General features: G+C 54.8%; 51 protein-coding genes (1 of these 51 only partly in view). 15 read left to right on the forward strand and 36 right to left on the reverse strand.

Going from position 1 to position 56,607, the window contains the following annotated elements:
* Positions 1–11: 11 nt before the first annotated feature.
* Entirely contained in the window at positions 12–1,154 is a 1,143-nt protein-coding gene (locus IEN85_RS18205; protein WP_224772532.1) for an IS110 family RNA-guided transposase, read from the reverse strand.
* A 256-nt stretch (positions 1,155–1,410) separates the two neighbouring features.
* Between IEN85_RS18205 and vapB the strand changes: the two genes are divergently transcribed.
* Positions 1,411–1,641, forward strand: a complete 231-nt coding sequence (vapB, locus tag IEN85_RS18210) for a type II toxin-antitoxin system antitoxin VapB (RefSeq protein WP_191618544.1) — start codon at positions 1,411–1,413, stop codon at positions 1,639–1,641.
* Positions 1,638–2,045 carry a type II toxin-antitoxin system tRNA(fMet)-specific endonuclease VapC gene (gene vapC, locus IEN85_RS18215; protein WP_191618545.1) on the forward strand — a complete coding sequence of 136 codons (408 nt, stop codon included), beginning with the start codon at positions 1,638–1,640 and terminating at the stop codon, positions 2,043–2,045. Before vapB ends, vapC begins: the two co-directional genes overlap by 4 nt.
* Positions 2,046–2,223: 178 nt before the next feature.
* Here vapC and IEN85_RS18220 read toward each other — a convergent pair whose 3' ends face one another.
* Positions 2,224–2,439 carry a hypothetical protein gene (locus IEN85_RS18220; protein ID WP_191618546.1) on the reverse strand — a complete coding sequence of 72 codons (216 nt, stop codon included), beginning with the start codon at positions 2,437–2,439 and terminating at the stop codon, positions 2,224–2,226.
* A 224-nt stretch (positions 2,440–2,663) separates the two neighbouring features.
* Here IEN85_RS18220 and IEN85_RS18225 point away from each other — a divergent pair, with 224 nt between their 5' ends.
* The gene (locus tag IEN85_RS18225; protein WP_224772727.1) at positions 2,664–3,698 is read left to right on the forward strand and encodes an ATP-binding protein; all 1,035 of its coding nucleotides are present in this window, start codon (positions 2,664–2,666) and stop codon (positions 3,696–3,698) included.
* A 183-nt stretch (positions 3,699–3,881) separates the two neighbouring features.
* Here the strand turns inward: IEN85_RS18225 and IEN85_RS18230 are convergent, their stop codons facing one another.
* From IEN85_RS18230 to IEN85_RS18340, 23 genes are all read right to left on the reverse strand, one after another.
* On the reverse strand, positions 3,882–4,718 hold the full coding sequence (locus tag IEN85_RS18230) for a formyltransferase family protein (RefSeq protein WP_224772728.1): 837 nt from the start codon (positions 4,716–4,718) through the stop codon (positions 3,882–3,884).
* The gene (locus tag IEN85_RS18235) at positions 4,718–5,290 is read right to left on the reverse strand and encodes a sugar transferase (protein WP_224772729.1); all 573 of its coding nucleotides are present in this window, start codon (positions 5,288–5,290) and stop codon (positions 4,718–4,720) included. The genes IEN85_RS18230 and IEN85_RS18235 overlap by 1 nt, the downstream gene beginning before the upstream one ends.
* On the reverse strand, positions 5,287–5,967 hold the full coding sequence (locus tag IEN85_RS18240; protein ID WP_191618547.1) for a PIG-L deacetylase family protein: 681 nt from the start codon (positions 5,965–5,967) through the stop codon (positions 5,287–5,289). Before IEN85_RS18240 ends, IEN85_RS18235 begins: the two co-directional genes overlap by 4 nt.
* Positions 5,964–6,974, reverse strand: coding sequence for an NAD-dependent epimerase/dehydratase family protein (locus tag IEN85_RS18245; RefSeq protein ID WP_191618548.1), 1,011 nt, complete (start codon positions 6,972–6,974; stop codon positions 5,964–5,966). The genes IEN85_RS18240 and IEN85_RS18245 overlap by 4 nt, the downstream gene beginning before the upstream one ends.
* Positions 6,971–8,629: a heparinase II/III family protein gene (locus IEN85_RS18250; RefSeq protein ID WP_191618549.1), complete on the reverse strand. Its 1,659-nt coding sequence runs from the start codon at positions 8,627–8,629 to the stop codon at positions 6,971–6,973. The genes IEN85_RS18245 and IEN85_RS18250 overlap by 4 nt, the downstream gene beginning before the upstream one ends.
* Positions 8,630–8,643: 14 nt before the next feature.
* Complete coding sequence (locus IEN85_RS18255) at positions 8,644–9,888, reverse strand: glycosyltransferase family 4 protein (RefSeq protein ID WP_191618550.1); 1,245 nt, start codon at positions 9,886–9,888, stop codon at positions 8,644–8,646.
* A gap of 5 nt (positions 9,889–9,893) precedes the next feature.
* A complete protein-coding gene (locus tag IEN85_RS18260; RefSeq protein WP_191618551.1) occupies positions 9,894–12,017 on the reverse strand; it encodes a bi-domain-containing oxidoreductase in 2,124 nt (707 codons plus the stop codon).
* 3 nt (positions 12,018–12,020) lie between these two features.
* A complete protein-coding gene (locus IEN85_RS18265; protein ID WP_191618552.1) occupies positions 12,021–12,803 on the reverse strand; it encodes an AglZ/HisF2 family acetamidino modification protein in 783 nt (260 codons plus the stop codon).
* 4 nt (positions 12,804–12,807) lie between these two features.
* The gene (hisH, locus tag IEN85_RS18270) at positions 12,808–13,410 is read right to left on the reverse strand and encodes an imidazole glycerol phosphate synthase subunit HisH (protein WP_191618553.1); all 603 of its coding nucleotides are present in this window, start codon (positions 13,408–13,410) and stop codon (positions 12,808–12,810) included.
* Entirely contained in the window at positions 13,407–14,540 is a 1,134-nt protein-coding gene (locus IEN85_RS18275) for an N-acetyl sugar amidotransferase (protein ID WP_191618554.1), read from the reverse strand. Before IEN85_RS18275 ends, hisH begins: the two co-directional genes overlap by 4 nt.
* A 15-nt stretch (positions 14,541–14,555) precedes the next feature.
* The gene (locus IEN85_RS18280) at positions 14,556–15,782 is read right to left on the reverse strand and encodes a glycosyltransferase family protein (RefSeq protein ID WP_191618555.1); all 1,227 of its coding nucleotides are present in this window, start codon (positions 15,780–15,782) and stop codon (positions 14,556–14,558) included.
* A complete protein-coding gene (locus IEN85_RS18285) occupies positions 15,691–16,842 on the reverse strand; it encodes a glycosyltransferase family protein (RefSeq protein WP_191618556.1) in 1,152 nt (383 codons plus the stop codon). The genes IEN85_RS18280 and IEN85_RS18285 overlap by 92 nt, the downstream gene beginning before the upstream one ends.
* Positions 16,839–18,092, reverse strand: a complete 1,254-nt coding sequence (locus IEN85_RS18290; protein WP_191618557.1) for a hypothetical protein — start codon at positions 18,090–18,092, stop codon at positions 16,839–16,841. Before IEN85_RS18290 ends, IEN85_RS18285 begins: the two co-directional genes overlap by 4 nt.
* Positions 18,089–19,384, reverse strand: coding sequence for a lipopolysaccharide biosynthesis protein (locus tag IEN85_RS18295; protein ID WP_191618558.1), 1,296 nt, complete (start codon positions 19,382–19,384; stop codon positions 18,089–18,091). Before IEN85_RS18295 ends, IEN85_RS18290 begins: the two co-directional genes overlap by 4 nt.
* 16 nt (positions 19,385–19,400) lie before the next feature.
* Positions 19,401–20,075, reverse strand: a complete 675-nt coding sequence (locus IEN85_RS18300; protein ID WP_191618559.1) for a class I SAM-dependent methyltransferase — start codon at positions 20,073–20,075, stop codon at positions 19,401–19,403.
* Entirely contained in the window at positions 20,068–21,225 is a 1,158-nt protein-coding gene (locus IEN85_RS18305) for a TDP-N-acetylfucosamine:lipid II N-acetylfucosaminyltransferase family protein (RefSeq protein ID WP_191618560.1), read from the reverse strand. Before IEN85_RS18305 ends, IEN85_RS18300 begins: the two co-directional genes overlap by 8 nt.
* Positions 21,218–21,946 (reverse strand): dTDP-4-amino-4,6-dideoxyglucose formyltransferase, encoded by a 729-nt coding sequence (locus tag IEN85_RS18310; RefSeq protein WP_191618561.1) that lies wholly within the window; start codon positions 21,944–21,946, stop codon positions 21,218–21,220. The genes IEN85_RS18305 and IEN85_RS18310 overlap by 8 nt, the downstream gene beginning before the upstream one ends.
* A 10-nt stretch (positions 21,947–21,956) precedes the next feature.
* Positions 21,957–23,081 (reverse strand): DegT/DnrJ/EryC1/StrS family aminotransferase, encoded by a 1,125-nt coding sequence (locus tag IEN85_RS18315; protein WP_191618562.1) that lies wholly within the window; start codon positions 23,079–23,081, stop codon positions 21,957–21,959.
* Positions 23,082–23,106: 25 nt separating this feature from the next.
* Positions 23,107–24,366, reverse strand: coding sequence for a UDP-N-acetyl-D-mannosamine dehydrogenase (gene wecC / locus IEN85_RS18320; RefSeq protein WP_191618563.1), 1,260 nt, complete (start codon positions 24,364–24,366; stop codon positions 23,107–23,109).
* Positions 24,367–24,439: 73 nt separating this feature from the next.
* Positions 24,440–25,570, reverse strand: a complete 1,131-nt coding sequence (gene wecB / locus IEN85_RS18325; protein WP_191618564.1) for a non-hydrolyzing UDP-N-acetylglucosamine 2-epimerase — start codon at positions 25,568–25,570, stop codon at positions 24,440–24,442.
* A gap of 22 nt (positions 25,571–25,592) precedes the next feature.
* Entirely contained in the window at positions 25,593–26,096 is a 504-nt protein-coding gene (locus tag IEN85_RS18330; RefSeq protein WP_191618565.1) for a GbsR/MarR family transcriptional regulator, read from the reverse strand.
* A gap of 555 nt (positions 26,097–26,651) precedes the next feature.
* Positions 26,652–27,047 (reverse strand): type II toxin-antitoxin system VapC family toxin, encoded by a 396-nt coding sequence (locus IEN85_RS18335; protein WP_191618566.1) that lies wholly within the window; start codon positions 27,045–27,047, stop codon positions 26,652–26,654.
* 1 nt (position 27,048) lies between these two features.
* A complete protein-coding gene (locus tag IEN85_RS18340; protein ID WP_191618567.1) occupies positions 27,049–27,309 on the reverse strand; it encodes a FitA-like ribbon-helix-helix domain-containing protein in 261 nt (86 codons plus the stop codon).
* Positions 27,310–27,872: 563 nt separating this feature from the next.
* On the opposite strand from IEN85_RS18340, the gene IEN85_RS18345 reads away from it, so the two are divergent.
* Positions 27,873–28,835 (forward strand): NAD-dependent epimerase/dehydratase family protein, encoded by a 963-nt coding sequence (locus tag IEN85_RS18345; RefSeq protein ID WP_191618623.1) that lies wholly within the window; start codon positions 27,873–27,875, stop codon positions 28,833–28,835.
* A gap of 372 nt (positions 28,836–29,207) precedes the next feature.
* Here the strand turns inward: IEN85_RS18345 and IEN85_RS18350 are convergent, their stop codons facing one another.
* The 5 genes from IEN85_RS18350 to IEN85_RS18370 all read right to left on the reverse strand — a co-directional run bounded on the left by IEN85_RS18350 (position 29,208) and on the right by IEN85_RS18370 (position 36,241).
* Positions 29,208–32,744 carry a DEAD/DEAH box helicase gene (locus tag IEN85_RS18350; RefSeq protein ID WP_191618568.1) on the reverse strand — a complete coding sequence of 1,179 codons (3,537 nt, stop codon included), beginning with the start codon at positions 32,742–32,744 and terminating at the stop codon, positions 29,208–29,210.
* A gap of 173 nt (positions 32,745–32,917) precedes the next feature.
* Complete coding sequence (locus IEN85_RS18355) at positions 32,918–33,868, reverse strand: GDP-L-fucose synthase family protein (protein WP_191618569.1); 951 nt, start codon at positions 33,866–33,868, stop codon at positions 32,918–32,920.
* Positions 33,869–33,931: 63 nt separating this feature from the next.
* A complete protein-coding gene (locus tag IEN85_RS18360) occupies positions 33,932–34,321 on the reverse strand; it encodes a GxxExxY protein (RefSeq protein ID WP_191618570.1) in 390 nt (129 codons plus the stop codon).
* A gap of 158 nt (positions 34,322–34,479) precedes the next feature.
* Positions 34,480–35,493, reverse strand: coding sequence for a GDP-mannose 4,6-dehydratase (gene gmd, locus IEN85_RS18365; RefSeq protein WP_191618571.1), 1,014 nt, complete (start codon positions 35,491–35,493; stop codon positions 34,480–34,482).
* 232 nt (positions 35,494–35,725) lie between these two features.
* Positions 35,726–36,241 carry a GNAT family N-acetyltransferase gene (locus IEN85_RS18370; RefSeq protein WP_191618572.1) on the reverse strand — a complete coding sequence of 172 codons (516 nt, stop codon included), beginning with the start codon at positions 36,239–36,241 and terminating at the stop codon, positions 35,726–35,728.
* A 437-nt stretch (positions 36,242–36,678) separates the two neighbouring features.
* Between IEN85_RS18370 and IEN85_RS18375 the strand changes: the two genes are divergently transcribed.
* The 5 genes from IEN85_RS18375 to IEN85_RS18395 all read left to right on the forward strand — a co-directional run bounded on the left by IEN85_RS18375 (position 36,679) and on the right by IEN85_RS18395 (position 41,884).
* Positions 36,679–37,920 (forward strand): S41 family peptidase, encoded by a 1,242-nt coding sequence (locus IEN85_RS18375; RefSeq protein ID WP_191618573.1) that lies wholly within the window; start codon positions 36,679–36,681, stop codon positions 37,918–37,920.
* Between the two features lie 5 nt (positions 37,921–37,925).
* Positions 37,926–38,669 carry a LolA-like protein gene (locus tag IEN85_RS18380; protein ID WP_191618574.1) on the forward strand — a complete coding sequence of 248 codons (744 nt, stop codon included), beginning with the start codon at positions 37,926–37,928 and terminating at the stop codon, positions 38,667–38,669.
* Positions 38,670–38,698: 29 nt separating this feature from the next.
* The gene (locus tag IEN85_RS18385; RefSeq protein ID WP_191618575.1) at positions 38,699–39,130 is read left to right on the forward strand and encodes a DUF4399 domain-containing protein; all 432 of its coding nucleotides are present in this window, start codon (positions 38,699–38,701) and stop codon (positions 39,128–39,130) included.
* A 601-nt stretch (positions 39,131–39,731) separates the two neighbouring features.
* On the forward strand, positions 39,732–40,841 hold the full coding sequence (locus IEN85_RS18390; protein WP_191618576.1) for a YjgN family protein: 1,110 nt from the start codon (positions 39,732–39,734) through the stop codon (positions 40,839–40,841).
* Complete coding sequence (locus IEN85_RS18395; RefSeq protein WP_191618577.1) at positions 40,835–41,884, forward strand: M48 family metallopeptidase; 1,050 nt, start codon at positions 40,835–40,837, stop codon at positions 41,882–41,884. The genes IEN85_RS18390 and IEN85_RS18395 overlap by 7 nt, the downstream gene beginning before the upstream one ends.
* A gap of 138 nt (positions 41,885–42,022) precedes the next feature.
* Here the strand turns inward: IEN85_RS18395 and IEN85_RS18400 are convergent, their stop codons facing one another.
* The gene (locus IEN85_RS18400) at positions 42,023–42,223 is read right to left on the reverse strand and encodes a hypothetical protein (RefSeq protein WP_191618578.1); all 201 of its coding nucleotides are present in this window, start codon (positions 42,221–42,223) and stop codon (positions 42,023–42,025) included.
* A gap of 211 nt (positions 42,224–42,434) precedes the next feature.
* Between IEN85_RS18400 and IEN85_RS18405 the strand changes: the two genes are divergently transcribed.
* Positions 42,435–44,198, forward strand: coding sequence for a hypothetical protein (locus IEN85_RS18405; RefSeq protein WP_191618579.1), 1,764 nt, complete (start codon positions 42,435–42,437; stop codon positions 44,196–44,198).
* 85 nt (positions 44,199–44,283) lie between these two features.
* On the opposite strand, the gene IEN85_RS18410 is transcribed toward IEN85_RS18405, so the two are convergent.
* The 4 genes from IEN85_RS18410 to IEN85_RS18425 form a co-directional block, all read right to left on the reverse strand.
* Positions 44,284–44,886 (reverse strand): flavin reductase family protein, encoded by a 603-nt coding sequence (locus IEN85_RS18410; protein ID WP_191618580.1) that lies wholly within the window; start codon positions 44,884–44,886, stop codon positions 44,284–44,286.
* A 106-nt stretch (positions 44,887–44,992) separates the two neighbouring features.
* On the reverse strand, positions 44,993–45,244 hold the full coding sequence (locus tag IEN85_RS18415; protein ID WP_191618581.1) for a hypothetical protein: 252 nt from the start codon (positions 45,242–45,244) through the stop codon (positions 44,993–44,995).
* Positions 45,245–45,483: 239 nt separating this feature from the next.
* Positions 45,484–47,826 carry a Tex family protein gene (locus IEN85_RS18420; protein ID WP_191618582.1) on the reverse strand — a complete coding sequence of 781 codons (2,343 nt, stop codon included), beginning with the start codon at positions 47,824–47,826 and terminating at the stop codon, positions 45,484–45,486.
* Positions 47,827–48,074: 248 nt separating this feature from the next.
* Positions 48,075–48,815 carry a hypothetical protein gene (locus tag IEN85_RS18425; RefSeq protein ID WP_191618583.1) on the reverse strand — a complete coding sequence of 247 codons (741 nt, stop codon included), beginning with the start codon at positions 48,813–48,815 and terminating at the stop codon, positions 48,075–48,077.
* Positions 48,816–49,130: 315 nt separating this feature from the next.
* Between IEN85_RS18425 and IEN85_RS18430 the strand changes: the two genes are divergently transcribed.
* From IEN85_RS18430 to IEN85_RS18440, 3 genes are all read left to right on the forward strand, one after another.
* Positions 49,131–49,874, forward strand: a complete 744-nt coding sequence (locus IEN85_RS18430; protein ID WP_191618584.1) for a 5'-nucleotidase C-terminal domain-containing protein — start codon at positions 49,131–49,133, stop codon at positions 49,872–49,874.
* A 32-nt stretch (positions 49,875–49,906) separates the two neighbouring features.
* On the forward strand, positions 49,907–50,812 hold the full coding sequence (locus IEN85_RS18435; RefSeq protein WP_191618585.1) for a metallophosphatase: 906 nt from the start codon (positions 49,907–49,909) through the stop codon (positions 50,810–50,812).
* Positions 50,813–50,882: 70 nt separating this feature from the next.
* Entirely contained in the window at positions 50,883–52,109 is a 1,227-nt protein-coding gene (locus IEN85_RS18440; RefSeq protein ID WP_191618586.1) for a pyrophosphate--fructose-6-phosphate 1-phosphotransferase, read from the forward strand.
* Between the two features lie 211 nt (positions 52,110–52,320).
* Here the strand turns inward: IEN85_RS18440 and IEN85_RS18445 are convergent, their stop codons facing one another.
* Positions 52,321–53,826 carry a glycine--tRNA ligase gene (locus IEN85_RS18445; protein WP_191618587.1) on the reverse strand — a complete coding sequence of 502 codons (1,506 nt, stop codon included), beginning with the start codon at positions 53,824–53,826 and terminating at the stop codon, positions 52,321–52,323.
* 268 nt (positions 53,827–54,094) lie between these two features.
* Between IEN85_RS18445 and IEN85_RS18450 the strand changes: the two genes are divergently transcribed.
* Entirely contained in the window at positions 54,095–55,354 is a 1,260-nt protein-coding gene (locus IEN85_RS18450; RefSeq protein WP_191618588.1) for a 6-phosphofructokinase, read from the forward strand.
* 265 nt (positions 55,355–55,619) lie between these two features.
* A protein-coding gene (locus IEN85_RS18455; RefSeq protein WP_191618589.1) for a Na+/H+ antiporter NhaC family protein crosses the window boundary here: on the forward strand, positions 55,620–56,607 show its 5' portion. 869 nt of this gene lie beyond the right edge of the window; only the first 988 of its 1,857 coding nucleotides appear in the window; its start codon is at positions 55,620–55,622; the stop codon falls past the right edge of the window.

The following is a 56,607-nucleotide window of genomic DNA, read 5'->3' on the forward strand; positions in this document are numbered from 1 at the left end:
GAGCAACTGTGTCACTGAGCAAGCTGTAAGTTAAGTTTTTTGAACAGGCTTTGTATGTGTATGAGCATCTTCCTCATTCCAGCGACGATGGCGCACTTGTACGGCTTGCCCTTGTCCCTGAGCTTCTGGACGTAAGGTCTTATCACTTCGTTGTGCACCGCAGCAGTTTTGGTCGCCATGTAGAGGCACCGTCTGACTTTGGCTCTACCCTCTTGGATGCGTCTTTTCTTCTTGGTCTTTCCGCTGTCGTCGTTGAAGGGGGCGATTCCAGCCAAGGCGACGATCTGGTTCCTGTTGAGGGACTCGATCTCGCTGAGGTGCGCGAGCAGGGTCCAAGCCGTGACTTCGCCCACGCCGCAGACCGAGAGGGCGATGCCTTGCTGGGAGCGCATCTTCGCGTCGCTTTGGACGAGCTCCCTGATGTCCTCTTCGATCGTCTCAAGCTCGTTCTGCACGATCGCGATCATGCGCTCGATGGATGGGTGGATGAGAGGATCGCTGTTTTGCCGCCGGTTTTTCTCGCGGCTTAGCTGTTCGCTCAGATGGCTTCTGCGGTCGAGCAGGGCGGCGAGCTGCTGGCGTTTTTCGCAGGGAGGCGTTTGGGGTCGTATGTTCTTCTCTTTCGCGAAGTTGCGAATCATGCGCGCGTCGATGGGGTCGGTCTTTGCCTTGACCCCCTCGCTCTTGGCGTAGTGTCGCACTCGAGCCGGGTTGACCCTGGCGAAGGGGAGGCCCTTGGCGAGGAGTTGCTGCATGAGGATTCGCTCGTATCCGCCGGTCGCCTCGAAGACGGCCAAGGGCGTCTTGAAGGTGGCGATGTGGTCGGTCAGCTCGCTAAGGGCGTCTGCTTTGTTGGATACGCTGAAACTTCGCTTGTCGCTGAGCGCTTCAAGTGTATCTTTCGATATGTCGATTGCGATAATGTCGTATTCGGTGGGATTCATGGCTTGTATCTGTCTTGTAGAGGTGAGCTCGCGTCTTTGATGACGGGCTCTTTCAACTGTTTGATATCCAAGCCAGGTCGCTTCGAGGGATCGCTGCTCAGCGCTGAGCTCGCTCAATGAGGGCTCCGGACGCAGATTGATCTCACTCGAAACGCGTTCGGACCGGTGGCCGCCGGTTCGAACGATCCTGGCATCCTCTGAAAATGCCATTTGCAGAGGGCTTTTCGAGCCCTTCCTCCGACGAGTTATGGACTCATTCTCGGAAGGGCTCAAAAAGCTGGAAATCAATGGTGGGGAACCTACAAGGACGCAGAGGGCACTGAGGTCTTTGAAATTTGTGGGGACTTGTGTACCGGAGCGACACCAAGGAGACATGGTTAAGGGGTAGGGCTGGTTTTGTTGAGGCTTGGGCGTGCGAGGCTTTTGACGCTTGACGGGTATATTCTTAGGGTATATACCATTCGCCATGAAAGCAGCTAAGATCTTCATGAACGGCCGTAGTCAAGCGGTTCGTCTACCCAAGGAATTTCGCTTCGAGGGTAAAAGCGTTTTTCTGAAGCGAGTCGGCAAGTCTGTTGTTATCGTGCCTGAGCAGGGAGGTTGGGAATCGTTCCGAGAGGGCGCTTGCGATTTCGGTGAGGATTTCCTAGCCGAGCGCAACCAACCTGAGGCGTTTGATGAGAGGGAATCGTTTTGAAGTATCTGTTGGATACGAACATTTGCATCTACACTATCAGGCACCGCCCAGAGGAGGTCTTTCGCCGCGTCGAGGCATGCCGTATTGGTGATATCGGCATCTCCTCCATGACCTATTCCGAATTGTGCTACGGCGTATCCAAGAGTCAGGTCGTGAGAAGAAACCGCGCGGCTCTCGAACGGTTCGTTGCTCCTCTGGAGATTTTGGAATTTGGAGTGGAGGCAGCTTTGGCGTATGGAGAGGTTCGAGCTGCGCTAGAAAAAAAGGGGTCACCCATTGGTCCGATGGATCTTCTGATTGGGGCCCATGCCTTGGCTGCCGGCTGCGTTCTTGTCACCAACAACACCCGTGAATTCGAACGAATTCCTGAATTGAAAGTAGAAGATTGGGTAGCGGCTGGTTAAACCGTTGGGTGTTTTGAATCGCAGCGGGTACGTTCCCCTCTCACGCATGCCGTTTCCTGATATCCCGGACTCGATTGAAGTCCTGCCTGCGTGGCAGTGGATGTTGCGGCATTGATCCGTTGCATCAACCATCGGAGATTAGATTCGCGATCAAAGATCACAGATTACCGATCCCCTATCACCGATCCGCCGGATGCGGTTTCATGCGGTTTCCCGCTTCCTTGCCCGCCATGGTCATGGGGATGTAGCGGAAGTAATCTTTGACGCAGAGGATCTTGAGCATCTTGGCATCGGTCTCGGCCAGTAGCTTGGGAGGTCCAGAAGAAGGGACTGACTCGACCGGACTTGCTCCCTTTGCGATGGGAGCATCCTGCTGTCGGCACCTCTGGCTCATGAGGCTCTATGTATCAGGTTGTTTATGCAAATTGGAATCGTGATTTCCAATTTGCTTTGACGAGCAGTCGATTTTCGCTTCCGGTGGGGGCTATGATTGAGAGAGCGATTACTGGGCTTTTGCGAAGACGCTTGGAGGAGTTGCCAGCGGTTGTCTTGCTAGGGCCGCGACAGTGTGGCAAATCGACCTTGGCGTAGGCACTGATCGCGGAAAGAGGCAAGTCGTTGTATCTCGATTTGGAGCGTCCGTCCGACTTGAGAAAACTCGAGGAAGCCGATGCTTGTTTGGAGCGTTACGCCGCTGAAATGGTATGCCTCGACGAGGTGCAGCGCGTTCCGGAGTTGTTCGCGACCTTGCGTAGCTTGATCGATGACAATCGCAAGCCCGGCAGGTTCTTCTTGCTTGGTTCGGCTTCGAGGGATCTGATTCGCCAGTCCTCGGAGACGCTCGCAGGTCGGGTCGGTTTCCTCGAGCTGACGCCGCTCCTGGTCGATGAGGTCGGAAGCGACGATCTCGATCGTCTCTGGGTTCGGGGAGGGTTCCCCGATAGCTTTCTCGCTCGCACGGAAGAAGCCAGCTTTGATTGGCGATTTGATTTTATTGCGTCCTTTCTGGAGCGCGATTTGCCGCAGCTGGGTTTCAACTACCCTGCGGAGAACATGCGTCGCTTTTGGACGATGTGCGCCCACATGCACGGTCAGGCCTTCAATGCTTCTCAGCTGGGGTCTTCTCTGGGCGTTTCTCACCACACGGCTCGAAGCTATGCTGAGCTGCTTTCGCAGAGCTTCGCCTTGCGCTTGTTGCGTCCGTTCGAGGCCAACGTGAAAAAGCGTCTGGTCAAAACGCCTAAGCTCTACGTGCGCGATTCGGGGGTTCTGCATGCTTTGTTGTCTATCGACGACTTCGACGCGCTTTTTGGGCACCCGATCATGGGAGCGTCGTGGGAGGGGTTTGTTGTCGAGTCGATACTGCCTCGCCTAAAGCCTGCCGTGGAAGCTTCCTACTACCGTTCAGCGAGCGGCGACGAAATCGACCTCGTGCTTTCTCGAGGAGACAAGCGTATTGCGATCGAGTGCAAGGCGTCGAAGGCACCCAAGCTGACAGCAGGGAGCAAGCGATCAATGGATGTGGTGCAAGCAGAGCGGGCCTATGTCGTGGCTCCGGTAGACGAGCGATATCTCGTTGGCGACGGTTGGACGGCTTTGCCGATCGGAGCCCTGCTGATTGAGTTGCGGGAGCTTGGATATCTAGCCTATTGACGAGAGGGGCTGAGACCAAGCTCTGAGATTCGCAATAACAGATCACCGACTTGTCACGCCGTAGTTCACGAAGGCGGATCCGCCCGATCTCCCGCTCCCTTGCCCGATATGGTCAAAAGGATGTAGCGGAAGTAGTCCCTACTGCCGAGGGTTTCGAGCATCTGGGTATCGGTTGAGAATTGTTTAGTCGCATCGCTCCCAAACAGTGCAGAATAGGGAGCCGTCGGATAGCTTTAGCTCTTTGTCACTTGGAGAGGTTCGTTCCAAGGAGGCTTTCCAGATGATGGTTCTTCCCTCGGCGGAGTCGTAGAACGCTCCTGGGTAGGGGTGGGTGACGGCACGAACGAGAGCGTGAGCTTGCTTGCAGGTCATCGAAGCGTCGATTCTTCCGTCTTCAGGTTTTCGACCGGGCCACTCGGTGGCGAGTCGGTTGTCTTGAGGCGTGAGCTCAGCGGTTCCGTCAATGAGCAGTGGCAGGATGCGACTCAGAACGGCATAGTGGGCTTTAGTCGCTTGTTCGTAGAGCATGCGTGCATCGGTTTCCTCGGAGAGTGGGATCTCCCACTGGTCGATGATGGGCCCGGTATCGACGCCTTCGTCGAGCTTGAAAAGCGTGACGCCGGTCTTTTCTAGGCCCTTGAGAATAGCCCAAGGGATGGCAGCTCGACCGCGCCCCTGTGGTAGGAGTGTAGGATGAATGCCGATACAACCCAGGTTTGGAGCGTTGAGGATCTCGGGCTTAGCGATTTGCGACCAACCGATGATGAAGAGCCAGTCAATCTCTGCGTCCTTGATCGCTTGTATCGATTCCGGATCATTTATATTCCGAATTTTGGTGATCGGAATCGAACGTTCCTCGCAGAATGCGTCGATGTAGACGCGGCCTGACTTGCTCTTCGCCATGTTGTCTTTGAGCGTGATGGCGATATCTAGAGTCGCTCCCGCATCGTAAATGGCCTTCATGCACTCGAGTCCGAGCTCGACGCAAGTGACGAATCCTAACTTTCGGTTTTTTGGCATCAGTAGGCTGGCGGTGGTTTTAGTACGTATCCGAAAGTTCGGAGAACAATTTTCAAGTCCATCATCAATGATAATTCGTTTCGGTATTTGGCGTCCCACTTCACCTTTTCGCCCTCAGGCATGTTTTCGTACGAGTTCACTTGGGCTAGCCCTGTTAGGCCGGGTCGAATATCGTAGACACCAGCTTCAGTTCGCGATTTGACCAACTCGATTTGGCTGGCGAGAGCTGGACGAGGACCTATCAGGGACATGGTCCCGCAAAGGATGTTGAAGAGCTGTGGAAGCTCGTCGAGGTTCGTCCGGCGGATGAATCGCCCGACTTTTGTGATTCGAAGCTTCTTCGCTTCTCGAGAGGAGACATCCCCAGTGCCGTTGGGCATGCTGCGGAACTTGAAAATGGTGAATTCCCTGCCGTTTAAGCCGACGCGCTTTTGTCGAAAGATAGCGGGTGAACCGTCCTCGATGTAGATCGCGATTGCCGTGAGCAAGATAATCGGCGCGAGTATGATTATGGCGCACAGGGCGAATAGAATGTCGCCTAGGCGTTTCAAGTAGTTGCCGTAGATCTTCATGAAATGACGGAAAAAACAGTTTGGAATGCCTCGCATGGGCCTAAACCTGATTCGGCTCCCCTCAGAGCCGCTTGTGCCTTGATGGCCTCCTCCGAGCGTGGGTGAGGGTAGGGGCGCATTACGCCTCGGTAGGCTTTCATTGCGGCGATCTTTTTGTCGAGGAAACCGGAAACGGGAAAGTATGAATTTGCGAAAAACGCTGGAGCTGCTGTGGGAAAGCTCCAATCCGTGGAGGATAGGATTTCCATAAAGTGCAATGCCGTGAGCTGGGGAACGTTTGGTCGGCGTTGGCAGAGTCTCGCTGCGGCTTGGCAGGCCCGCGAGACGTGCAGATGGTCGTTGTTCAGATCGCTTGGGTGGTGCGTGAAGATTGTGTCCGCTTGAGTCTCCTCGATGGCAGCTTCGATGAATTGTACGAGGTCGAGGTGCGGAACGGTGTTCAGCTTGATGTTTGGAAAGTCGCCCCAGATGGGCGCGGGCATGCCTAGGATGTCGTGAGCTTTGTGGGTGTCGTCGATGAGTTCCGATTGACCGGGATGCCCTTTGCGTGCGGCTGCGTTGCCAGACAGAATGCAGCTCCGTACTGGAATGCCTTTCGCGCTCAATGCTGCAGCGGTCGCGCCGCAGCCGAGGGTTTCGTCGTCAGGGTGAGCTACTACTATCAGTACGGAATTCATGAGTCTGTTTTTTGAAATGTTTTCGCTATGCCCTCGCTGAGAGTGAATGGGGGGCTCCAGGAGGCATCTGCTTTAAAAGACGCGTTGCACGCTTGCAGCGAGGACTGAAGTTTGTCGAGGGAATAGGAGTCGACACCTGTTGATATATTGAGGTGGGATTTGGCAAAGTCGCCCATCGAAACGATGGCTTTTAGGGTCCAAGCAGGCGGAGTGAAGATTGCCTTCTTTTGGCCTCTGGCAGCTGCGATTTCCTTTACCAGTCCAGCGGTAGAAACGCTCTGGTCGTCGCAAACGATGTAGCACTTTTTGGATACGGATGAGCATGTGAGGCAGGATTCGATGGCACTGATTAGGTTCTCAACATACAGAAATGAGCGCTTGTTCTTGAAGGCTCCGAAAGGCAGTGGAATGGGAATGCTGATTAGCCTTGCGATGCGTTGCATGTTTCCAGGGTTTCCAGGGCCGTAGATGAGAGTCGGTCTTAGGGCTACCCAATCAGTGTGGTCCTGCCCTTGTAAGGCGCTTTCTATGAGCCTTTCTGCTTCCAGCTTGCTCTTGCCGTAGGGCGTTGATGGAGCCTCTGGGGTATCTGAGTCAATGACGCTGGAACTTTCGGATTTGATCGCGGCGATCGAGCTAATGAAAACCAAGCGTTTCACCTTGGCTTGTTTCGCTGCTTTGGCAATCGCCTCCGAAGGAATTGCATTGGCCTGCATATAGTCCTTTTCCGTCAGCTCAGTGTCTCCAATTTGGTGTGCAAGCGCCGCGAGATGGATTACATAGTCGACTCCTAAGAGGAGCTTTTCCCAAGCCTCTTGTGAGCAGGAATCAGTTATACGTATCCATTCTAGCTCAGTCGAGCTTTCGGATGGAGGTGCTGGTGTCCTATGGGTGCATCGTAGTTTGTAACCTTTTCCGATGAATGACTTGATGAGGTTTGTTCCTAGAAAGCCCGTAGCTCCGGTGACGAGAATGCAGGGCATCGAGGCGTTGTCGTCTGTTGTCATTGTTCTATCGCGATGGAGGTCGTGTGTTTGAATGAACCTACCGTCTTGCATTGCAGTTCTATGCGGGTTCCTTCCTGGCTTATGCCAAATTGATGGCAGATGGAACAGGGTTCAGCGAGTGCGCTCATTTTAGGATCAAAATTGATGCTTGCTGCTTTGGTGGATAGCGAGTCCTTGTGGAACAGTTCGATAACATCCCTTCTTGTCTTTGCTATGAAGTCCGAATGGATGATGAAGAAGATGGATACGCTACTGGGGTGATTCAGGGTGACCGTGTCCGTTATTTCGAGGGCTTGGGGGCTTAGTCTCCATTCTCGAGAGTGAGGTCCTGCTAGGTTCTGTTTCTCGTAACCATCGTGTTGTGCGTGGATTATGATCTCTTCCCCTTCAGTTTGCGCGATTATTCGGGAGGTGCGGGCCCTTCTGGCCACGCGGAAACTGGACCACACTTCCTGTGAGTTTTGATGGTTGATGCTAAGACAGTTGTGTGCCGCGGTTGACCTTTGGCTGGTTCTTTCGCGTCCGCTCTCGTATCTATCTACTCCTGTGTCGACGAGAATGCGTTTCTGCCCGACGGATAGCTCGAATCCCAAGGAGTCTGCGTGGGCATGCCCGGGTTGATAAGATGCGCGAATCTCGCCAATGTCTGCGAGTAGACAGAAGTTTCCCGCTTCGGCTCTAGCAAAGCCGCTTGCTTCAAAATGTAACAGCCTAGTTTCGCTCTTTTGGGCGGGGAGCTCGATTGCTAACTCTCCTGCGAATCGGAAGATTTCCTGGTCGGAAGGCGGAATGCCGTAGGCACTGTCACCGAAAAGAGGATAGGCTCCGTCGGGGTGTCTGAGTCCACTCATCCAGCGGAGCGCTCTTTTTGCGACTTCTTGGATTCTTTCTACGGTCCGCTGAGGGATTCTGCCAGGGTAGCCGTTCGAGGCGTTGACTAGTTCGAAGAGATCAAGTGTCAGGATGCGTTGGTACATCGGGCTTCGCTCGAAGTGTCCTCCATCTTCTAGGAACTGCTCGTCAAGTTCCGACTCTATGATGGAGAGCCCGTCATGGAACCATTTCTCGGATCTTTCATTTTGAAAGAACAGTCCTGCGATGAAAAGTGCCTTCCCGTTGGCGAAATAGTGGTTTGCTAGAAGGTGGCGCTCGGTGTTTTGCGAAAGGTGCTCAACCTGTTGGGTCAGGTTCCGCAACAAGTGTTCGGGGAGTTCGCTTCTCTCGTTGTGGAAACGTATCCAGTTAACGATGCGCAAGCTTGTCGGATACGGTGCCCAGGCGGTGCCTGACTTGCAATCGTTTACCCAGCTCTCTATGAGCCTTAGGCATTGGGCGGCTGGTACTTCGAGGGAGTTGATGTAGTGGAAGTAGTGGAGGTTGTACTCCCAGAGAGCAGTGGCGTTGGCTACCTTCCAACCGTTAGCGAACTCAACATCGGAACTGGTATTGAGAAATCGAAACGAGTTAGGGGCTGTAAACTCTCCCGGTGTATTGGGGCCGGACAGCCATTTACCTGCCAGTGGGGTGAGTTTGGGTGCGTAGGCTTTTGCCTTGTGGGACCTCTTCAGTTTAAGAGCGAAAAGAGCAAACCATTGGGCGCGTTTGAGGTGTCGTAGCGTCCGCCAGTAAAGAAGCCCAAAGGAAAGCAGTTTCATTCTGGAAGGATCTTCTAGATGGTCTGTGCAGCGACGTGCGGGGCGTGTGTGCTGGTCATCAGGGCACTGAAGGCTTTGGCGATACGTGCCATGTCGAAACTTGTCTCCGCTAGCTCGCGAGAGCGTTTCCCGTGGAGTTCGCGTAGTTCTGGGTTGTCCGCGTAGTTTTCCAGCGCGTCGGCGAAGGCGATGGCGTCTCCTGGTTCTACAACGCAGCCGTTCCGGTGCTTGGAAAGCATGCCTGCAATCCAGCCTGGGTAGTTGTTGATGATAGGGAGCCCGCAGGAAAGGTAGTCAAAGAACTTGTTAGGAGAGGTGGAGTAGTGGAAAACGGGGAGGTTTTTGAGGGTCATCAGCCCGATGTCGGCTGAGCCTAGGATCTCGGCGAGTTTGGTTTTGGGAATCGGGTCGTTGAAAAAGCAGTTGGTTAGTCCCTCCGCTTTAGCCCTCGACACGAGTTCGGGCTTGATCTTGCCGTCGCCGAAAAAGGCTATCTTTATGTCGTCTCTTCCTCGCCGCTTGAGTTCCTTGGCGGCGTCGAGAATGGCATGTAGGCCATTGGTGAGCCCGTGAGCCCCAGTGAATACAGCTACTGTATCGCCAGCCTCAATACCCGCGACCTTCAAGTCCACTCTACTGCCAGGCTTGAAGAGTTCCAGCTCGCTACCGTTGGGGAGCAGGGCGACGGGAATGCGAGAGGCTGTTTTTTTCTTGATGGCCTTTGTGATTCCCGGGGCTAGTCCCACTGCAACGTCAGCCGTTTGGTAGGATGCCCATTCTAGCGTACTTAACCCGAGTAGGATCACGGGGTTTTTAATTAGGCCCAATGCCCGTGGGGTTTCGGGCAATAAGTCTCTCGATTCGAATACGAAAGGGTTAGAGCGAATCGCTTTTGAGAGAATCCCAGCAATGCCGACAGTCAAGGGACCGGAGGTGGCGAAGATTAGGTCGTAGTCGCCTTTGATGGTTTCTTTCAGGCAGTGTAGCGTGTAGCGCATGAAGATGAGGCTACGCTTTAGGACTGACATGTTGTTCGCATAGGGAACCGCCACTTGAATGACATCGATGCCTTCTACCTGTTTTCGGCGAATAGTGCCGGTGTCGCTACCTTCAATATCTACAGCACCCCTGTCATGTTGGCCGCTAACAACTGTGACCTTATGACCGTCTTCGGTGAGTTGTTTTGCGAATCGGTAAGGGCGTGAGCTGAAGTTGCCGGTTTGCGTGTGAAAGTGGTGCGCGAGGTAAAGAACCTTCATCTTGCTTAGCCCTTAAGTTGTTCGGCAAGTTGTATGGTTACTCTGGATACTTCTATTAGCTGGTCCATCTCTACAGGAGCGGCGGATCCGGACTTGATGGCATCTACGAAAGCCTGCACGCAGGCGTTTTGTCCTTTGTCTTGGGATCGTGTCTTGAACTTTGAGAATCCTTTCCAGCCGAATCCTTTGAGCGACTTGAAGTTGTCGAGCTGAAGCACCTTTTGACCGGCGAAGGCTTCGATGCGTTCCTTGGGGAACCCTTTATCTCCGTTTGCCAGATAGTGGATTGTGGCTTGAGAGCCGTCTTCGAAGGAAAGAATTAGCGTCGCTTTGTCTTCGGTGGTGGCCAGCCTCTGGTCGGGATTGCCTAATTTTGCTCCGTAGAAGCTTTTGATGGGAGCTCCGACTAGGAATCGAGCGAAGTCTATGAAGTGGCAGGCTTCTCCAATGATGCGACCGCCGCCGATTGCTGGATCTTGGGTCCAATGATCCATAGGAATTTCTCCGGCGTTGATCGTAAAGACGAGTGATTTTGGCTCTTTGACGCTATCTAGCAGGGCCTTCATTTTGGTGGCGTGCTGCGAGAAACGGCGATTGAAACCAACCATGACTAGTGGCTGATTGTTGCCAGCTGCCCGGTAGCAAGCTTCGATCTCGCTTAGCTCGTCTAGGGTCATAGCGAGCGGTTTTTCCACAAAAACGTTTTTGCCGGCCTTTAGTGCTTCGCACGTTTGCTTGGCGTGAAGGTTGTGCCGCGTGGCAATAGCGATGGTGTCTGTCGATGCACTGTTTAGGACGGCATCTTCGGAGGTGGCAGCGTTCTGGAAGCCGTGTTTGCGGCCTTGAGTAGCCCCGCTGGCTCCTGAGCTGGTTACGATCGTGTCCAAGCTTGCTCCTGCTTTACTGAAGGCGGGTATCAAGATTCTTCCCGCGTAGTTTCCACCGCCCAGAAAACTGCATTGAGCCTTCTGGGGAGCTCGCTTCGCTTCGGTAAGGCGGATCGTGCTGGATACTAGGTCCGGTCCGGCTGCTTCGGGGTATTCTAGGAGGATGCCGAGCGAGCTCTTGTCATCAAGTTGCGCGTAGGCGTCTAGGGCGTCATCGAAGGAGAAGCGGTGCGAGATAAGTGGTCGCATGTCGATGGCTCCGGAGGCCATCATGTCAAGGATCGCTTCAAAGTTACGCTGTTCTGTCCAGCGGACGAAGCCGACGGGGTAGTCTTGGCCTTTGAGCTCGTATGAGTCGTCGTATCGCCCTGGCCCGTAGGAGCATGAAACTTGGAATGTGAGTTCCTTATCGTAGAACTCAGCTCTTGATAGTTGCAGGCCCACTACGCCAACCAGGATGATGCGGCCGCGCTTGCGCGACATGTTTGCCGCGTTGCTGACAGGCTCGTCGCTCTTTGTGGACGCTGTAATGATGACGGCGTCCATGCCGCGCCCGCGAGAGAAGGCCATGCCTGCCGCTACTGGGTCTTCCCCCTTGGATAGGTCGACTGTTTCGGCTCCGAATGACTGGGCGAACTTGCACTTTTCGCTGTCGAAGTCGATTCCGATTACCCGACATCCGTTGGCGCGCAGTATCTGCACCGTAATCAGCCCTATAAGCCCTAATCCGATGACTGCCACAGATTCTCCGATTGTAGGCTTTGCAAGACGGACGCCCTGCAAGGCGATAGATCCCAAGACGGTGAATGCGGCTGATTCGTCATCAACGTTGTCAGGGATCTTCGCGCACAAGTTCTTTGGCATTCGAACCACTTCTGCGTGGGGGCCGTTCGATACTATGCGGTCACCCGGTTTGATTCCGTCCACTTTGGACTCAAGCACTGTTCCAGCGTTGCAGTAGCCAAGGGGGAGTGGTTGATCGAGTTTGGAGCGCACAGCTTCGATGGTGGGCATGAGTCCGTCGGTCTTGATCTTTTTTAGGACCATTCGAACTTTGTCAGGTTGTTGCCGTGCCTTGTCTATCCAGTTGGCCTTGCCAAAATCGACTAGCATGCGCTCGGTTCCAGCAGAGATTACAGTGCGCGTGCTGCGAATGAGAACCTGGCCTGCACTTAGTTTGGGAGTGGGGACGTCGGCGAGTAGAGTTTCGCCGTTTCCAAGATTTTGAAGGATCTGTCTCATTGTCTAGGGTTGAGAAATGCTTGCAGAGATAAGGTCTATCTTTTCCTGTCGATTTGGGTAGTTGATGAGTACAGCTTTGTATTTGCCTTTGAATACGAATAAGCTTCCTGCCGCTGCGCCAATGAACGGATGCTCTTTGATGAGTTCTGAAATATGTTTGAGAGATCCGGCTCCGCCAATTACTGTCATAGGAATGGTGATTTCAGCTCGAACGCGGTCTATGAGTTTCAGGTCATAGCCTTTCATTGCTCCGTCGTTGTCGATAGAGTTGAGGACTATTTCACCGGCTCCAGCTTTTTGCATCTCGATGGCCAGCTCGACTGGGTCTTTGCCTGTGCTTTTTTTGGCGTTGTGTGTGTAGACACTGAACTTTCCGAAGAGCCCCTTCTTTTTGACGTCTAGCGTGACGACTACGCTTTGTGCTCCTGCCTGCGCGGAGATTTCGGATACTAATCCAGGTGATTCGATGGCGGCAGAGCTTAGGGATACTTTTTCAACGCCGAGTGCAAAGATGCGGCTAGCTTGTTCGGCGGTTTTTACTCCGCCTCCGTAGCACAGCGGCATACGGCACTCTGCGGCTAGGTTTTCGATCATCTTGTAGTCTGGCTCTCGTTTTTCTGCTGTGGCGTCGATGTCTAGGACTACGAGTTCGTCGACCTCCTTCTCGTTGAAGATTTTGACTGCGTTGATGGGGTCTCCTACGTATTTGGAATCACCAAAGCCAAAGGTTTTCACGAGCCCTCTGTTTCGTACTAAGAGGCAAGGGATTATCCGTGGGTGAAGCATGTCTTTAGAGTTGGGCGAAGTTTCGCAGGAGTTGTACGCCGTTGTGGTGGCTCTTTTCGGGGTGGAATTGTACACCATACACGTTGTCCCTGTTTACGGCACAAGTGAAGCGGTTGCCGTAGGTCGCATGGGCGATAGCGTGATGTGGTGTCTCGCACTCGAAGTAGTAGGAATGTAGGAAATAGAAGCGCGAATGCTCTTCTCGCTCTTTGAAAATGGGGAGGTCTGGGGCTTCTACCTCGTTCCAGCCCATGTGTGGCATCTGCGGGACTTTGCTTTCGTCGAATTTGCGTACTTGCCCGGGGATCCATCCCAGACCGGGCAAGTTTCCTTCGTCACTGCCGTTTGCTAACATTTGCATGCCTACGCAGATGCCGATGATGGGAGTTTTGCGTTCGAGCACTGCTACATCCAGAGCCGATCTGAGTCCTGATTCCTGAAGGAGCGTCATCGCATGGTCGAATGCTCCTACGCCGGGAAGTATAAGTTTTGAAGAATTCTTGATCTCAGAGGGATCCGAGGAAATTTTGTGTTCAATATTAAGTCGCTTATAGACGTTCGAAAAGGCACGCAAATTCCCAAGTCCGTAATTTACTATTGTTATCATCTTTTTCCGCCAATCTCAAGCCCGAGGAGTTTCATCGCCTTGGCCCCTAGCTTGTAAATGCTCTGTTGTGATTTGTAGTCTCTGTATGTCTTCTTTGGGATATGTAGATACGACTTTAGTTCCTCGACGGTGATATCGAGCTTGTTGGCGACGAACTGTATGTCGTCTTCGATTGTTTCCGGGTCATAGGCGGGTGACTTGAGCTTTTTCAGGGCCTCTTCGCGGGTCATTTGTCCCGTTAGTATTAAGCTCGAAAATTGGACCTTTCGTGTGTCGTAGCCGAACCGTTCGGGAAGCCAATAGCTTTCGTAGAATCGAGTGAATCGAGATTCGAAGTGCTTTTGTGGGTATGGCTGCCAACCGAACTCATTCTTGAGTAACTCGACTGCTTCCTCCTTTATGTAGGGCATGTGGTTCAAAGGTCTTAGCACTTTTATGCCCTTGATGTAGGGGAGCCAGATCTTATGTCTGATAATCGAGGTCGTTGGGTAGTTCTTTAATCGTTTGCTACCGAACTTCTTTTGTATGTCTTTTATCTGTCTAGCGTCGGACTGGTAGTACATCCACTCGACTGGGTTGCGGACGCACTCTGTCGAAAGGTTTGTGCCAGTTAGGATGTTTTTCACCTTATGTTCTTCGGCGAAATGGTACATCGTCGCAAAAAAGGCGTTATCTTGAGGAGAGTCGATATGGGATACTCCTGATTTGAAGAAAGAAAGCTGCAGGTCTTTCATTTCTTCCCAGTCTATAACTTCGGTGAAAAGATCTAGTCCGAGTTTATCTACTAGTCGCTCGATATTGTTTACAGCTATCTGCGAATTCCAGCCTGCATCGACATGGAAAACTAGGGGGCGAAGATCCAGCACCTCCTTGGCTAAATAAACTAAGTACGAGCTGTCGATTCCTCCGCTCATGCCGATGATACAGTCGAAGTCCTTGCCCTTGCCGCGTTTCTTGATGGAATCGACCATCTTGTCGAGTTCTGCTCTCCCTTCGGGCCCTGTGTTCCAGTTCGGAAGAGTCTTGCTGTAGAATGTGTTGCAGTGGTCACATACGCCTTTTTCGTCAAAGTGGATTAAAGCGTCAGTCGTGTCCATGACGCAATTGGTACAAATCGTGTGTTTGCTCATTTTAGAAAGGTAGTATTAAATTATCGGTTTGGATTTGAGGAGTGCTTGGTATCGTAACTTTAGGTTGTGTGCTTCTTTGACAAGAAGATACACCTCGCGAGGAATTTCTCGCGAGCGTTGTTTCCAGTATTTTAGGTTATGTTCTGTTAGTTGCTCCTTGATTGATTTTGCAGCTTCTTTAATATTGAATGTGTCGATTGTTAGTCCGTTTTTTAGGTTTTCGACTTCAAGTCCATCTCCACAGAAGGAGAAGCTAATGATTGGAATCTGGAATTTACATGCCTCGTAGAAACGATTCGACCTGCAGATTGCTTTTGCTACAAACGAGTCTATTTTATCGTTGTTGTCTGGATAAAAAATTGCTGATAAATCAATCCTACTGTACATCTGGGGAAGATCTTCGGGGGATTTGTATGGGCCAAGGTAATTAAATCCTTTCACTCTCTTAGAGGTTTCGATCAAGTCGTATTCGTCGAGCATATCTACACCTGCAGTGTGGATTTCGAATTTGTCTGGGTAGGATTTTAATAATTCGAGTAGTAGCTTGATGGTCCAGTTGCTTCGGAGGCAGCCGAAATAGCCTATTCTGATTTTCTTTGATGTTGTGGATGCTCGATGGGGGGGTGACGATTCGTCTAGTTTGTTTTCGATTACTAAAAAGTTCTTCGGTTTGATTTTTAGTTTCTCATTAAAATACCAATCTATAAATCCCTTGGATGTCACAATTAGAAGATCTGATTTGATTGAGATGTATGCTTCGATACTACGCAATAATGCTGAAGTTGGGGTGTGGGAAATTTGTATTTCTCGAATGTCAGCAACATCGGAAACCAGCTTGGGTTGAAGTCCAATGCATGCGAGATGGCAAAGACCAGTCAGGTCCGGGCTCATTGAATGCACGATAGATGCACTCTTGCATAGTTTTCTAAGTTTAGCGATGGCTCCGGCGAAGCGGAATAGTCTCGCTAAGTAATTGCCATCGCTAATCCTTGCGAGGGTGATTACTTCGCAGCTTGCTGGTCTTGCCTGTGCGCTTCCTCGGTCGAAAGCGGCTGCCTGAACACTAAAACCGGCGGACTTAATTAGATCGATACGACGTGAGTCCTTTGTGTCGCCAAGCGTTGGTGTAACGACTAGAACTTTATTTCTCCTATTCATACCATTCACGTAGAAGAAGAGCATCTTTCCAGATGTAGGATTCTCTTGAGCGTTCGCAGTTGCTCTTGAATAGATCGTAACCATCGAGTAGCCGTTTGATTCCTGCTTTGATTTCGTCCTTGTCTCTACCGTCCGACCTTATCGAAACGCCAAGCTTATTTTGGTTTACTATATTTGCCATTGATTCGTTTGATCCAGTTATAACTGGAACTCCGAGGGAGATGGCTTGATAAAAGCGATTGGCTTCGCAGTAGCGATTGTTTGGATCGTCGGTATTGTAGAAGACCATTGAAAACGCCGCGCCTGAAAGGTACGGTCCGATATCGAGCTGTTTTACCATTCCGGCGAAATATATCCGCTCGTTGAGGGTGGGGCCATATTCTTCCTTGAGTCGGCCTAATGCTTCAGAGTCATCTATGTTTCCAATTACAACTGCCGCGTGGTTTGTTGTGTCGAGGATTGAAGAGATTGTGTTGTATGGAAATCGATCGCTTGTAGTTAGGCCTTGTAGGTAAACGTAGGAGCGATTGTCTAGCCATTCTGTGAATTTGGGGTCTCGATAACCGCTTTTTGCGAGAGTGACGAAAGTCTCATCTGGATAGTTGTGTAGCGTTTTGTGTTTTTCTGGACCTTTGTGTATCAGACCTACCCTTCTGAGGTAATCTATTCTTTCTTCGTTTGCGTGTATGATTGTCTTGGTCCTTCTTTCGATTAGTGAAAACGCCAGGCGCATAGGAAACCTAATGAATTTTTGTGGAAGTTCATGAAGGTCCCATATCGAACGACCTTTGTAGCTGAGCAGTGGAAACAAAAAGCAATATTCCTCATGGCACCATACTGTATCGAATTCTTTTAGGTGAGGTTTTACCTTCAAGTAAAACTCTATGGCTTTAAGTAGGAGAAATCTGCCTCCTGGAAGCCTGTTTTTGGATGTTAACTCAAAGGAAGTGTAAGGAATTCCGTAGCTAGTGGTGCCGCTTTCGCTGCGATTGTCGGCGAATAGGACGAATATTTTGATTTCAGATCGTTCCGCCAGTGCAATGCATTGTTTTCTAATTCGATCGTCGTATTCTAGTCCGATTGTTCTGCAGATGACCGCAATTTTTTTTTGTTTGGCACTAGCTGTCGTGTGGGTTGTCTTCATGTGGCTGGCTTTTGGCAGAATGCGTTGCGAGTGCTGGGTTTGAATTTAACGTAGAAGTAGTATGCGGAAATAAAAAACACTGAGTTATGTCTATATAGTGAGTCTATGTTCAGGGAGGCAATCGTGAGTAGGGTTAGTGCTACTCTGAATTCGGCAGATTTTGATGAGGAGAAGAGTAGTCCAAGTAGGAGTGCATATAATGTTAAAGGTAGGATGCCATGGAGAAGAACTATGTTTGCGGCGGATGTGTCGGTGATTCTTAATTTGGTGACTGCGTTGAACTCCTCTCGTTCAAAAATGTGTTCCTCAAAGGGTAGTCCGATGAACCATTTCCCCTCCTTTAGCTTATCGAGTATCCCATTGTAAATAATGTCTCTATTCCCGTCGATGGCGGATCCTTGTATGGTTTGCTCCTGGATGATGATTGAAACTATTCTTCTCTCAACCTGATTGGCTATTGTTTCGGATGAGGTTACTGCGATGATGGAAACTAAGGTTGGGGTCGTTACTACTAAGGCAATTTTGAATAATCTGTTTGGTGTCGGGGTGCGCATTCCTGCGTAAATCAGCGCTAGAGAAATTGTGGCGAGGTAGGTTCTGCTGAATGTTAGCGCCACGGTTGCAAGGCTCAGGAGGGTTAACAGATATTGCTTCTTCGCGGAGTAAAGTAGAGCAGTGAGAGCAATGATGGAAAATGATGCGTTGGCATTTACGATTCTGCCATAGTCGATGTCGGTGGTGTCTGAGGGCAGCAGGATGTCTGGTGTCTTTGCTCCGGTTGCAAATTGAATCAGGGACAGTAGGAAGGAGATGCCGACGGAAGCGGATAGTGCCTTCCATGTTTTTTGCGGCGAGATGCGCAATCCGGTTGAGAATAATAGCAGGCATGAGAGGAGCGGGAGCGGGGTGCGTAGTGATCTTACGCAGTCGATTAAGCTCGAATGGTAGACTATTATTTTAAGCAATTCGGTACCTATGATGGCTGAGATGATCGCTAGGGCTATGGGTCTGATGCACGTACCTGTTTGAGGGGATTGGAAGCTGCGCCTTGAGAGCAAATTGATTGTCGGAAGCAGCAAATATCCGAACTCGCGTAGTTCGAAGGTTATGGGGCCTAAAGGAATTGGCGTCGTTGCATTTGTTGGTAAGCTGAATGTTAGTAGTATTGTTGTGCAGAAGAGAAAATCCGCAGCAGAGTGTCGCGCTTGGGGGATTGTTGTTGCGGTTTCTTGTAGTTGATGGCGTATCATTGATAACGTAGCATCTTGAGTTGCTTAAGGGCTGCGAAAATGCGAGCGGTGCTAGTTATGTATTCGAAGGCACTAGCCCCTGTAAGTGTGCGAATGAGCACGATCCAGTATAAGGGGATAAGTAGAAATGTTTGGATTAGCATTGCTATGAGTATGTCTTGGATTTCTTTGGTTGCTGTTAGTGTGATGGCGGCTGCGCTAGCTGTTAGCACTATTAGGTTCCAAATCAAATCTAGGTGGGTTCTGCCGGTTGCTGTAATTAGGTTTCCAATATTGCTCATGTGCAATCGAAAGATCATGATTATGCAAAATACGGAAAATATGGTAGCAGCCGAGCTGTAACTCGAACCGTATGCAAATGTGATAGCTTGGTTTGAGCTTAATGCCAGTGTTGCATAGAGTAGTAGGCCTAAGTATGATGTGATGCTTTGCGTCGATAGGAAGATTTGCTTCCTGTCGGCGTTTTCGGATCCAGCGAGGGTGGGTGTTAACACCTTATTGATCACCGGACCTATGATGGCCGCAGGTTTTAGTGCTAACTCCTTTGCTAGTGAATATCCGCCTAGTGTTTCTGGGCTGAAGAACTTTCCGATGAGTATTATGTCGATATCACGACCAGCAAAGTTGGCCAGCTGCCCACCGGTTTGGTATAATCCAATTTTTAAATAGGAGCGTGTGGATTTGAGACTGAAATGAAGTTGTGGGCGAAAATGTCTACTTCCGTGGTGGCAAAGGAGGGTTGTGGTGGTTAGGGCTTGGATGAGGTGTCCTAGTACTAGTGCCCAAATTTGAAAGTTGCATATAGCAAGGGTTGTGCTGGCGATAAGGCCAGTTATTGCACCCGTTAGGTCTGATTTCGTTGTCTCGGAAAACAACATGTTCTTGTTTATCAGGGTGCGAAAGAATCTCCCCGGGGTGTTTATAATTATATATATAGAAGTTGTGTTGATGATTAGGGATAGGTTGTCTGCTTTGTAAAACTTTTCAATTGGAGAACTTAAGAAAAGTATGCAGATGTAAACTGCGCAGGATATTGCAATTGCCAGCCAGAATAGGCTGGAGAGTGTTTTTTTTGGTATTCTCTTCTTGTGAAACATTGCATTGCATATTCCACTTTCGCTAATAAGGGTCGCTAGCGTTATGGTTATGTTTGTCAGTGCGAATGTTCCGAAATCTTCCTTGTCTAAGTAGCGAGTCAGGATGGCTATTTTTATTATTGCACAAAGTGAGACGACTGCAGAGGATAGTGTTGTCCACTTGATGCCGCTAATTATATTTGAGAGATTGATCACTCAAAGTTTTCTCCGCTTAAAAGAGTTTGGCTCTTTTTCGAGCGGTAGCTGTGATCGCGACAAATTCATTGCTGTATTTTATTTTATTGTCCAGCCACCTTGCTAAGTGTTGGTTTATGAACCAGATGGGGATGCCTAGGATTCTTAGTGGTCCTCTGAGGATTTTTCTGGAAGCGTAATTGAATTTTAGTGTTAGAACGGTGAATATGCCGCCTTCAGTCTTTGTTTCTATATAATCGAAATTGGCTTTCTTTAGGAGATGTTCCAATCCGTATGGGGTGTATCTGAAATAATCGTGTGGTTCCTCGTGCAAGTGCCAGTTGAAAGGCACTTGGATGAGGATGAAGCCATCATCTTTTAGGATTCTGTTTGCTTCAGCAAGGAAGTTGTCGGGCTCGCTTAGGTGTTCCATGACGTGCATCACTAGAGCAGTGTCTGCTGAGTTGTCTGGAAGTTTGATTTCTTCGTTAAGGTTGGAGAACACGTTGACGTTTGATTGATCGTGCAGCGAGTTTTCCCAGTCGACGCCGATATATTGAGAAGCATATTTCTCGATGTCGGGTTTGTATGGGGATTTTCCGCATCCAAGGTCGGCGACTACGCCAACAAAGTTTGAAATGTTCTGTGCGATCGCGTTGTGCGGTGCGTCATAAGCCAGCCAATTGTGAGAAGATTTTTTGATCTTATGCATGTTGCTTCGTTGAGTTGCTCTTTATCGCATTTACTATGTTTTGCGTGTTTTCCTTCGTTTTTTCGGGGGAGATCATGCGATCTAGTGTCTGACGGTTGTGCGTTGCGGAGCTGGTAGAAAGCGGTGAAATTGGTTTGCTGGGATCAGTGTCCAGTTCATCGAACACGATACCTGCTTTTTGAAGAAATGTGAAAGTTGGATTGTCTTTCCGTATAAGGAGTTTAGCTCCTAGGTATAGCATGGCGTATATGTTTCCAAGTGCCTGCTGCCTTCTGTGGTTGAGTATGTAGATCGAGCAGCTTCGAATTGTCGTTATGTAATCGGATAGCGACATATGCCTTCTAAGTGCATGAAAATTCTTTCCCAGCTTGTGCTTTCCGTATTCTTCAATGTGATTTGCGTAGTTTTTGTTCCCGTAGGTGAGCGGCGTTATAACGAGCTTGTCCTCCAGTTGAGTTTTAGAGAGGAAATCTATCGCCTCAATATGGTTGTTTGTTGGGGAGGCGGAGTTGCCTAGGAGAATGTTGTTGCCTGTTATACGCGCTTTGGGCTCAGAGAACGTGTTCGTGTTTCCGTAGCAAAACTTCAAGAAGGAGGCGTTTTCTGTGTTTTGGAAGTGTTTCTTGATGAGTTCGTAATCCTCACTGATTACGGGAGCGATGTACTTGATCTTTTTTAGCGCTTCTTCTTGGTGTTGGTATTCGTTTTTACGTATGCCTAGAACGGACAGTATTTGCTTTAATTTGTCATTATAGCGTTTGATGCCTTTGAGTCGGGAATCTAGTTTGAGCGTTTGGGGTAGGAGGAGATTGTTTTTTAGCTCGGGATGCGTTTGGTAAAAGTCAGCCCCCCAGGGTAGCCAGATGCAGGTGGCGCTTGTTTCTAAGTTAGACAGAAATTTGGAGAAATCTAAGCTTAGAGAGTGAAACAGTATGCCGTCGAATGATTTAGCGAACTGTTTGAACTGCTCGCTACTCAGCTCCTGTTTAGCGATGCTTCGCAGTCTATCATGTTGGGCAATGTTTTCTGGTGGGGAACCCTCTTTTGTGACGGTTATATATTCGCAAACGCAATTAGGGTTTTCTTCGAAGGAATTTATGACAAAGTTGATAAAGGAAAAATCGTATGTAAGATGAAGTATCCTAATCATCTGATCTAGAAATGTTGATGCTGATGTAGATTCGGCGATTGTCGCTATCGGTATAGAACGCGTTTTTAAACTCCCCGTGTGTTAGTGCTCTCAGAAGATTGATGTGATTCTCTAGAGTGTCGCGTTTGTTTAGGTCTAGTTTGCAGAGTTCTTTGAAGTCCTTTACACTATTATAGTTTCCTTCTGATTTCGCTGCTGTTGCGGTGTATTCATTTCTTATTATTTTCCCTAAATTTTCTGAGATCAGTTGGATTTCCGCATGTTGTACCCTCTCGTATACATCCAACGATGTATCCGTTGGCCCAATTGCAATCTGGGTTTGGGCAATTATAGCTCCGTGGTCGATCTCATCATCGATTTCGTGAATCGTACATCCAGCAGGTAAACCATTGATGATCGAAAATACTTGTGGGTACCATCCGCGATTGTATGGATTTAGGCCAGGATGTATGTTTATACAGCGGATTTTGTTAACTAGATCTGGTGGGAATATTTGTTTGCAATGAGCTGAGATGACTAGGTCGAATGTAGATGTTATTGCGTTAATCGTCTCCGTTTTTTTGAGATTGGCGGGGATGGCACCTAGTTCTTTTAGTGCCTCAGCTGACTTGTTTATCGAGCTATAGAAGTATGTGAACTCTGTGTTATCGATTGTCTTAGCCAGCGTCTGGATATTCTCAGTTAGGAAAACATTGTCGGATATGATGAGGATCTTCTGCATAAGTGGTACGTTAGCTGTTGAACGCGGTTGCTAGTTGATGACAGATGTATTCAACCGTCTCCTGGCTAAGGTCAGGGTATATTGGCAAATTCAATACGCTTTGAGCAAGGTTGGTTGCGGTGGGGAGGTTGTCGGGCGATGCTGAGGGAAGAGCTCTGTAAGGGGGGAATTCGCTGATTAGTGGGTAAAAGTATCGCCTTACTATTATATTCCGCTTTCGAAACTCCTCGTAGACCTTGTCGCGAGAAAGAGCGTATTCGGGTTCTATAAAAATAGGGAAATAAGAGAAATTGTGCTCAACGTTACTAGGTATAGGAATCGTTCTTATGCCTTTTATGTTTTTGAGGGCATCTGCGTAAAGCTGGTGAACTCTGCTTCTTTTCTCTATTTCAGACTCAGCGGACTTGAGTTGCAGTAGGCCGTAAGCTGCTTGCAGTTCGTTCATCTTAGCGTTGATGCCTGGTGCGACGACGGTTACTTCGTCCGCGAATCCAAAGTTCTTAAGAAAGTCTAATCGACTTTTTGTTTTGGAGTCGTGGCAAATAATTGCACCTCCTTCGATCGTATTGAATGCTTTAGTGGCGTGGAAACTTAATATCGAAAGGTCTCCGTAGTTTAGGATGGATTTGCCGTTTTCCCTGACATTGAATGCATGTGCTGCATCGTATATTAATTTCAATCCGTAAGTGTCGGCGATTCTCTGTAGTTCCGAGTTGTCGGCTGGATTGCCGTATACATGGACGGGAACGATCGCTGTGGTTTTTGGTGTGATTAGCGATTCTATGCTCTTTGGGCAGATGTTTCCGTAAATAGGATCAACATCGCAAAAGATGGGGCGAATGCCGTTCCAGTTAAGTGCGTGTGTAGTGGCTACAAAGCTATATGGAGTCGTTATAACATCACCGGTGATGCGTAGGGATTGCAGTGCTGTTATTAGTGCCAACGTTCCGTTCGAGAAAAGAGAAACGTATTTGACGCCAAGAAACTCTGCCAGTTCTCTTTCGAAGCGTTGGTGGAAGGCTCCGTTGTTGGTGAGCCATTTGCTGTCCCATAGTATTTTTAATTGATCGTGAAATTCGTTTAGGTCTGGTAATGATGGTCTCGTGACGAAAATTGGGAATTTTGGCTTTTGCATTGCTTTTTTATGTTTAAAATATGTTTTATTTTAGTAAACCGCGGGTATCTATATGTACTATGTCTTTAGGTATTTTGGAAAGCGATGTTGCAAAAAGTGAGTGATCAACTAAAATGAGTATCAGGTCGCACCAATTTGAGGAGGCGATTATGTCTTTTGAGAAGGTGCCGTTTTTCAGGTTGCCTGGAAGTTGCTCGATGTTGGGTTCTACGAACTGGAGGTCGATGTCGGTCCGTTGAGATAGGATCTCGGCGATTTTCATGGCGGGGCTTTCGCGGAGGTCGTCGATGTCGGGCTTGAAAGCTAGGCCGGCGACGGCTACGCGGGGTTTACGGCGACCGTCGAGGAGACGCTGGGTTTGGGCGATGGCTTGTTCGGTTTTTTGCACGACCCAGTCTGGCTTGCTGTCGTTTACTTCCCGGGCGGTGCGAATGAGTCGGGAGAGTTTAGGGTTTGCAGATACGATAAACCAGGGGTCGACGGCGATACAATGGCCGCCTACGCCGGGCCCGGGCTGGAGGATGTTGACGCGGGGGTGGCGGTTGGCGAGGGAGATGAGCTCCCAGACGTTGATGCCTTGGTCGTCGCAGATGAGGGAGAGTTCGTTAGCGAAGGCTATCGAGACGTCGCGTGAGGCGTTTTCGGTGAGCTTGCACATCTCGGCAGTGCGGGCGTTGGTGGTGATGCACTCGCCTTCGACGAATGTTTTGTATAAGTCGACGGCTGCTTGCGAACAGGCAGGGGTCATGCCTCCGATGACGCGGTCGTTTTGCACTAGCTCGCGGATTACGTGACCGGGGAGGACGCGTTCGGGGCAGTGAGCGATTCGGATGTCTGAGGATTCGCCTTTTTGCTGGGGAAAGGTAAGGTCAGGGCGGGCCTCGGCGAGCCATTCGGCCATTTGTTCGGTGGCGCCGACGGGGGAGGTGGATTCGAGGATGACGAGGCTTCCTCGCTTCAGGGTGGGGGCGATTGCCTTTGAAGCGCTCTCAATGTATTTCAAGTCGGGAACGTGGTCATCTTTGAAGGGGGTGGGAACGGCTATGATATAGGCGTCGGCTGCTTCTGGGATGGCGGTGGCTCGTAGGTAACCTTCGGATACCGCAGCGCGAACGACGATATCAAGCTGAGGCTCTACGATGTGGATCTTGCCCTGGTTGATGGTATCGACGGCGTGTTGGTTTACGTCTACGCCGATAACTTTTTTCTTGCGGGAGGCGAAGACCGCTGCGGTGGGAAGGCCGATGTAACCGAGGCCGATGACTGAGATGGTTTCGAAGGACATGGTAGTGGAAAATTTTTAACCGCGGAGATCGCTGAGAACGCGGAGTTCTTGATAGGTTTAAATTTTGGTTATATTAGGCGTGCACGAGCTGGGCAGCTAGGGCATCTGCTATGCGTGGGCAGGCTTTGCCGTCGCCGTAGGGGTTGTGGGCTCGGGACATGGCGTTGTATTGGGTTTCGTCTGAGAGGAGGGCGCGGGCCTCGCGGACGATGTTGTCTTTGTTGGCCCCAACTAGCTTCACAGTGCCTGCTTCGACCGCTTCTGGACGCTCGGTGGTGTCGCGCATCACGAGAACGGGCTTGCCGAGGGAGGGAGCTTCTTCTTGGACGCCGCCTGAATCGGTGATGATCAGGTAGGAGCGTTGCATGAGGTAAACGAAAGGTAGGTAGTCGAGTGGGGCTATGAGATGGATATTGGATTGGCCCTTGAGGATGCGGTTGACGGGTTCCTGTACGTTGGGATTCAGATGCACCGGGTAAACGATCTCGCAGTCGGGATGGGCGTCAGCGATCTCTTTGAGGGCTTGGCAGATGTTTTCAAAGCCCTGACCGAAGCTCTCGCGTCGGTGGCCGGTGACGAGGATCAGGCGTTTCTCAGCGTTTAGGAATTCGAATTGATCCGCGAGTTTGCGGGATAGTGTTTGATCGCGATCTAGTTTTTGTGAAACCCAAAGCAAGGCGTCGATTACGGTGTTGCCTGTTACGTGTATAGATTCTGTCGATACGTTTTCTGCGAGGAGGTTTTGCTGCGACTTTTCGGTCGGGCAGAAATTGTATTTGGCGAGGGCTCCGGTGAGCTTGCGATTCGCTTCTTCTGGCCACGGGGAGTAGATGTTTCCGGTACGCAGGCCGGCTTCAACGTGCCCAACATCGATCTTTTGGTAGTAGGCTGCAAGGGTTGTGGAAAGGGTGGTAGAGGTGTCGCCGTGAACGAGAACGGTGTCTGGCTGAAAGTCCGCTAGGACTGGCTTGATTCCGGTGAGGATGTTGCAGGTGATGTCGTAGAGGTCCTGTCCGGGCTTCATAAGGTTTAGGTCGTAGTCCGGGGTGATTTCGAAGAGTTCTAGGACTTGGTCCAACATTTCTCGGTGCTGGGCGGTGACGCAGACGCGGCAATCGATTTCGGGACGGCTTTTAAGCTCGTGAACGAGGGGGGCCATCTTGATGGCTTCTGGACGGGTTCCGAATACGCAGAGAACTTTCATAAGTTTCAGTTGGGAGTTGGTTTTAGAGAATGATTGGTTTTTCTTTGTCGCCTAGGAATTTGGAGACGAAGGGCAGGACGAGGTCGGCCTTTTTGCTCCAGGTGCGGATTGTGGCGAGTTGTTCCTGGTATTCATTGAGCTCGATCTTCGATGATTGCTTTTCAATGGCTTTCAATTGCTCTGTACCAGACGCGAGCTGTGGCTTTATGCGCTCCTTGATGAGTCCGTCGGCGATGCGGCGTAGGCTGGTCTCGGCTTTGAAGTGGTCGCGGCGGTCGCCGGGGATGTAGGCGAGGTTGAGAGCGTTGATGCTGCGCAGAAAGCGGATGCCTTGGCTGGCGGAGCCTTTGCTGATTTGCAGTTGCTCGATGACGTCGTCGAGAGCGAGAGGAGCGTCGGTTGCGAAAAAGAGGCCGTAAATTTCACCGATGGATTTGGGGATGCCGAAGGCTTGGGCGGCATTGACGAAATAGGCGATGATGGCATCGCGCGTTTCGTTGGCTCGGGCTTCACTTTCGTTCGCCATTAAAGATAAAAGATTTTAAATTGAGAAGGTCGCGTGGTGGGAAATGCGGGAAGTACTGAAGGTTGGTTCAGGGAGTTCAAGAAAAAATGAACTATTTGATCGTGGGTAATCGAGTTCGGCGGATCCGTTATCGGTGATCCGGTAATCTAGGATCGGGATTTGGCGAAGCGTGTGGACGGGTATCTACCGCCGAGGACGCTGAGTGCGCGGAGTTTTGGGAGCAGGTTGGCCTGCGGGCCAAGTAGCTGTCGCTCTGCGACCCGTCGTCGCTTCGCTTTGTCGAGGCAGGCGGGAGGTTTTTGTTCTCTTAACCGCGGAGTATGCGGAGGTCGCGGAGTTTTTTTGCGAAGGAGGTTTTTTCTGATGAAGGTGAGGGGCTGAAGTAATCTGATTATCGTTGCTCTTTGCTTTTTCTCTGCGGTCTCGAGCGGAGCGGGCGGTTTGGTCTTCGCTGGTTTAGGTGAAGCTGTAGCGAGGACGGGGTGGCACCCGTCCCTCCTGTTCGGAAGGGCGTCGGAAGGATGTTTGGGTAGAAATCGGGTGGCGCTCGGGGAGTCAAATCCAGGGCCAGAGGCGTAGGCCGGGGATTTTTTGGAAGTGTTGGTCGAAGGTGACCAAGGTGGAGCCTGATTCGATGCAGGCGCTGGCGATCCATATGTCGTTTATGGGAATGGGGGTCCCGGCGCGTTTGAGCTGGTCTTGGGTTTCGCCGTAAATCTGTGCGGTCTCCAGGGTGGGGAGCCAAGAATCGACGGTGGGTTTGTTCAAGAAGGCTTTGAGCTGGCCTAGGTTTTCTTGGAGTTTGTTGCCGCCTCGAAAACCGTAGTGGAGTTCGGCGATTACGAACAGGGGCAGGTACACGGTGGTTGAGCTGGCTAGGGCGTCGAGGACCTTTTCGTCGCCTTGCATAAAGGCGCTGTAGGCGCTGGTGTCCAAGGTGATTTTCGCCATTTTAGCGGTCCCAGTCGCTGGGGGTTACGGTCCGAGCGTTGCTCGTTCGCTCGTCGAAGGCTGAGGCCTCCTCCTTGGACCAGCTGCCGAAGAGATCGATGAAGTCGGACCTGTGATCTTCTATTGTCTTTCTGTCCAAGCCCAAGCTGGTGCGTAGGATGGATTTCACTGTTCGGTTGAGCGAGGTTCCGTCTCTGCGGGCTCGCTTTTCGAGTTGCTCGGCCAGATCGGGATCTAGTTTGTGAATTGTGATTGATTTCATGGTTCATAAAAGAAAAAGAAAGTGAACCACGTCAATGTTTCTGCATCGTCTGGGTTTTTGGAGGACAGTGAGAGGGGGCGTTTACGGGGAGTGTCAGGTTGGCCTGTGGCCAAGTAGGTGTCGCTCTGCGACCCGTCGTCGCTTCGCTTTGCCGAGGCAAGCGGGAGGTTTTTGTTCTCTTAACCGCGGAGTACGCGGAGGTCGCGGAGTTATTTTTTACGAAGGAGATTTTTTCTGATGAAGGTGAGGGGCTGAAGTAATCTGATTATCGTTGCTCTCTGCTTTTTCTCTGCGGTCTCGAGCGGAGCCCCTCGACCGTGCTCGGGATCGATGACGGGGCGGTTTGGTCTTCGCTGGTTTAGGTGAAGCTGTAGCGTGGACGGGGTGGCGCCCGTCCCTCCGGGGGATGGGTGATAATCGCGGCGCACGTTCGGCTGACTCAGTGTCTTCGACAAGGCCGCTTCTCGCAGTCGGGGCTGGTGTCCGCTGGGACAGCGGACGCCACCTTAGGCGCTTCGCTTTTTGGGTTTGCCTTGGGGGCTCATTGCTAAATCCCTGTGGCGGTGCGGGTTTTGATTACAGGGATCGCGGGCTTCATAGGCTCCAATTTGGCGTTGCGCTTACAGGCGGCGGGCTGGGACGTGTCGGGAGTGGACGCCTTTACGGACTACTATGCGGTGGGTTTGAAGCGGGGCACTGCGGAGCGGCTTAAGGCTTGCGGGATCGAGGTGCTGGAGGCGGATTTGGGCGAAGCGGCGTGCCCGGAGGTCACGCCCTACCTTGAGGGGGTGGATGCGGTGGTGCATTTGGCGGCTCAGCCGGGGATTTCGGCGAAGACGCCTTGGGAGGATTATAATCGAAACAACGTGGTGGCGACGCATCGCTTGCTGGAAGCAGCTCGGGAGGCTGGGGTGAAGCGCTTTGTGAATGTGTCGTCCTCCTCGGTCTATGGGCTGCGGGCCATGGATTCGGAGGTGGGGGAGCCGAAGCCGGCTTCTTGGTATGGCGAAACGAAGTTGGCGGCTGAGCTGGAGGTGATGGGGGCTCATCGCCTGAATGGGTTTCCGGCCTGTTCGCTGCGCTTGTTTTCGGTTTATGGGGAGCGGGAGCGGCCGGATAAGCTGTTTCCCAGATTGATTCGATCGATCGCGAATGATGAGGAGTTTCCGCTCTTCGAGGGGAGCCGGGGGCATCAGCGCTCGTTCACCTACGTGGGGGATATCTGCGAGGCGATTGCTTGCGTTTTGGATAAATGGGACAAGGCGGAGGGCGAGATTTTTAACGTGGGTACGGATCAGTGTTTCACCACGGGCGAAGCAATCGAGGCGGTGCAGGAGATCATGGGGAAGAAGGCTCTGATCAATCTATTGCCTCCACGTCCGGGGGATCAGGCTGCCACGCATGCGAATATCGACAAGATTCGGAAGGTGTTGGGGTGGGAGCCGAAGGCTTCCCTAGGACAGGGACTGGAGCGAATGGTGAAATGGTACAGGGACGAGGTCCAAGGGAAGGTGGATTGGCGGTAGGGAGAACGGGCTGTTTTTTGTAACCACCGATGGCACTGATTTACACCGATGATCTTGGGGGTGCTTGATGTGATTGTGTCAGGATCGCCGATGCCGATGGATTTTCAGTTGGTGACAAACAAGGTTTTGCAGGGCTTTGATGAGCAAGGAGCCCGAAGGGGTGCTTTGCCATGATGCCTCGCAGCTTGCTGCAGGGTGGCAAAGCAAGGGCGATGATATTCACTTGGGCTCAGCAATTTATGACGGAGGATGTTTCGAAGCGAGGCCCGATAAGGGGGACGAAGTGGTTGTTGTGAGGTGGGCGGGGGATCGTGGTTGGTGCTGGGTGCTGAGGGATTGGAGAGTTGCGGGACGGGGAGTAAACCCCGCTCCCTACTGATCCGCGAGGAGGTCACGGATGGTGTCGAGGTCGAGGGCGGTGGCGAGGGATTGGTCGTCGATGAGGGTGCTGGCGAGTTGGGACTTCTCTTTTTGCAGGGCGCGGATCTTTTCTTCGATGGTGTCCTTGGCGATGAGGCGGTAGGCAATGACTTGGCGCTTTTGGCCGATGCGGTGGGTGCGGTCGATGGCTTGGGCTTCTACGGCGGGATTCCACCAGGGGTCGAAGAGGGCGACGTAGCTGGCGGCGGTGAGGTTGAGGCCGCTGCCGGCGGCTTTGAGGGAGAGCAGGAAGACTTTTTCGGTATCCGGTTTTTGGAAACGTTCGACGAGGGTGGCCCGGTCTTGGGTTTTTCCGGTGAGCATGAGGCTGGGGATGCCGATGGCGTCGAGGGCGGGCTGCAGGAGTTCGAGCATGGATACGAATTGGCTGAAGACGAGGATCTTGTGGCCTTCGTCGACGAGGGGCTGGATATGCTCGAGCAGGGCCTGGGTTTTGGCGGATGGCGTTTTGCTGGGTTTGGCTCCGAGGAGCTGGGGGTCGCAGCAGATTTGTCGGAGCCGCAGGAGGGATTGCAGGATGTTGAAGCGGCTTTTGTCGAACTGGCGTTGGGTTTTGACCTCGACGAGGAGTTGGCGGGCTTTTTTGAGTTCGGCTTGGTAGAGCTTGGCTTGGGCGCCTTCGAGCTGGCAGTGCAGTTCTTCTTCGATGCGGTCGGGGAGGTCTTGGGCGACGTCTTTTTTGGCGCGGCGCAGGAGGAAGGGCTGGATGCGGCGGGCGAGGCGGGGGAGGGCTTGCGGGTCTTTCTTTTCGTTGTAGAGGCGCTTGAACTGGGCTTGGGAGCCGAGGGCCCCGGGCATGGCGAAGCGGAGCAGGCTCCAGAGGTCGAGGGAGCGGTTTTCGATGGGGGTGCCGGTGAGCACGAGGCGGTGCTGGGTGGAGAGCTGGCAGGCGACGCGGGCGGTTTGGGAGCTGGGGTTTTTGATATATTGGGCTTCGTCGAGGATGACGGCGTCCCAGGTTTCGGCGAGAAAGGTGTCGGCCGCGCTGCGCAGCTGGGTGTAGTTGGCGACGACGAGGTTGGCGCTTAGGAGGGCTCTGGCTTGGGCTTCGTCGGGATTGCTTTGGTGGGGGGCGGCGGTGAGGCCGGTCTGGAATTTGCTGGGTTCGGAGAGCCAGTTGTCCATGACGGACTTGGGGCAGACGATGAGAACGCGGAAGGGGGCCTTGGCTTTGGCGTTTTGCTTTTTGAGCCAGACCAGCCAAGCGAGGGCTTGCAGGGTTTTGCCCAGGCCCATGTCGTCGGCGAGGATGCCGCCGAAGCTGAGCTGGGTGAGCTGGCAGAGGAATTGGAAGCCGTCGCGCTGGTAGGGGCGGAGGACTTTTCCGAAGGGGCGTGGCGGGGCGGGAAGTTTTTGGGCACTGAGGGTTTTGAGGCGGGCTTGTAGCTCGGTTTTGGCTTCTTCGGTGAGGGCGGCGCTGGCGGCTTCGTTTTGCAGCTGCAGGGTGTGGAGGCGTTGGGTGTCGTCGGTTTTTTCGACACCGAGCTCCTGCATGAGGGCAGCGGTTTCCTTGGTGGTTTCAATGTCGAGGCGTCGCCACTGGCCGCTGGGGAGCTGGACGAAGCGTCCGGGCCCGGCGAGCAGGAGCTTCATCTCCTCGTCGGTGAGTTGGGTGTCGTTGACGCGTTTGACGAGTTTGACGTCGAACCAGTCGCGGGTATCCGTTTCTTGGATATCGACTTCATAGCTGAGCGAGACGGGGGCGCTGTCGAGGCCGGCGAGGTCGGGGCTGAGTTCTACTTGAATGGAGTCGGGCAGGCTTTGCAGCCAGGTTCCGAAGTCCGGCAGGTCTTTCGAGTCGCGCAGGGGGCGTTGCCAGCGGGTGAGTTGCTCGTCCCACCTGAGGGAGAATTTGGATAGGAGCGGGGCGAAGTCGAGCAGGACGTTTGGATCCAGAAGTTGGATACGGTTGTTGGGGGTTGCGCTTGTCTCCTCGTTTAGGTGGTTCCAGCCGGTGGGCGTGAAGTGACGCAGTGCATTGTTTTGGGAGTCGATGGCTTCTAGCTCGACTTGCAGGCCGCGGGTGCGGCCCCAGGTGCTGGGAGTTTCTCGGGTGCTGGCTCGCAGCCGGAGCTGGGGCTGGAGGGTGTCGACTCGCTTTTCGATTTCCGGGGGGAGTTCGCTTCCTTGGGAACGCAGGAAGGCGACGCCTTGTTCGGAGTCGATGGCGTCCCAGGGCAGGGTGACGAGCGTTTCTCCTTCCAGTGGCGGCGGGCCGGGGTAGATGGTGGCATCGCTGAGGTAGAGAGGGGCGTCGTCTGCTGTGGGCTGGGGACGTCCGTAGGTATCGTAGTCTAGCAGTTGGAGAACGATTGCGTTTTTGGGCAGTGGTTTTCCGTTGGGCAGGCAGAGGCTGAGTTGCGCTGTGGCGTCTTCCCCTGAGCCGGATTTGCGGGCGATCCAGCGTAGCGGTTCTTCGCTCCATGGGATCGTTTGGTAGTTTGTATCCAAAACGTGGTAGCGAAGTTCGGCATGTTGGAGGAGACGGTGCAGGAAGGCTCGGGCGTATTGGGTGGTGGGCGCGGTGGTGACGCCTCGCCAGTGCTGGAGGAAGTGTTCCGCAGCTCCAAGGAATGCGATGGCTTGGGTGGACAGCTTCGTTGCGGTGGCGTCTCGCCAGTCTTGCAGTTGCTCGCTGTCGACGCGGTAGTAGGGACCGTCCTCGCGGGCGTGTATTTCCCATTTCGAGGTGCCGATGACCATGGCGAGCTGGGTGGGCGTCGTGGATTGGGCTTGTTCGGGGGCGCGGACGTTTGAGGAGCGCTCGAGGGTGGCTTTCCAGGCTCGGATTTCGTTGAGGTGGAGGTTGCGTTTGACGCGGTTTTGGTAGTCGTCGAGGTCGATCAGCTTCTGGGCGAGGGCTGGCGATTTGATCTCGTTAAGCTTGAAATAGATGCAGGCGTAGCCGAGGAGCTCGAAGGGGTCTTGAGGGGGCGTGTCGAGGTAGTTGCCGAGCCGGTCGACTTGCTTCCAGCCTCGGTAGTGGACCTCTTGGTTGTTCAGGAGGGCGAGGACGTCGTCGCAGGCGATGCCTTGCTCTTGAAAGATGTGCCACGCTTTTTGCACCTTTTCGAGGAAGCGTTCTTCTCGGACGTTGAGTTGCCGATCGAGGATCTTCTTGGCGGGCTCGAAGAGGCTGTTCTTGGGCCTGCGGGCCGCTTTTTTGCTGGGAGTTGCCTGGGAAAGGGGGTGCCCGTTTTCGGCGAGCACGGTGGCGGCGAGGGCGTAGGCGTGCTTGCAGTCGTAGCCGATGGGGCAGTCGCATTCGGCTTCCCAGCCGACATGGCGCTCGTAGCCGATGTGGACGAAATACTCTTGGGTTCCATCCACGTAGCCTTCGACGACGTGGTTGGTGGCGTAGGAAACGAGGGCTCGGGCGTCGCGGGCGTAGGCTTTGCCGCGCTTTTGGGTGCGGGCGTCGAAGGTTTTGAGGTAGAGGGCGAGGGAGTTGAGCGTGCTGGCGTCCATTTGAATGGCTGTGCCTAGCGCTGAGGGTGAGCGGGGGAAAGGTGTTTTTTCGTTAGGAGGGGGGGCGGGCTGGATCGGGAATGAGGACCTTTGAGTTGTCCTGCCGCTCGGACGGGGCGCCCGTCCATTTAGGGGCGGGGGTGGATCGCGACCAAGGTCGCTCCTACAGGTACTTACTTGGCGCGGAGACTGCCTTGTTTCAGCTGCTCGAGGAAGAGGGGGTAGGTTTTGTCGATGCCTTCCTCGAGGGCGATTTGGGCCGTCCAGCCGAGCTCGCGCAGGCGGGAGACGTCCATTAGCTTGCGAGGCGTGCCGTCGGGCTTGCTGAGGTCGTTCACGATTTTGCCGGTGTAGCCGACGGTTTTCGCTACGAGCTCGGCGATTTGCTTGATGCTGTGCTCGACCCCGGTGCCGGCGTTTAAGATGCTGGGCGGGTCTTGTATTTGGAGGGCGAATACGACGGCGTCAGCTAGATCGTCGGCGTGCATGAGCTCGCGCAGGGGCGTTCCCGTACCCCACATGGTCACTTCGGGAAGATCGGCTTCCTTGGCTTCGTGGAAGCGGCGGATGAGGGCGGGCAGGAGGTGGGAGTTGTCGGGATGGTAATTGTCGCCGGGACCGTAGAGGTTGGTGGGCATGAGGGAGTGGTAGGTCACTCCGTATTGCTTCCGGTAGTACTCGCAGAGCTTGAGCCCGGCGATCTTGGCGATGGCGTAGGCCTCGTTGGTGGGCTCCAGCTGGGAAGTGAGCAGGGCATCCTCGCGCAGGGGCTGGGGGGCGAGCTTGGGGTAGATGCAGGAGGAGCCGAGGAAGAGGAAGCGGGATACGCCGCTCTGGTAGGCCGCGTGGATGGTATTGCTGGCGATGGCTAGGTTTTGGTAGCCGAAGTCGGCGGGGTAGGTATTGTTGGCGTGGATACCGCCGACCTTGGCGGCGGCCATGACGACGACGTCGGGCTTGTGGGCCTGGAAGAAGTCCTCGACGGCTTGCTGGCGGGTGAGGTCGAGCTCGGAGGAGCTGGCGGTGACGGTGTTGGTGAAGCCGAGGGAGTGGAGGCGGCGGACGACGGCGGAGCCGACCATGCCGTTATGGCCGGCGACGTAGATCTTGGATGAGGGATTCATTGTTTTATTGGCCACAAAAAGGCACGAAGAATCTGGTTGTATCTGGCTTCGCTATATCGAAGCCTACTCGTCTATTTGGTCTAGAAGGTAGCGTTTTATCTGGATCTTGGGGCTGCCGAAATTGATTAGTAGGCCAACTTTGGTGTTGGAGGACCTGAGGTAGCCTAGGAGTTGGGCTACGTGCTCGTCGGTTGTTGTTTTGCAGGCCTTGAGTTCGACGATAATTTCGTTTTGGACGTAGAGGTCTGCGTAGAAGTCTCCGATTAGGAATCCGTCTTCGTCGTAGACTGGAAGCGGATGTTGTTGGGCGGCTTGAATTCCTCTCAGGTCGAGGCGGTGTTTGAGTCCATTCTCGTAAACTTTTTCCACATGGCCGTGGCGAAGGTGTTTGTGGAGGCTGAAAGAGGCCTCGCGAATTTGGTCGCAAAGTTCGTTGATTTCTTGAGTTGGCATGGCTTGAAGATGCTTATCTGCCACGACTGAATCAAGGTTGTGGCTGTTTTTCTTAGCCACAAAGAGGCACGAAGAATCCTGCACTGCCTGCCTTCGTTATAACGAAGGTCCTCCGTCGGTTAGCTCTTTGTGCCTTTTCGTGGCCAAGGCTTCGCAGCCTAGGCGAGGGCTTTTTTGATCTTGGCTTCGTCCTGGGCGAGCTTGAGGTCGGCGTCGACCATGATCTTGACGAGCTCCTTGAACTTGACCTTGGGCTCCCAGCCGAGCTTCTGCTTGGCCTTGGCGGGGTCGCCGATGAGCAGGTCCACCTCGGCGGGGCGCTCGTAGCGCTTGTCGTACTCGACGTACTTTTCCCAGTCGAGGTCGAGGTGGGCGAAGGTTTCCTGCACGAACTCCTTGACGGTGTGGGTCTCGTTGGTGGCGATGACGTAGTCCTCGGGCTGGTCCTGCTGGAGCATGAGCCACATCATCTCCACGTACTCCTTGGCGTAGCCCCAGTCGCGCTTGGCGTCGAGGTTGCCGAGGTAGAGCTTTTCCTGCAGCCCCATCTTGATGCGGGTGGCGGCGCGGGTGATCTTGCGGGTGACGAAGGTTTCGCCGCGGCGCGGGGACTCGTGGTTGAAGAGGATGCCGGAGCAGGCGAAGAGGTTGTAGGATTCGCGGTAGTTAACGGTCAGCCAGTGGGCGTACATCTTGGCGCAGGCGTAGGGGGAGCGCGGCCAGAAGGGGGTGGTCTCGGTCTGGGGGACTTCCTGGACCTTGCCGAACATCTCGGAGGAGGAGGCTTGGTAGAACTTGGTTTTGTTGACGAGGTTGGCTTCGCGGATGGCCTCGAGGATGCGTACGGCGCCGACGCCCACTACGTCGCCGGTGTACTCGGGAACGTCGAAGGAAACGCGCACGTGGGACTGCGCTCCGAGGTTGTAGATCTCGTCGGGCTGGAGTTCGTAGAGCAGCTTGACCATCTGCACGGAGTCGGCGAGGTCGCCGTAGTGCAGGAAGAGCTTCACGCCGTTGACGTGCCGGTCTTGGTAGAGGTGGTCGATGCGGGAAGTGTTGAAGGTCGAGGCCCTACGGATGACTCCGTGCACTTCGTATCCCTTTTCGAGAAGGAGTTCTGCGAGATAGGATCCGTCTTGTCCTGTGATTCCGGTGATGAGGGCCTTCTTCATAAATTTCTCCCGTTAGCTGGATTTTTACAACTGGCAAGCAAAGGGCTTTGGGCGGGTTTGTCGATCTGTTCTTTCCGACAAAGGGGATGTTGTCCGCTGGGACAGCGGACGCTACCTGTTGGGTTCGCGACCAAGGTCGCTCCTACAAGAAAAACGCCCGTCGCGGGAGCGGCGGGCGTTTGAAAGTATTTATTTGAAGAATCGCGGAGCAAGGCCGCTTCCCACAGTATTTTTAGGCGCAGCGGAGTTTGCCGGGACGAGCCGGGCGGCTGGGCTTGCTTTGCCAGTACCAGCGGGTTGGCGGTGCGGGCTCTTCTGCGTGAGTGGGCTCGGTTTCGAAGGAATGCTGGTGGCTGGGAAGCGGCGCCGTGATGTTGAGCAGGGCGCCGACGATCTCTTGGGCGTAGCCGCGTCCGAGCTCGCTGGATGCGAGCGCGTTGATGGGGCCGTGTCCCGAGTGGCGGGCGCTGAAGCCGGTGATGCCGATGGCGTGGCCGGTGTCCTTGTGGATGACGATCCACCAGCTTCCGGTGCCGCTGCGGCGGTCTTCCAGCATGCGAATGATGGCGGTGCAGGCTGCCTCGAGCGTACTGTTGGCAGGACCGACGGTCGCATGGGCGAAGAAGGGATCGGCTGCAGCGAGCTCGTGCAGGGCGAACGCGTCTTCGAGGCGCGGGGTTCTCAAGATGAGTCGTTCCGTCTCGATGATAGAGGGGGGAAGCGTCTCTGTTGGTCTTGCGTGTGTCATGTTGTGTTTCTCCTGAGTTGGTAAAGTTGTGATTGGTTTTCGAAATTGGATTTGTCTGGGCCAAAAAAAGGCCGAACGTCTTTTGGCGTTCGGCTTGGCAGTGCGGTGTGTACAGATCGGATTTTGTTAGCGTTGTCGCTCCGGTATCCTTCCCGCGTGCCAAGCCATGGTCCATTGGCGGCAGGCCGCTGCGGCCTGTGCTTGGACTGCTTGATGATTGGATTGTTGCTGTGTTTGAGAACGTTTCATCGATGAGTTGATGGCGTTAAAGCATCCACCGCGCCGAAAAGAAAGTTTTTTAATGAAAAGATAAGGTTACGACGGTTTAGCCTCTCTTTACGTTCTTTTAAATCCTTGTATTGCAGGGGATTCACTTCTGGGCATCGTTTTGACCTGCAATGCGAAAATTTACGCAGTTACTGGGCCTCTTTTTCAGCATGCAAGTCCTTGCTCTGGCCCTTGGGTCGGAGGATCGCGACTTCGAGGACTTGCGGGAGCGTACTTTCGAGGCGGCATGGAGCCAGGTCGGAGCCAGCTACTACGACGCGTCTTTCGGAGGGCTGGACTGGGATGCGGTGGGCGAGCGTTATCGGGCGAAGCTCCCGCAAGCGGCGAGCATGGACGAGGTGCGGGCTTTAATCTCGGAGATGATCTACCAGTTGGGGGACTCGCACTTGGCCTTGATTTCGTCGGACTACGATCCGCAGGAACTAATCAAACCTTGGGCAGGAGGGGCGGCTGGGGTGGACGCTTGTTACGCCGGTTCGCGCATCGTGTTTTACCGGCTCGATCCGGAGGGGGCGGCTTATCGCGCTGGCTTGCGGGATGGGGATGTCTTGCTGGAGATCGACGGGATCAAGGTAAAGGCGTTCAAGCGCTCCTTGGAGAAGACCGGGCAGCCGAAGCATGTCTTGAATTACAGTTTGATCACGGCATTGCTTTCCCGTCTTCGCACCGAGGCGGGCGACAAGGTCGACTTGCTCGTGCGCTCGCCGGACGGCAAGAAGCGTTCGCTCACGGTGGTGCAGGAGCGGTATCAGGGGCGTGAGACCGAGCCCTTGGGCAGGTTGGGGCGGATGCCCTTGGCGCTGGAGGCTTCGATTCTGGAAAACGGCGCGGGCTTCCTGCGGTTCAATCTTTGGTTTCCAGCCGTCATGCCGGAGGTGAGAGCCTTCATGGCCGAGCTGCCGGCGGATGCTCCAGGCTTGGTGATCGACTTGCGCGGCAATCCGGGGGGCATGATGGTGATGGCTGGTGGATTGGCAGGCTTGCTTCTGGAAGAGCAAGCGACGCTTGGACGTACGACGCTGCGTTCCGGGCACATGAACGTGGTGGGCTTCCCGCAACGCCGTACCTTCCATGGCAAGGTAGCGATCCTTGTCGACGAGACGAGCGTTTCGACGAGCGAGGTATTCGCCATCGGCATGCAGGAGCTCGGGCGGGCGAGAGTGTTTGGGCAACCGACTCCCGGGGCGGCGCTTCCTTCGGTCTTCTTTGCTTTGCCTAATGGGGACTCGCTGCAGATCGCCCTCGGAGACTTCAAGACGCCTCAGGGCGTGAGCCTGGAAGCTCGCGGAGTGATCCCTGACGAAATTGTGACGATTTCGCCGGTTGATCTTTCCTCGGGGAAGGACAGTGTTCTTATCGCAGCTCTTAACTGGATCCATCAAACCAACTGACTTATATGAAACTACCCCTATCTCGAAAGGCCGTCGCGGTCTTGCTCATGATTGTAGCATCGCCTTTGGCGACCGTTCGCGCCGCTTTGCCGTCGGAGGTCGCCGCCGTCTTGGAGGCTAACATCGCCGCGAGCGGTGGCCGTGACCTGATCGCCTCCATAAAGTCTTCTCGCCTGAAGGGCACCATGTCTATCCCGGCGATCGGGATGAACGGAACGACGGAAATGGCGATGAAGTCGCCCGACAAGTTGTACGTTGCCCAGACGATACCGGGAATGGGGACCATCGTGCAGGCGTACGACGGCGAAATCGGCTGGGCCAATGATCCGATGCAAGGCTTCCGTCACCTGAGCGAAGGGGAAATCGTCTCCCTCAAGCACAACGACAACTTTTCCGATATGCTCGCCTACAACGAAGTCTACAGCTCCGGGGAGAAAATGGCGGACTCGGTGGTGGACGGTCAGGCCGTCAACGTGCTCAAGCTGACCGCGGCGGAAACGGGCCTCGAGCAGACGTGTTACTACAGTAAGGACAGCGGCTTGCTCCTGCGTATGGACATGCTGGTGGACATGGGCCCGATGGGTCAGTTGCCGGCGAGCATGATCGTGAAGTCCTACCAGGAGAAGGATGGCATCTCGTTTCCGGGCTCTCTGGAAGTGACGAATGCGGGCATGATCATCAACATTTCCTTCAATTCCCTCGAGCTCAACGTGGAGCTGGAAGACTCGCTTTTCTCCCCGCCGCAATGAGCAGCAATCTTCAAACGTATATCTAGCCTATGAGTCCAAATAAACTAATCGTATCTGCTATCGCATTTTTCTGCCTCGCCATGGGAGCTTCGGCCGCCCTCGAGCGCCAGCCGTCTCCGGAAGGAGCCGAGGCCTACATTATCTCGCCTGCCGATGGCGAAGTGGTGGGGAAGACCTTCACGGTTCGCTTTGGCTTGAAAGGGATGGGAGTCGCTCCTGCCGGTATCGACAAAGCGAATACGGGGCACCATCATCTTCTCATCAACGCCGAGTCGCTGCCGGCCATGGATACGCCGATGCCGATGACGGACAGCCTCAAGCATTTCGGGGGCGGACAAACCGAAGTCGAGTTGACGCTTCCTCCGGGCAAGCATCGCCTGCAGTTGGTTCTGGGCGACTACTTGCACATTCCGCATCAGCCGCCGGTGATTTCGGAAGAGATTACCGTTACGGTGAAGTAGGTGGCGCGATCCCGACTTCGCGGGTCGTTTCCTGTTCGGTCGTTCCTTTTTTCGCTAAACGCCTGTCCGGTTTTTCGGGCAGGCGTTTTTTTTTGGCATCCGCTAAATGCAGTGGAAATTGCTGGGTAGGTGTTCGATCAATTTTCAATTGTGGGAAGCGGCCTTGTGCCGCGATTGGGCAGAATCGATCGTGCTACAAGGGCACTCCCCACTGTGCAATCCCCGTCCCCCGCGAAATCGCGATGAACCTTGTGGGTTACGCACCTATGAAGTCTTCGCTTTTCGAGTCCTTCCGAGAATGTTCCTGCAGCGCGGACGACGCGGCCGTCGCCCCTCCATTGTTGCTCTTGTTTCCGCTTGCAGGCTTTACGTAGAAAACGCTTGTGCGTTCTCGTGCCGGCGATAGCTCTTAGAGACAGTCCAATCATTTATACTAGCCTCTTCTGGGTTGCAGCCTGCTGCAGACCGCAGTGCAAACCTGTTTATCAGCGCGACGCGGTCTGGACTAAGGTCTAACCCTACAGAAACTTGACTTATTGGACCATCTCTTATGCAGCGGCCAGTCGCTGCCGTGTCCTCGCATCGTTAACTTTCCTCTTTCATGAACGAATCCCCAGCTCCTTTTGAAGGCGAACCCTCTCTTGCTGCTCCCGCTGCGGTCGCCAATATTGACTATCCCTTCAGCTTCACCGGCCAAACGGGGGAGTACTTTCGTATTTGGATTGTGAATATGCTTCTGACGCTGGTGACCCTCGGCTTCTACACGCCATGGGCTCGAGTGCGTACGCGGCGATACTTCCACGCGAACACCCATTTGGACGGGCATGCTTTCGACTACTTGGCGAAGCCGATCAACATTTTGTGGGGATACTTGATCGTGCTCTTCATCGTCGGCGGCTATTATGCAGCTGGCTTCTTCAACCCCATGTTCACTATTCCGTTTTTCCTGATCTATGTTTTTGCAGGACCTTGGGTGGTCTACAAGGCCATGCGATTCAAGGCTCACAACACGAGCTACCGCAACGTGCGTTTCCAGTTCAGCGGTACGGTGGGCGACGCCTATGTGATCTATTTGGCGATGGCTCTGCTTATTCCGTTCACCGCTGGCTTGATCATCCCTTATTGGATCATGAAGCAAAAGGAATACTTCTATAAGAACCTGAGCTTCGGCGGCCGGAAGTTCGATTTCACGCCGCAAGCGGGCGAGTACTACGTGACCTACATCGTGGCGGCGGTGATCACGGTTGGAATCTATGGGCTCGTTATCTTTGGGGCGATGATGACTGTATTTGCCGGAGCTGGCTTAGGGGCTGCCGAAGGTGGCGAGCCGCCGGACGCTGCGGTGTTTGGCTTCCTGTTTGCCCTCTACCTTCCGATGATTTTCGGAATGGTCTTCGTGCAGATCTACGTTTACGTATCGCTTTTCAACTACAACTTGGGGCGGCTTCTCGTGCAGCAGACTGCCTTCAAATCTTCCTTGAAGGTGGGCAGGTTCTACTGGATTTCATTGACCAATATTTTTGCGACCGTCTTCAGCTTGGGATTGCTCGCTCCTTGGGCTGCTATCCGCAAGACGCGCTACTTGGCGGAGTCGGTTGAGCTGAACCACCCAGAAACGGGCTTCGGTGAATTCGTGGTCCAAGCAGGCGAGGACCAGTCCTCCATTGGCGATGCGGCTGCGGACATGTTTGAACTCGATATCGGATGGTAGCGGAGGTCGAGGGCGAGTTTTACGAGGTTGGATCCTCGCGAAAAGTGGCGGCCAAGTTGAGCTTGCTTGCGTTCGAGGAGCTGGAGCTTTGCGTAGCAGGGGAGCGTCGGGCGTATCAAAAGGCTCGATACATCGTCGAGCCGCCGCTCGGGTCATTGCCGCGAGTGGTTCATTTCAAGGAGGATGACGGAGACTGCCGTTTCGAGACTTCGGACACGGCGGGCTTTCGCGAGCTGGAGCGTAACCTGTCCTCGGGCAAGCTTTGGTCGGGAGTCGCCTGGTTGGAAGGGCATTGGAAAGGTACGGTGGCGAGCGTGGTGCTGCTGGCTTTTTTTTGTTTCGGCTTTTTTCAGTGGGGCTTGCCGGCGCTTGCCAAAAAGGTGGCCCATGACATGCCGCAGTCTTGGCGGGTATCCATGACGGACCAGAGCATCGCCTCGATGAAGCGTTTCGATTACATCGCTGAGAGCGACCTTTCTTCCGAGGAGCAGTTGCGAGTGCAGGACATCTTCAGCGATGCCCTCGCTATGGCCGGACTGCAGGATTCGGAGTATGACTATGAGCTGCGGCTCTTTGCGGGAAAGGCGATCGGGGCCAATGCTTTCGCGTTTCCCTCGGGCTTGGTGGTAGCGACGGACGAGTTTGTGCAGTTGTGCGAAACGGATGAGCAGATCAAGGCGGTTTTCCTGCACGAATTGGCTCACGTGGAGGAGCAGCACGGAATTCGCGGCTTGGTGCAGCGCGGCGGAGTTTTCATCGTGTTTTCGATTCTAGTTGGGGATGCCAGCTCGGTGATTTCATTGGCGGAAGGCATTCCTGCCATGGTTATGAATTCCCAATACTCACAACGCTTCGAGATGGAGTCGGACACCTTTGCGGCGGAGCTATTGCAGGAGTCGGGGATCGGTGCTGAGGCGATGGAAGAGATTCTGATCCTGTTGCATAAGGACGTTCCGGACCTGCCGGTCGCCACGTTTCTCTCGACTCACCCCAGCTTGCAGGAGCGGGTGGACAACTTGCGCGAGATCCAGGCTGGGGAATAAGGGCGCTCGAAGGTGGTGCGGCCGCTCCGAGGGCGCCGGTACGCATGGACTGGGAAGCAAGACGCCCGCGGAGCGGCCGTCCCACCTTTTGAGAGGCGTTGTCCGCTGGGGCAGCAGGCGCGACCCTAAACAGAAAGACTAATCCTTTTCTGCTTCCTTTTCCTCCCCGTCGGGCACGAGAGCTCCGGCGACCTTGGCGGTGGTTTTCACTCCGGTGGCGGCAGTCTTGACGCCGAGCTTGGTGGTTTTGCTCGCGACTTTCACGGGGACGGTCACGGCGCAGCCGCCTAGCAGCGATAGGCTGGTGGAGAGGGCGAGAATTTGCAGGGTGCGTTTCATGGATAAGGTATCGGTGGAAAAGCCTAGGAGTGTTGGAATGTGTCTCAATTGAGCAAGGTACTCTAGCTCAGGGTGTTTGGGGAGATTGTTTAGCAAAAGCTGTTGCTGTGGCTTTGACTTAGGATCCTCTAGGCATTCCTATTGTCAGGTTCCTTAATCGCATTTTCGCCCGCTCTTTTTCGAAGCGGGTTTAATCTTAATCCTGCTCCTTATGATCGTTACTCGGAAGATTGGTTCACTCATTCGCGGAAAAACCACGCCGTTCCAAATTTACGCAGCCTGCATCCTAGGGGCCTTGATTGGATTCATCCCCAGCTTTTCTCATGCCCCGGCCTTGGTGGCTTTCTGGATCCTTTTGCTGCTGGTGCTGAACGCCAATCTGTTCTTGGCGGGTATCGTGCTGCTGCTGAGCAAGCTGGTTTTGCTGCTGGCCATGCCGCTGGTTTTTGCGATTGGTCGATTTTTGCTGGAAGGGCCGACTCAGGGACTCTTCAAGGCCCTTATCAATGCGCCGGTGACCGCGTATTCCGGTTTGGACTACTACGCGGTAGCGGGAGGTCAATTGCTGGCTCTTATCCTGGGATTTGCTTTGGCTTTCGTGCTCAAGCGTTCGATCACGAACTACCGCAAAAAAATGATGGTCGTGTCGGAGGACTCAGCTCGGCTGAAGAAGTACAACGAAAAGCTGTGGGTGAAGGCGCTAAAGTTCCTCTTCCTGGGGAAAGGGCGTGGCAAGAAGAGCTACGAGGAACTGCTTTCCGTCAAGATGGGCAATCCGATCCGTATTTGGGGCTTGGCGATCGTAGTCTTGCTGGGAGCGGTGATCGGGCTTGGATTCAGCAAGCTCTCTGCTCCGCTGCTCACCTCGCTTGCTAAATCGAACCTGGAGACAGCCAATGGAGCGACCGTAGACCTAGAGAGCGTGGATTTGAGCTTCGGCGAGAGCAAGCTCGAGGTGCTGGGGCTTGCCTTGGCAGATGCCCAGAATCTGGATACGAATATTTTCTCCTCCAAGCGTATCGTAGCGGACGTGAACACGGCTGACCTGCTGCGCAAGCGCTTCTCTATCGACAACTTGGTCATCGAAGATGCGGCATCCGGCGACGCTCGTGAGACTCCCGGCGTGCAAATCGGTCCTAAGCCGAAAACGGACAGCAAGATCGAGATGCCAGACTTCGACGACTTGGACAGCGTGCTGGAGAATGCGGACGTTTGGAAGGAGCGTCTCGCCCAGGCTAAGCGTTGGCTCGAGCAAATGACAGCTGGCGGGGAAGAGGCTCAAGAGACCCTGACTTGGAGGGAAGAGCTGAACAGTCGCATCCGAGCCTTGGGGCACGCCAATGTGAAAGCGGATTTTCTTACCGAAGGAAGCCCCACTTTGTGGATACGCCGCATCGAGGCGAAAGGGATCAAGACGCCCTATTTTGAGGGGGCCTTGTTGGATCTGAACGGAGCGGACCTTTCCACGCATCCCGCCCTCGCGGCCGCTGCACCGACCCTGTCGTTGGTGGCGGACAATCAGAAATTCGACGCTCGCTTGAGTTTGGCAGGAGCGAGTGGCACGGGAACGAACGATTTGAAAATGTTGCTCAAGCAGGTCGCGGTGGATCCGCTCGCGTCCAAGATCAAGTCGGACGGAAATCCGCCGGTTTCGGGCGGCAGCATGGATATCGACTTGAGCGGCGTGATCGGGACCGCTGCCAACGATTTGGTGGCCAAGGTTACCTTTGACGGAACGCAAGCGAGGATTGGCGGAAATCCAGTCGACCTGGATGGAATCACGCTACCGCTGCAGATTCGCGGCCCGCTGGATCGTCCGGGAATCAAGCTAGAGTCGGATGCCCTGCAGAAACTGGCAGGAGCGGCCCTCAAGAAGAAGGCAACGGAGGAGGTATCCAAAAAACTGGGACTTGAAGGCGACGAAGCGGAGGCGGCGGGTAAGCTGCTGGACGGCTTGTTCAAGAAAAAGAAGTAAGGGTTGCTTTTGTGGGAAGCGGCCTTGTGCCGCGAATCCAAGCCGATCGATCGTGGCGCAAGGCCACTTCCCACCTTTGCTTTTCTTACGGCCGCTCGATTTCGAAAAGGGAATCGGTACGGCAGTAGCCGTTGGGGCCGTGCATGCGCCCGACGAGCTGCATGGCGGCCGCGTCGACGTATCCGGTTTTTGGATCGTAGAAGGCGTCGTCGATGGAGGCGTGTACGACTTGGGCGACGATGAGGCGGTTTTGCCCGATCTCTTGGATGCTGTGCAGTTCGCACTCGAGAGCGACGGGCGCTCCGGCAATGCGTGGGGGAGCGACCTTTTGGGAGGGTACCGTGTCCAGTCCATAAGCCGCGAGCTCGCTGTCCTCGCGGGGCAGGGCGGTGGAGGTCTTCACCATTTGCTCGGCTTGCCCTTCGCTCACGGTGTGGATGACGAATTGGCCGGATGCTTTGATGTTGAGCACGGTATCCTTCGGCTCGCCAGTGTCGGGTCGGTTTCCGATGCCCAGTACGACGAGGGGCGGCTTGGAGCCGAATACGTTGAAGAAGCTGAAGGGGGCGGCGTTGACCCCGCCTTCGGGCGAAGAGCTCGTGACCCAAGCGATGGGGCGTGGGACCACCACGGAGGTCAGGAATTTGTAGCGTTCGATGGCTTCGAGATTGGGTAGGTCGATTTCCATGCCGCTAGACTTGGTAGGCTAGCAGGCGGGGCGCAAAGGGAAAACGAGAAAGGCACGCCGGATGGCGTGCCTTTTGTCAGTTGTAATCGTTTTGAAATTGCTGCGCTCAGGCCATGGCGCTGAGGAATTGGCCGACGAGGGTGCCGCGGTCGATCTTGCCGTTGGTGCCGTAGGCTTGGCGGGGAATATGGGGGATGGGGGCGTTCTTGTGAGCGGCTCGCTCACGGGTTTCCTTGGAAATGTTGACTGACTGCTTCGTCTCCTGCCTGACCGGATAGCGAACGGAAGGACGACGCCCGAATTGGAACCCTTGGTTGAAGGACTCGGGAGTGATTCGCTTGGCCGTTTCGAAGGACATGCGAGCAATTTAGCAAAAAATTAGCAATCTGGCAATGGAGTGAAGCGCTCAAAATTCGCGAGGGACGTGCCGCATCGCATTGCCAGATTGGGTCGATGCGGCGTGTCGCGAGCGACAGCCCTACGGTGGGGTGTTGGAGAAATTGGGTTGTGTGGACGCGGGCTGAAGCTCCGCTCTACGGTGAGAAAAAAGCCCGACACGCGTGAGCGGGTCGGGCTGGAGAGGGAATTTCGTTTCGGTTAGAGCTTGAGGCCGCCGAAGGCGTCGCCGAGGGAGCCGAAGGATTGGCTGCCGCCGCGGTTGCCTCCGCCGCTACGGTTTCCGCCGCGTGGGGCGTTGTTGCGGTTGCCGCCGCCTTGGCGGGGGCCACGGTTGAATTGGTTGTTGCGGCGGTTTTCTTTGTCGGCGGCGCGCTCGGCGGGGGAGCGGCGGTCGATCTCGACCACGCTCTTCAGGCTGAGGCCGATGCGCTTTCTGGCGACGTCGACTTCGGTGACGGTGGCTTGCACCTTTTGGCCGACCTTGACGACGTCGTTAGGGTCTTTGACGAAGTTGTCGGAAAGCTGGCTGATATGGGCGAGTCCGTCTTGGTGCACGCCGATGTCGATGAAGGCGCCGAAGGCGGTGACGTTGGTGACGACGCCGGTGAGCTTCATGCCTTCGGTGAGGTCGGTGATTTGATTTACGCCTTCCTTGAACTGGACGAGCTCGAATTCGGCGCGGGGGTCGCGGCCGGGTTTGGCGAGTTCTTGCAGGATGTCTTGCAGAGTGGGGAGGCCGACTTCGTCCGTAGTATATTTTTGGATATCGATGCGGTTACGGGCGGCGGAGTCTTTGACCAGGTCCTTGAGCGAGACTTGCAGGTCGAAGGCCATCTTTTCCACAAGACCGTAGCGCTCGGGGTGGACGGCGGAGGCGTCGAGTGGGTTTTCGGCGCCGCGGATACGCAGGAAGCCGGCGGCTTGCTCGAAGGCCTTGGGCCCGATGCCGGCAACCTTGGTGATTTCCTTGCGGGACTTGAAGGGACCGTTGGCTTCGCGGTGGGCGACGATGGCGCCGGCGAGGCGGGAGTTGAGGCCGGAGACGTAGGAGAGGAGCTGCTTAGAGGCGGTGTTTACCTCTACGCCGACGGCGTTTACGCAGGAGAGGACGGAGTCGTCGAGCGAGGCCTTGAGGGCGCGTTGGTCGACGTCGTGCTGGTATTGGCCGACGCCGATGGACTTGGGATCGATCTTAACGAGTTCGGCCAGCGGGTCCATAAGTCTCCGCCCGATGGATACGGCGCCGCGCACGGTGATGTCCTTGTCGGGGAACTCTTCGCGGGCGACTTCGGAAGCGGAGTAGATGGAGGCGCCGGATTCGTTGACCATGACGATGGCGACGTCCTTGGGCAGGCCGAGTCCGCGGACGAAGGATTCGGTTTCGCGGGAGGCGGTGCCGTTGCCGATGGCGATGGCTTGGATCTGGAAGCGTTGGACGAGGCCGGTGACGATGGTCTTGGCTTCGTCGATCTGGCGTTGGGATTGGCTGGGGTAGATGACGGTGTCGAAGAGGAGCTTGCCTTGGGCGTCGAGCACGACGGTTTTACAGCCGGTGCGGAAGCCGGGGTCGATGGCGAGCACGGTTTTTTCGCCGAGGGCAGGGGCGAGGAGGAGTTCGCGTATGTTTGACGTGAATACCTGGATCGCTTCCGCGTCGGCCCGCTTTTTGATTTCGAGGCGGGCGGCGGTTTCCATGGAGATGGAGAGCAGGCGCTTGAAGGCGTCGCGGGTGGCGAGGCGCACTTGCTCGGCGGCGGGGCTGGAGCCTTTTACGAAGCGGGCTTCGAGCTTGGCGATGGCGAGGTCTTCGTCGGGGCGGACGGACATGGATAGGATCATCTCTTGTTCGCCGCGGCGGATGGCGAGGATGCGGTGCGATGGAGCTTTGTCGACGGGTTCTGACCAGTCGAAGTAGTCGCGATATTTGGCGCCTTCCTCTTCCTTGCCCATCATGACCTTGGAGGTGAGGGTGGAGTGCTTGGTGTAGAGTTCGCGGAGTTCGGCGCGGGCGTCGGCATCGTCGTTGATCCACTCGGCGATGATGTCGCGGGCGCCGGCGAGGGCGGCCTCGGAGTCGGCCACTTCCTTCTCGGCGTCCACGAAGGCGTTCGCCTCGGCGGTGGGGTCGAGGGCGGCGTTTTCCTGGCCTTCGAAGAGTTTTTGGGCGAGCGGCTCGAGGCCTTTTTCGCGGGCGATGGTGGCCTTGGTACGGCGCTTGGGCTTGTAGGGGAGGTAGACGTCCTCGAGGCGGGCCATGGTTTCGGCGGCGTTGACCTTGGCTTTGAGCTCGTCGGTGAGGACTTTCTGGTCTTCGAGCGACTTGAGGATGGCGGCGCGGCGGTCTTCGAGGGCTTTGAGCTGGTCGAGGCGGTCGCGTATGTTGGCGATCTGGACTTCGTCGAGTCCGCCGGTGGCTTCCTTGCGGTAGCGGGCGATGAAGGGGACAGTGCCTCCCTCGACGAGGAGCTTGGCGGTGGCGGCTACGTGTGACTCCGGGATAGAGAGTTCTTCGGAGATCTTGGGAAGGAAGTTTTCGTGCATGAAATTGGGTTTTGGGTACTTGGTTGTTGAGGGATCGCGACCGAGGTCGCTCCTACCTGCTGAAAAACGGGTGAGGATGGTTGTGGCTTTACGGGTGGCAAGGCGGATTTAGGGTGGGCGGCTTTTTGATCGGAGTGTGGAAAGGGGGGAGGTCGTTGCTGCGAGCGAGGCACAAAAAAACGGACCGCGTCGGCGGTCCGTTGGGAGAGAAATTGTCTCGTTCGTTTTATTGCGAACCAAGACCGAGGCTAGCGGAGCTTGCGGCGAAGGCCGACGAGCAGAGCGAAGGCTCCTGCAAGAGCGAGGCCGGTGGCGCCGTTGTCCGGGACGTTGATCACGTCTTCGGTGAAGCCTTGGTAGCGTACCGAGGACTGCGAGTAGTTGTAGAAGCCGAATCTCGCTTGGTTGTAGGTGCCGTTGAGGTCGAAGATCGTTTGTCCGGTGCCGAATGCTCCGCCAGCGATTTCGATTTTGAGATTGGTAGTGGTGTAGTTGAGCGTGAAGTCGTAGACCGTGTTGTCTGCCCATCCTGTTCCGAGGTTGGTGGCCAATACGTCGTACCCTGGGGCATCGAGGTGATGGTTGCCGAATGGAATCGCGCTTGCGCCGCCTGTTACCTTGGAAAGGTAGAATCCGGGCTGGGAGCTGCTCTGCAACCCTTGCTTCCAGTCAAAGAGAATAAATGGGTCGCTTGCGTCCTCACCTTCGAAGAGGGCGAAGCCGATGTAGTCGTCGTCGGATGTCGTCTCCACGCCGAACTTTCCCTTGAAGGAATTGTTGATGAAGTATTCCGGGCTAACGAAGAACGTTGGATTTCCATTGATCCGCTGGAGCACGGTCGAGCCGTCTGAGCTTACCTGCCAGTCACCGTTTCCAGAAGGACCCTCTTGGGTCCAAGTGCTCAGGTCGATGTTGGCTGCCTGAATTGATGAGGTCGCGGCGATTGTAAAGAAAACCGCAGCAAGCGTAGTTGGGAGTTTTGTTTTCATGTATTTTTTACAGATTAAGCGTGAGCGGCGCCGTTAGCAATTGCTGTACCATTGCTGGTTATTTGGATTCTTGGTATTTAATTAAGTCGTTGTAGGTAAGAGCTATATAGACCTTTTAGGTGGGCGGTTTCGTCGTTTTCCGGAGCAAAGATTCGTCGGTTGCTTTTACATGTTTTACACTTTTTCAAAATTTGATGTTCTCGTTTTGAATAGAAATTCCCTCATAAGGTTACGGGAGCGTGAACAATGAATCCGTTGGCGGGGATATGGGGAAGCTGGCTTGAAACTTGGGCTTGGAAAGCGGAGCTTGGGGGTATGATTCTTCGTGTGTTGGGAACCTGCCTTTGGGGAGTGGTTTTGTCCTTGTACTCCTGGGCGGAGCCGGTGGCTGAGCTTGAGTTTTCTGCGGTTCGGGTGGACGGGAGTGTGCGGGACGATGAGGGCCTGGCGGCTTATTTGGCTCCTTACCGCGAGGGGGTAGAGGCGTTTGCGGCGGAGGTGATCGGTTATGCGGCCGAGCCGCTTTCGCGGTCGCGGCCGGAGTGCGGTCTTTCGAACTTGGTGGCGGATTCGCTGCGGGTAGTGGGAGCGAAGGAGTTCGGAGCGGAGGTGGATTTGTCGGTGACGAATTTCGGGGGCTTGCGGAGGGACTTGCCGCAGGGGGAGCTGACGATGGGGCTGATCACTGAGCTGTCTCCTTTCGAGAATTACCTGACCTATTTGGAGGTGGATGGCGCTTTCGTGCAGGAGCTGGCGCGACAGGCGGCGGGAGGAGTGGCTGTCTCTGGGATCAAAGTGACGCTGGATAGCGAAGGGCGAGTGTTGGAGGCTTTGGTCAACGGAGAGCCGATCGATGCAAGGCGTCGCTACCGGGTGGTCACGATCGACTACTTGGTCGCGACCTACGGAGCCTTGTTTCGCGAGGAGTGGATTTTGGAGAAGCGAGTATCTAAGAATTTGATACAGAGGGATGCGATCGTGTTGCACTTGTCGGCTCTGGCGGAGCGTGGCGTGAGGATATTCGACGCGGGGGAAGGTCGCGTGCGGGTGGTGGAGTGAATGGAGAAGAGTAAATGAGAGCAGGAGCGAATATGGACAGGAGACGTTTTTTGGGAACTGCGGGGCTGGGATTGACGGTACTTTCTGGCGCGCTCGGCCGTGTGGCGGACCATCGGCCGAAGCTGACGATTTTGCAGACGAACGATACGCACTCGCGCATCGATCCGTTTCCGATGGATGGCAGCCGCAATCAAGGCTTGGGCGGAATCGCTAGACGGAAGGTATTGGTCGATCGGATACGCGACCGGGAGGAGCATACGCTGTTGGTCGATAGCGGCGACATGTTTCAAGGGACGCCTTACTATAACCTCTACGGAGGGGAGGTGGAAATCGAAGCCATGAACCGTGTCGGCTACGATGTGGCCACGGTGGGGAACCATGAGTTCGACAATGGAATTGCGGGCTTGGAGAAGACGATGCCTTTGGCCCGCTTCGAGTGGGTTTCCAGCAATTTGGACTGGAGTGGAGCGAAGTCGCTCGCCCCCTTGGTCAAGCCTTGGACGATCAGGGAGATCGGGCCGTTCAAGGTGGGCTTGTTCGGCGTTTTGTGCGAGTTGAAGGGCATGGTTGCGTCTCACAATCATGTGGGGGTGATTTACTTGGATCCGGTGGAGTCGGCGCGTCGTTCGGTTGCGGAACTGAAGGCCCGCGGCTGCAACCTGATCGTTTGCCTTTCGCACATGGGTTACCGCACCCGCTACGAAGGAGAGCAGATGCGGGACGACCGTTTTCCGGCGCAGGTTGAGGGGATCGACTTGGTCTTGGGCGGGCATTCGCACACCTTTTTGGACGATTTGGTAGCGTTGCCGCGCAAAGGTGGCGGCGTGACGCGGGTGACGCAGCAAGGCTGGGCGGGGATGCGGCTCGGTCGCGTCGAGGTGAGGCTGGAGCGAGGGGATGGCCTGGCGATGAGGCAGGATCCGTTAGTGGTGGCTTGATTGGCAGCTCCTCCCTTGTCTTTCGGGGAAAAGTACTCTAGCGATTCCGGTCCTCACACATTATCGCAAAATGAAAGTTAAGAAAGTAGGTATCCTTACGGCAGGCGGCTTGGCCCCTTGTCTTTCCTCGGCAATTGGCGGCTTGATTCAGCGCTACACGGAAATCGATCCGGACGTGGAGATCATTTGCTACAAGAACGGCTACTACGGCTTGCTCAAGGGCTTGAGCTACGAGGTGACTCCGGAGGTTCGCAAGAACGCGGGCAATCTGCACTTGTTTGGCGGCAGCCCGATCGGCAACAGCCGCGTGAAGCTGACCAACGTGAAGGATTGCGTGAAGCGCGGTTTGGTGAAGGAAGGCGAAGATCCACAGAAGGTGGCTGCTGACCAGTTGGTGAAGGACGGCGTGGACGTGTTGCACACCATCGGTGGCGACGACACCAACACCGCGGCGGCGGATCTCGCGGCCTACTTGGCGAAGAACGACTACGCCCTGCGCGTGATCGGTCTGCCCAAGACCATCGACAACGACGTTTACCCGATCAAGCAGTCCCTCGGCGCCTATACGGCGGCGGAGCACGGGGCGAACTATTTTGAAAACGTGGTGGCGGAGCACAATTCCAGCCCCCGTATGCTGATCATCCATGAGGTGATGGGTCGCCATTGCGGTTGGCTCGCGGCTTACACGGCCTACGAGTACCACAAGCGCCAGAAGTGCCGCTACTGGGTGCCGGAAATCGGCCTCTCGCGCGAGCGTCACGACGTGCATGCGGTCTACGTGCCGGAGCTCAGCATCGATCTGGAAGCGGAGGCGGCTCGCTTGCGCAAGCAGCTGGACGAGCACGACGCGGTCAACATCTTCCTCTCTGAGGGCGCCGGCGTGGCCGACATCGTGGCCCAGAAGGAAGCGGCGGGCGAGGAGATCATCCGTGACGCTTTCGGTCACGTGCAGCTCGACTTCATCAACCCAGGCCAGTACTTCGCCAAGCAGTTCAAGGAACTGATCGGGGCGGAGAAGGTGCTCGTGCAGAAGAGCGGCTACTACTCTCGCGCGGCGGCGGCCAACGCCAAGGATCTCAACCTTATCAAGAGCTGCACGGACAAGGCTGTGGAAGCGGCCTTCGCGGGCGAGAGCGGCGTGATCGGCCACGACGAAAACAACCGCGACATCCTGCGGGCTTGCGAATTCGAGCGCGTGGCGGGCGGCAAGCCGTTCAACACGAACGAGCCTTGGTTCGACGAGTTGCTCTCGGAGATCGGCCAGCCTAAGGGCAAGGTGCAGGATACGAGCCACTAAGGGAAAGGGTTGGACAAATGCGTCTTCGGAGAAGCCGCGCCACCTGTTCCGGATTTTGAATATGAAGGCCGACGCGTAGTTTGCGCGTCGGTCTTTTTTATGGGAAGCGGCCTTGCTCCGCGATTTGTGACACGAAAAAGCCCGTCTTCCTAGGGGAGACGGGCTTGCAATATGGGTTGAGGATCGCGGCGCGAGGCCGCTTCCTACCTTCCTAGAACAGTTGCTCGTCAAGGAACTGGTAGAGTTCTTCTTCGCTGACGCGCTTTTGCTCGGTGGTGTCGCGATCACGCAAGGTGACGCTGCCGTCCTTCTCGATGGTGTCGAAGTCGATGGTGACGCAGTAGGGCGTGCCGGCTTCGTCTTGGCGACGGTAGCGCTTGCCGATGGCTCCGGCGGTGTCCCAGAAGACGTTGTAGCGGCGGGAGAGCTTGTCGAAGATGGCGCGGGCGCGTTCCACGAGCTCGGGCTTGTTCTTGAGAAGCGGCAGCACGGCCACCTTGTAGGGGGCGATGCGCGGGTGGAATTTCATGACCGTACGCTTCTCGCCGCCGACTTCGTCTTCCGTGTAGGCGGCGGTGAGCAGGGCGAGCAAGAGGCGATCTACGCCGAGCGAGGGCTCGATGACGTGCGGGATGTACTTCTTCTTGGCCGCTTCGTCGAAGATCTCCATGGGCTTGCCGGAGTGTTCGGCGTGCTGGGTGAGGTCGAAGTCGCCGCGGGCGGCGATGCCCCAGAGCTCTTGTTCGCCGAAGGGGAACTGGAAGGTGATGTCGGTGCAGGCTTTGGCGTAATGGGCCAGCTTTTCGTGCACGTCGCGGCCGAGCATTTCCTCGGGGAGGCCGATAGAGAGCAGCCAATCGTGGCAGTACTGGATCCACTCCTGGTGGATTTGTGACCAGTCGCAATCGGGAGACACGAAGTACTCGATCTCCATCTGCTCGAACTCGCGGGAGCGGAAGATGAAGTTCTTCGGGGTGATCTCGTTGCGGAAGGCCTTGCCGATTTGGGCGATGCCGAAGGGGATCTTTACGCGGCCGGTGTCGACCACGTTCTTGTAGTTGGCGAAAATGCCTTGGGCGGTCTCGGGGCGAAGGTAGGCGGTGGCTGAGCTGTCGCTCAGGGCGCCGACCTTGGTCTCGAACATGAGGTTGAACTCGCGGGGAGCGGTGAGGCTGCCCGGCTCGCCGGTGGCGGGCGAGGGGATGAGGGCCCACTCCTCCTCGGTGGCCTCGGTGTACTCCTTCAGTTCGATGGGAGCGAGTTCGCCTTGGTGGCCGCCCTTGCGCTTCATCTTGTCGGCAGCGGCTTCGGCGTCGGCCTGCATGTTGCCGTCCTCGAGGATGGAAACGTAGCCAATCTTCTCGCCGTCCACGATAACGGGGGCGAAGAAGAGCTGGTCGGCGCGGTAGCGCATCTTGGAGACCTTGCAGTCGACCATGGGATCGGAGAAACCGCCCACGTGTCCGGAGGCGACCCAGATCTTGGGCGACATAATGATGGAGGAGTCGAGGCCTTCGATGTCCTCGCGGCGGTGCACCATGTCCTTCCACCAGGCGTCCTTGATGTTCTTCTTCAGTTCGACGCCGAGGGGGCCGAAATCGAAAAAGCCGTTATAGCCGCCGTAGATTTCCGAAGACTGGAAAATGAACCCTCTGCGTTTGCAGACGGCTACGATGGCATCCATGAGTGGATTTGCTGATGCTTTTGATTTGGCCATAAGGGCTGTGAAAATGGCGTTTTGCGGTTGGCGGTCAAGGGGAAGAATGGGGTCGGGCGCGATCTCTCTGATCGGGCGGGCGCCGATCTGTCGAAGGCGCTCGGAATATTTTGAGAATCCGCATGGTTTTTGCTGGGAGCGACCCTCCGACTTCCCTCTGGACGAGACAAGGAAGCTCCTCTTTGGTGATTGGTGAAAAGGTAGTTGCCAAGCGGTTGGTGATATCCTTTCTCTTGCCAGTTACCAAAGAATAGAACCTTTTCTCAACATGTCGGAATTAGAAGGAAATTGCCTCGTTTGTCAGTCGGGTGGACCCACTGCAGTCATTAACGCGAGCCTCGCAGGCGTCATCGAAGAAGCGCTCAACCACGAGTGTATCGAAGAGATCTACGGTGGCCTCAACGGGGTAGTCGGTGTGCTCAACGAAGATCTCGTCGACCTCGCTGCGGAGTCGCAGCAAGCGATCCGCCTTCTCAAGTCCAGCCCGGGCTCTGCCCTTGGCACTTGCCGCTACGTCTTCAAGAAGGAAGAGGACCTGGAGCGAGCTCTGGAAGTTTTCAAGGCCCACAATATCCGCTACTTCTTCTACATCGGCGACAGCGAATCCATGGCTATGCTCGACAAGCTCGATGCCTTGGCCAAGGAGCAAGGCTACGAGATGCGCGTGATCGGCATCCCTAAGACCATCAACAACGACATCTCCGCCACCGACCACACTCCCGGCTACGGCAGCATGATCAAGCACGTGGCGACAACGGTTCGCGAGATGGCCGCTGACAATGAGTCGATTGGCGAAGGCGACTACGTTTCCATTCTTGAGGTGCAGGGCCGCAACTCCGGTTGGATCGCCGCCGGCTCTACTTTGGCCAAGCGTCGCGATCAGCCGCACGATCCTCCCCACATCATCTTGCTTCCTGAGATCGCCTTCGATCCCGAGAAGTTCGTAGCAGACGTGCAGAAGGTGCTCGCTCGCGAGAAGTACTGCTTGATCGTCGTGGGCGAAGGTTTGGTTGACCTCAACGGTAACTACGTTTCGGCCAAGGCTTCCAGCACGGACGCATTCGGGCACGTGCAGCTCGGCGGCGCTGGCGAATTCCTCCGCGGCATCGTTGAGACCCGCATCGGCGTTTCCGCCCGTTCCTGCAAGCTTGGCGTTGCCGGTCGCGCTGCTACGCACAACGCGTCCCAGGCCGACTCCGACGAAGCTTACCTGGCGGGTTCGGCTGCGGTCGTGCAAGCGGTCGAAAATGGCAAGAGCGGCAAGATGATCACCTTGCAGCGCGCGGAAGCGGACTCCTACAAGTGCGAAACCGGTTGGGTTGACCTGGCGGACGTTCCTGCCACTTCCAAGCAGTTGCCTGCGGAGTGGATCAACGACGACGGCGTCAGCATGAACTTCCCCTTCGTGAAGTACGCGACTCCTTTGATCCAAGGCGAAGTCAACTTGCAGTGGGAGAACGGTCTTCCGGTATTCGTCAACCTCAAGGCGACACGTATCGACAAGGTGCTTCCCGCTTACGAGATCTAAGCGAGAACTCGTATCCAAATTTCCAAACCCTCGACGTCTCTCCGGGACGCGAGGGTTTTTTGCGTCCGGAACCGGCGGTGCCGTGAGGTGCGATAATTCCAGCCTTGCGGGACGAGCAGTAAGCTTGAGTGCAGGAAGATCTACTCAACCCCGTAACCCGAACCCGACGCAGCGTCTTGCATATTCGGTTTGCTAGGCGGCGGGATTGCTCCTTTCCTTGCCTCAGGTCGCGCGGTGCGGCTCGCTATTTCCCAAGACTGTTTTCATGAACGAATCCCCGACATGGCTGCGTCCCAAGCGTTGGCTTGCCTTTTTTTTGACCTTGCTGGGGGTGTGTTCCTTTTTGGCGATCGTTCCGGTCAGTCACGAATCTGTGGAGGCGGCGTCCTCGATTCAGGCGGTAGCGGCCAAGTCAAATTCCTCCTTCATTGACTACTTGAGAGAGGGGGCGCGGGAGGTGCAAGTCACTGGACACTGGACCTCATTGCTTCCGCCCTTGCTGGCGATTGTGATCGCCGCATTCTTCCGAACGATGGTGGGGGCCCTAGTGTCGGCCTTCGCGGTTGGATCGTTCTTGTCCTACGGCTTGAACCCCTTGGCCACTGCGGTGCTGGGGGTGAACGACTTTCTCATTCGCCCAGCTCTGTCGCAGTTCAGTATCCTCATTATCGTATTCCTCGTCGCCTTGGTAGGCATGGTGCATGTGATGGCGAAGAGCGGCGGGCTCGACGGGCTCGTCAAGCTCATGGATCGCTTTGCTAAGGGGCGTCGGCGGGCGAAGATCTCGATTGGGCTTAGCGGCTTGTTCATCTTTTTCGACGACTACTCGAACTCGGTGGTGTTGGGGACCACCATGCAAAAGCTCTCGGACCGCTGGAAGATCTCGCGCGAGAAGCTCGCTTATTTGGTGGATTCGACAACGGCGCCCGTGGCAGGCTTGGCCTTGCTTTCGACTTGGGTGGCTTTTGAAATTTACCTGCTGGGAGATGTCGCGGCTGAGCATGGTGTAGGGCTTTCTGGATACGGGTTGCTGGTGGAGATGCTTCCCTTGCGATTCTACTGTATCGGCACCTTGATCTTCGTTTTCATGAATTCCGCATCGGGGCGCGATTTTGGTCCGATGCTCAACGCCGAGCGTCGGGCGTTTCATGAGGGAAAGGTAATCGACGATTCGCATCAGCTATTAGCTCCGAAGGTGGAGGGACTGAGCTCGGGAGAGGCGAAGCCGCGCTGGGTAAACGCCATGCTTCCGA

The organism is Pelagicoccus enzymogenes, assembly GCF_014803405.1.
GTDB classification, from domain to species: Bacteria; Verrucomicrobiota; Verrucomicrobiia; order Opitutales; family Opitutaceae; genus Pelagicoccus; species Pelagicoccus enzymogenes.

Excerpts from the sequence above, each read along its gene's own strand:
- IEN85_RS18205 (WP_224772532.1), bottom strand. The coding sequence starts at position 1,154 with ATGGCATTTTCAGAGGATGCCAGGATCGTTCGAACCGGCGGCCACCGG.
- vapB (WP_191618544.1), top strand. The coding sequence starts at position 1,411 with ATGAAAGCAGCTAAGATCTTCATGAACGGCCGTAGTCAAGCGGTTCGT.
- IEN85_RS18220 (WP_191618546.1), bottom strand. The coding sequence starts at position 2,439 with ATGAGCCAGAGGTGCCGACAGCAGGATGCTCCCATCGCAAAGGGAGCA.
- IEN85_RS18230 (WP_224772728.1), bottom strand. The coding sequence starts at position 4,718 with ATGCCAAAAAACCGAAAGTTAGGATTCGTCACTTGCGTCGAGCTCGGA.
- IEN85_RS18235 (WP_224772729.1), bottom strand. The coding sequence starts at position 5,290 with ATGAAGATCTACGGCAACTACTTGAAACGCCTAGGCGACATTCTATTC.
- IEN85_RS18240 (WP_191618547.1), bottom strand. The coding sequence starts at position 5,967 with ATGAATTCCGTACTGATAGTAGTAGCTCACCCTGACGACGAAACCCTC.
- IEN85_RS18245 (WP_191618548.1), bottom strand. The coding sequence starts at position 6,974 with ATGACAACAGACGACAACGCCTCGATGCCCTGCATTCTCGTCACCGGA.
- IEN85_RS18250 (WP_191618549.1), bottom strand. The coding sequence starts at position 8,629 with ATGAAACTGCTTTCCTTTGGGCTTCTTTACTGGCGGACGCTACGACAC.
- IEN85_RS18255 (WP_191618550.1), bottom strand. The coding sequence starts at position 9,888 with ATGAAGGTTCTTTACCTCGCGCACCACTTTCACACGCAAACCGGCAAC.
- IEN85_RS18260 (WP_191618551.1), bottom strand. The coding sequence starts at position 12,017 with ATGAGACAGATCCTTCAAAATCTTGGAAACGGCGAAACTCTACTCGCC.
- IEN85_RS18265 (WP_191618552.1), bottom strand. The coding sequence starts at position 12,803 with ATGCTTCACCCACGGATAATCCCTTGCCTCTTAGTACGAAACAGAGGG.
- hisH (WP_191618553.1), bottom strand. The coding sequence starts at position 13,410 with ATGATAACAATAGTAAATTACGGACTTGGGAATTTGCGTGCCTTTTCG.
- IEN85_RS18275 (WP_191618554.1), bottom strand. The coding sequence starts at position 14,540 with ATGAGCAAACACACGATTTGTACCAATTGCGTCATGGACACGACTGAC.
- IEN85_RS18280 (WP_191618555.1), bottom strand. The coding sequence starts at position 15,782 with ATGGTTACGATCTATTCAAGAGCAACTGCGAACGCTCAAGAGAATCCT.
- IEN85_RS18285 (WP_191618556.1), bottom strand. The coding sequence starts at position 16,842 with ATGAAGACAACCCACACGACAGCTAGTGCCAAACAAAAAAAAATTGCG.
- IEN85_RS18290 (WP_191618557.1), bottom strand. The coding sequence starts at position 18,092 with ATGATACGCCATCAACTACAAGAAACCGCAACAACAATCCCCCAAGCG.
- IEN85_RS18300 (WP_191618559.1), bottom strand. The coding sequence starts at position 20,075 with ATGCATAAGATCAAAAAATCTTCTCACAATTGGCTGGCTTATGACGCA.
- IEN85_RS18305 (WP_191618560.1), bottom strand. The coding sequence starts at position 21,225 with ATGATTAGGATACTTCATCTTACATACGATTTTTCCTTTATCAACTTT.
- IEN85_RS18310 (WP_191618561.1), bottom strand. The coding sequence starts at position 21,946 with ATGCAGAAGATCCTCATCATATCCGACAATGTTTTCCTAACTGAGAAT.
- IEN85_RS18315 (WP_191618562.1), bottom strand. The coding sequence starts at position 23,081 with ATGCAAAAGCCAAAATTCCCAATTTTCGTCACGAGACCATCATTACCA.
- wecC (WP_191618563.1), bottom strand. The coding sequence starts at position 24,366 with ATGTCCTTCGAAACCATCTCAGTCATCGGCCTCGGTTACATCGGCCTT.
- wecB (WP_191618564.1), bottom strand. The coding sequence starts at position 25,570 with ATGAAAGTTCTCTGCGTATTCGGAACCCGTCCAGAAGCCATCAAGATG.
- IEN85_RS18330 (WP_191618565.1), bottom strand. The coding sequence starts at position 26,096 with ATGGCGAACGAAAGTGAAGCCCGAGCCAACGAAACGCGCGATGCCATC.
- IEN85_RS18335 (WP_191618566.1), bottom strand. The coding sequence starts at position 27,047 with ATGGCGAAAATCACCTTGGACACCAGCGCCTACAGCGCCTTTATGCAA.
- IEN85_RS18340 (WP_191618567.1), bottom strand. The coding sequence starts at position 27,309 with ATGAAATCAATCACAATTCACAAACTAGATCCCGATCTGGCCGAGCAA.
- IEN85_RS18350 (WP_191618568.1), bottom strand. The coding sequence starts at position 32,744 with ATGGACGCCAGCACGCTCAACTCCCTCGCCCTCTACCTCAAAACCTTC.
- IEN85_RS18355 (WP_191618569.1), bottom strand. The coding sequence starts at position 33,868 with ATGAATCCCTCATCCAAGATCTACGTCGCCGGCCATAACGGCATGGTC.
- IEN85_RS18360 (WP_191618570.1), bottom strand. The coding sequence starts at position 34,321 with ATGCCAACTCAAGAAATCAACGAACTTTGCGACCAAATTCGCGAGGCC.
- gmd (WP_191618571.1), bottom strand. The coding sequence starts at position 35,493 with ATGAAGAAGGCCCTCATCACCGGAATCACAGGACAAGACGGATCCTAT.
- IEN85_RS18370 (WP_191618572.1), bottom strand. The coding sequence starts at position 36,241 with ATGACACACGCAAGACCAACAGAGACGCTTCCCCCCTCTATCATCGAG.
- IEN85_RS18375 (WP_191618573.1), top strand. The coding sequence starts at position 36,679 with ATGCAAGTCCTTGCTCTGGCCCTTGGGTCGGAGGATCGCGACTTCGAG.
- IEN85_RS18380 (WP_191618574.1), top strand. The coding sequence starts at position 37,926 with ATGAAACTACCCCTATCTCGAAAGGCCGTCGCGGTCTTGCTCATGATT.
- IEN85_RS18385 (WP_191618575.1), top strand. The coding sequence starts at position 38,699 with ATGAGTCCAAATAAACTAATCGTATCTGCTATCGCATTTTTCTGCCTC.
- IEN85_RS18390 (WP_191618576.1), top strand. The coding sequence starts at position 39,732 with ATGAACGAATCCCCAGCTCCTTTTGAAGGCGAACCCTCTCTTGCTGCT.
- IEN85_RS18395 (WP_191618577.1), top strand. The coding sequence starts at position 40,835 with ATGGTAGCGGAGGTCGAGGGCGAGTTTTACGAGGTTGGATCCTCGCGA.
- IEN85_RS18400 (WP_191618578.1), bottom strand. The coding sequence starts at position 42,223 with ATGAAACGCACCCTGCAAATTCTCGCCCTCTCCACCAGCCTATCGCTG.
- IEN85_RS18405 (WP_191618579.1), top strand. The coding sequence starts at position 42,435 with ATGATCGTTACTCGGAAGATTGGTTCACTCATTCGCGGAAAAACCACG.
- IEN85_RS18410 (WP_191618580.1), bottom strand. The coding sequence starts at position 44,886 with ATGGAAATCGACCTACCCAATCTCGAAGCCATCGAACGCTACAAATTC.
- IEN85_RS18415 (WP_191618581.1), bottom strand. The coding sequence starts at position 45,244 with ATGTCCTTCGAAACGGCCAAGCGAATCACTCCCGAGTCCTTCAACCAA.
- IEN85_RS18420 (WP_191618582.1), bottom strand. The coding sequence starts at position 47,826 with ATGCACGAAAACTTCCTTCCCAAGATCTCCGAAGAACTCTCTATCCCG.
- IEN85_RS18425 (WP_191618583.1), bottom strand. The coding sequence starts at position 48,815 with ATGAAAACAAAACTCCCAACTACGCTTGCTGCGGTTTTCTTTACAATC.
- IEN85_RS18430 (WP_191618584.1), top strand. The coding sequence starts at position 49,131 with ATGATTCTTCGTGTGTTGGGAACCTGCCTTTGGGGAGTGGTTTTGTCC.
- IEN85_RS18435 (WP_191618585.1), top strand. The coding sequence starts at position 49,907 with ATGGACAGGAGACGTTTTTTGGGAACTGCGGGGCTGGGATTGACGGTA.
- IEN85_RS18440 (WP_191618586.1), top strand. The coding sequence starts at position 50,883 with ATGAAAGTTAAGAAAGTAGGTATCCTTACGGCAGGCGGCTTGGCCCCT.
- IEN85_RS18445 (WP_191618587.1), bottom strand. The coding sequence starts at position 53,826 with ATGGCCAAATCAAAAGCATCAGCAAATCCACTCATGGATGCCATCGTA.
- IEN85_RS18450 (WP_191618588.1), top strand. The coding sequence starts at position 54,095 with ATGTCGGAATTAGAAGGAAATTGCCTCGTTTGTCAGTCGGGTGGACCC.